Genomic DNA, 56,858 nt, shown 5'->3' on the forward strand with positions numbered 1-56,858 from the left:
CACCTGCGCCGCCAGAAAACGGCTGGCCCCAAAGGCGATCTGGAGGATGCGCGCGATGTGTCGATTCCGTCCGGCGAGGCTGCATCGCTTGCGCGCATGGATCTGCTCGAAGTGACCGCCGCCCTCCAAAAGCTGCCGGCCGAACAGCGGGAAGTGCTGGTGCTTGTCTGCGTTGAGGAGTTCAGTTACCGCGATGCCGCCGAGGTTCTCGCTATCCCGATCGGCACGGTGATGAGCAGGCTCGCCCGCGCACGGAAAAATCTGATGGAACTGACGGGAATAAGTTTTGGCGAGAGACGTTCGCCCGATACGAAAGGCGGCGTTCTATGAGCAGGAAAGATTTTGACGATGAAACATTGATGGCATTTGCCGATGGCGAACTGGACGAGACGCAAAGCCGCGCGCTGGAAGAGGCGCTTGCTGACAACGAGGCGCTCTGCGAACGCCTCGCCGTTTTCCTCGACAGCCGCCGGTTGGTGGGTGATGCGCTGAAACCCCTGATCGACGAGCCGGTGCCTGAGGCGTTGCTTGCTTCGGTCCGCAGGATGGCGGATGAGGCACGGCGCCAAACGCCGCAGGATAACGTCGTTTCCTTCCGTCCAAAACAACAGCAGCAGACGATGCGGCGCTGGCTCGTGCCGGTGGCGGCAAGTCTTGTGGCGATCGTGACCGGCATTGTCGGTTTTGCGCTGGGCCGCATAGTCCCGTCTGCATCGAATTCCGGCGCAGAGATCGCTGCTGTCCTCGACCGCGAGGTGTCTGGTCGGGACGTGACGCTGCCTTTCCCGGAAACGGTGCTGCATGTCGTCGCCTCATTCCGCGACGAACGCGGCGAACTCTGCCGCGAATATGAGCTGAAGCAGCCGAAAAGCAGCACGCTCACCGTTGCTTGCCGGCAGAACGGCGCCTGGGCGACGCGGCTCGCACTAACATCTGCGAAAGCCGACGGATACGTACCTGCCTCGTCACAGGAGACGATCGACGCCTATCTGGCCTCGATCCAGGCGGGGGCACCACTTTCGCCTGAGGAAGAGCGAAAGGTTCTGGCCCCTGAATGAATATTTGCGATCATCAGGAATAAGTCTTTCCGGGCGCCGTTCTTCCCCGCATCGATTGATGGGAGAACAGCGATGACAATGGCCTTTCTGAATAAACCGCAGCCCCGATTGACATTTCTCTGCCGCAAGGAGGACGAGGGGGTTATCCCCGCTCCCGTGCGCGCCAAGACGGCGCTGCCCGACTGGTTCCGCAGGCTGCCTGCCGTCGATGAGGCACATGTCTCATCCAACAACAGCGGCTTGACCGTGAAGCGTTGCATGCCCTTCCTCGACGCGATGGCGACGGGCTGGATGATCGGGCTGGCGGCAAGCGTACGCATGGAAATCTCCGACGATGGCAAAACGGTCGATTGCGGTTGGGATTTCGACCGCACGCTCATCAGCAACCATGCCAGCCATCAGGTCGCTGGCAATCCGCGCGAGCCGCTGCCGCCGTGCAAGTTCCACAATTATTGGACCATCCGCACGCCGCCCGGCTGGAGCTGCCTGTTCGTGCCGCCGCTCAATCGACCGAACGGCGTCTTCGAGGTCGTTGCCGGGGTCGTGGATACCGACACCTACCAGTCGGAAATCCATTTCCCATTCTTCGCCACCGGTGAGGACGGCCTGCATGTGCTGGAGCGCGGTACACCGATTGTCCAGGTCATTCCATTCCGCCGCGACGCATCCGACCTCGACGCCGACATCCGCACCGAAAACCCGGAGGAAGGCACCGTTCGCAAGACGATCCTGCGCAAGACACTCGCATCGGACGGCTGGTACCGCCGCTTCGCCCGCGCGCAGCGATAGTTTTTGAGACATATTTTCCGGTTTGCCGTCGCTGCCCATCGCAGCGGCGGTGCTTCCGCGTGTGTGGCAGATTCAAATTATCCTATTGAAAATATTTCGTTTTTTGAGGAATAAACATCGCCCACCGCCGTTTCTCCCTCGCAGCCAAGGAGGTTGTCACTCAAAGGAGAAACGTCATGAAGAAGTTCATCGCAATCCTGAGCGCGTTCCTGGTGGTCGGTGCCGCGGCACCCGCGCCCGCCCTCGCCGATGACCCGGTCACACGCCTTTTGCAGAAGATGACGCAAAGCAACAAGGCGAGCCACGCCCGCTATAACCGCGACCGGGACGATGACCGGCGCAGCAGCTGGAGCTCGAACCGCAATTCCAACAGTTCGTCGAACTCCTCCCGGAATTCCAATTCGAATTCGAGCTCAAACAGCAGCTCCAACTCGTCGAGCAACTCCAACTCGAACAGTTCATCCAACTCTTCGAGCAATTCGAACTCGAATTCTTCCTCCAATTCCTCGTCAAATTCGTCCTCCGACGACGATTGAGGTTCAGTCTGAAACCCGAAAGGAGGGCGATCGTGGCCCTATATGCAATCGCCCCTCTGGACCCCCACGCCAACCGGCGTGGGGAACCCTCTATGGCAACCGAGCGCACCGTGCCGCTTGCCCGCGTCAAGCAGATCGTCGCAGCGATCGTGCTCGCCTTCAGCGCCATGCTGATCTTCCTGGCGATCGACGACCTCACCCTGAGGATGCGGCTGACACTCGCCGTCTTCGTCGCAACGATCACCGCCTGGACCATCCTTGACCTGCCGGACACGCCCGTGGCGCTCGCCGCCGCCGCTCTTCTGCCGGTCGTCGGCGCGATTGACGAGGATGTGCTTTACCGCTCGCTCGGCAATGATATTGTTTGGCTGATGCTGGCGGCCTTCGTTGTGGCCGGCGTGCTGCGTCAGGTCGGCGTAATCGAACAAATTATCCGTTGGCTGCTCGCCCGCTTCGCCACCGTGCAAGGCTTGTTCTGGGCGCTGACGTTCTTGATCTTCGCCACCGCCTTCATCATCCCCTCGACTTCGGCGCGCGCCGCCATGCTGGCACCGGTCTATCTTGGTCTCGCAGCCGCGATCGACAATACACGGGTCAACCGGGCGCTCGCGCTGCTCTTTCCCTCGGTCATCCTGCTCTCCGCCGGCGCTTCGCTGATCGGTGCCGGTGCCCACCTCGTCGCGGCCGGGATGATGGAGCGCCTGCAGGAGCAAGGGCCCGATTTCCTGGGCTGGATCGCGCTTGCCGCACCCTTTTCGCTGCTATGCTCGCTGCTCGCCTGCGCCGTGCTGCTGCGTCTTTTTCTGACCCGCGAGGAGCGGGCGATAGTGATCGCCGAGCGCAACGCCGACGAGGCCCCGACCCCTTTGACACACCAGCAATGGACCGTGCTCGCCGTGACCGGCGCGATGATCCTGCTCTTCGCAGCGCAGCCCATGCACGGCATCGGCATGCCGCTCATCGGCATCGCCACTGCCCTGCTGTTGGCGAACCAAAAGGTCTCTGGCCTACCGCTGAAGGCGGCGCTCAAGAGCGTGGAATGGAACCTCCTGCTCTTCCTCGCCGGCACGCTCGTCATCGGCGAGGCGCTGTTGGAGACCGGCACCGCGAAAGTGCTGGCCGAGCGGATGGTCGACCTTGCCGGAAACAGCATCGCGGCATCGCCCGCACTCCTGGTCCTTTTCGCTGCCGTGGTCGCGACGCTTTCCCACCTCGTCATCACCTCGCGCACGGCGCGGGCGACCGTTCTCATACCTGCGCTTGCCCTGCCGGTCGCAGCCCTCGGTGTTGACCCGCTCAATCTCGTCATGGTCGTTACGTTGGCGAGCGGCTTTTGCCAAACGCTGATGGTCTCCGCCAAACCGGTAGCGCTATTCGGCGCGATGGATCCGCCCCCCTTCGGACAGGCCGACCTGTTCCGGCTCGCCGGTTGGCTGATCGTGCCCTTCGTGGTGCTGCTGGTCGTCTTCGCCACGCTCGTCTGGCCGCTGCAGGGCCTGCCTCTGTACTGAACAGTACAGATAGACAAAAGGGAAAGACCGCAGCGTGCGGTCTTTTTATTTAGTCGGCTAATTTATTTTCATACTGCTGGAATAACCACGGGGCTGCCCCGTTCCTCCCCTGTCACATCATTGTCATAGTAGAAAGGAACATCCCATGTCGTTCACGGTTCTCGTCGCGCCCTCCGGTTTCAAGGAAAGTCTGTCAGCAGATCAGGCAGCGGATTGCATCGAAAGTGGCGTTCTGCGCGCCTTTCCCGGCCTTACCGTCATCAAAACGCCAATGGTCGATGGCGGCGAGGGTTTCACCAAGGCGCTCGTCAAGGCGACCGGCGGTACCCTTCACCAGCTGACGGTGAGCGGCCCGGTCAACGACCCAGTCGAGGCGCATTTCGGGTTCCTCGGCGGCAGCGACGAGCCGACCGCCGTCATCGAGATGGCTGCGGCCGCCGGGCTCAGCCTCGTACCGCGCGACCAGCGCAATCCCTGCGTGACGACGAGTTATGGCGTTGGCGAACTGGTGCGTGCCGCGCTCGACCGAGGTGCACGCCGCGTCCTTCTCGGCTGTGGCGATAGCGGCATCAACGATGGCGGCGCCGGCATGGCCGAAGCGCTCGGCATCCGTCTCCTGGACCAAGAAGGCAATCGCCTGCCCCACGGCGGCGCAGCTCTTTCCCGCCTCGCCGCCATTGATATGAGCGGCCGAGATCCTCGTCTTGAAGGCGTGCGCATCGATGCTGCCGTCAACTGGCACAATGTCCTCCTCGGTGAACGCGGTGTTGCACGCATTTTCGGGCCGCAGAAGGGCGCAACGCCGATGCAGGTGGAGCTGCTCGCTGCCGCCATGGAGACGTATGCCACGGCGATTCGGTGCACGACGGGCATCGATGTCGGCATGGCGCCCGGATCCGGCGCCTCCGGCGGACTTGGTGCCGCGATACTCGGCCTCCTCGGCGGCAGATTGCATCCGCGTTACGACATCGTCATGCAGTATCTGGAGCTCGACCGGTTTATCGCACAGGCTGATTTGGTCATCACCGCGGAGGGCAGCCTTGACGGGCAAACCCCATATGGAAAGGTGCCTGCCGAAGTGGCTGCACGGGCAAAAATTGCCGGAGTGCCCGTCATCGCACTCGCCGGCACCATCGGCAAAGGCGTACGCCTTAATTTCGAGCATGGCATTGATGCCTTTGCGTCGATACTGAGCAGGCCCTGCTCGCTGGAAGACGCCATCTTCAGCGCCCCGAAACTACTCTCCCGAGCGGCAGAGGATGCAGTCCGCATGGTCATGGTGGGCATGAAGCTTGGAGCACGATGGCGCCAGGTTGCATGACCTTGAGCAAGGGTAAAGGGGACAAAGTTAGCTTCTGCAAGCACCATTTCATCCCGTCTTCGCTCTCATCGGCGAATTGCTGCGGGCAAGGGCCATCAACATCGGTCCGATGGCGAATTCCCCTTTCTCGGCGCGTCGCGTCAGGTCGCGCAGGTAACCACCGGCGGAGTTGATGTGCCCTGCCCTTTCGAGAACGCAGGCCATGACGGTGGCCGCATTTTCAGGTCCCATGATCTCGCAGGCCTGCTCATAGGCCGATGGGCTGACGCCGAGCATCGAGCGAACTACCACAGCCGCGGCCATCAGCTCGCGCCATGTGCCGACCGAGCCTTGCGGTCCATAGGCTGCGATTTCCGGGCAGGCCTGCAGCACCAGCCCCAGCGGGAAGGATTTGAGCGCGGCGTTGGCAGCGGGGGCAGAACTTGCGGCCGGCACACGCCCGTTCCTCTCTTCATCTTTCTGTATTCGGACTGCCGGTTCGGCTCGACCCGCCGATCGATCGTCCGCCGTTGCGCCCTGCTTCTTTTCGGAAGCTGGTTCAAGTTCAGTGATGGATTGTGGATTTGAATTCTGTATGTGCCGCTCATAATGTTGGGCATTGCCGCTTTGATTTTGAGTTTTAACCTGCATTTCCAACTGATTGATGATTTCTTCGCGCAGCAGCTCCAATTCGTCGAGGGCGGCTGCGACCTGTTCGGCGGAAGGCGACCTTGGCAGCCGCTCGACGATCTCACGAAAATGCAGATGAATCCGGCTCCAATCGCCCGCGGCGCCCTCCTCCAATGCCATCTCGATGAGCTTGGCGACATCGCGCCGGCAAAGCGTCAGGCGTTCTCTGAGCCGCTGCAGGTGCAACCGCTCAGCAACCACCTCCGCCGCCAACCGCTCGATTTCCTCAGCGCGCACCAGCAGCGGCGCCAGCGAAAAACCGAATGCCTCGCGAATCTCCCCGCCATGCTCCTTGCGGGCGTAGCGCTTGCCGTTCGGGCTGTCCTTGCGGATCAGCAGCCCGGCCTCGATCAGGGCCGCCAGGTGGCGACGGATCGTCTGCTCCGCCATTCCATGCGCACGTAGCGAGAGCTGTGCATTGGAAGGGAACACCACGAGCCCGTTTTCCTCAGAGAGCTCCCCCTTGGGATAAAAGCTCAGCAAGGCGTTCAGGATAGCGAGCGCCCGGTCGGTGATGCCGAGCAGCGGCTTGGCCTCGCACAGGGCACGATAGAGTTTCCACTTGTCGATAGATTGGCCGGGCTCGATTTCTCGAGCAGCCGCCTGGCTTGCCAACATGCCAAACGTCATCGGCCGCCGCCCGAAGGGCGTCGTCACACTTCCGCTTTCCATTTTCTTCGCCTTCTTCAAGGCAAAAGATCGCGGCTCACCAATTCGGTGCCAAAGACTCTTGACTATGATTCGCGGAAATGTGATTCTCTGGGTGTCTAGATCAGAGAGGGCTTCCGCGACGGCAACGTTCGGGGGCCTTTTCTTTTGCTTATCGATCTCCGTTCTTGGTCAAATCCTGTGTCTTCTCGAACGCCTCGTAGAGACGATCCAGATTGCTGGCGATGTAGGCTCCAAAGGCAGACGCCTTCTCCGCCTTCAACGCGATGGTGAACTGTTTCCCGTCATCCTTGATCTTCGCCTTGACCGCGCCGTCCTTGCGCTGCCAGGCGTGGGCGGCGGGCTGAATCGCCGCTATGGATGAGGCCTGTTGTTGCCTCCTGCTGATGAAGGCAACCAGCATATCGAAGCGGGCATCCGGCTCCGCCGTCCCGAATTCCCCCGATCTGGTGAACTCGATCGCTCGTGCGCCAATGTTTTCGGTTTCGAATTTCACTGACAGATCGTGCCACCGATCACGGCCGGTGGTCTTGGCCGCACCGATCGCGGTCAGGACTTCGGCTGGGATCCGCTTGGTGACGGACAGCATCTTGGAAACCGTCGTCTTGTCGGCGCTGAGCGCGGACATGATCGTTTCCCTGTCGAAGCCCAACGTGTCGAGCTTGTCGGCAAACATGGTCCTCTCGATGAAGGAGAGATCGGCGCGTGCCGAATTCTCCTGGCCCTGCGCAATGACATGGTCGCGGTCGTCGAGTTTCTTGACCACGGCCCGGACAGGTCGGCCGAGTTCCTTGGCGGCCCGCGCACGACGGTGGCCGAAAGCGATCTGATATCGGCCGTCCTTCTCAGGATGCGGCCGGACGAGGATCGGTGAATCCTGACCGCGCAGCCGGATCGCCTCGACCAATTCGCGAAACTGTTCGTCGGTATGCGCCAGCCGGTCCGTCACGAAGGAATCTTCGATCAGGGCAGGGTCGAGATCAATCACCGTCTCACCGGTCGCCAGCTTTTCCTCGATCGCTTTGGCCGCATCGGCCTTGGCAGCCAGCGCATCGATACTGCGCGTCACGGCGCCGAGAGCGCCGATCCCCTTATAGGTGATCTGCTGCTTCTCGTCCCTGTGGAGCGGTTCGTCCTCATTGTTTACCGCAGTAAACTTCTTGGAATCGTCCATCAGACCCGAAAGGAGATTCTTACGCGCCATCAGCCAGCTCCTCGTCCCAGTTTACCGCGGTAAACTTCTCGGTCATTTCCGCCCCCAAGCCTTGTGGATGAGATCGGCGATCTCGGTGTTGACGGCATCCATCGCCTCCATGGCGCGGTCATAGGTCGCGCGGGTAAACTGGTTCCGCTCGACTTCGTAAAGCGTCTGATTGGTCATCGCCGCATCGGAGATGGCGACGCTGCGCAACATCGGATTGGTAAGCACGTGGTTCTTGAACATCGAACGCATGAAGGCGACCATTTGCGTCTGCGGCCCGTCCTGCGGATCGTAGCGGGTGACGAGATAACGCAGCCAGTCGAGGTTCATGTTGCCGCCGGCGCCTTTCAGTGTGTTCAGCACCTCGCCGAGCATCTGCAGGAATTGGCACATCGACATGACGTCGAGCATCTGAGGATGAACGGTGATCAGAACTGCCGTTGCGCCGCAAATGGCGCTCATGGTCAAAAAGCCAAGCTGGGGAGGGCAGTCGATGATGACCACGTCGTAATCGTCGGCGACTGAGGACAGCGCCTCGTCCAGCCGCGCGAAGAAGACGCGTCCATAGTCACCCGCCTTGCCCTGAGCAAGGACGCGCGGCGTATCGTGCTCGAATTCCATCAGCTCGAGATTGCCCGGCACCAGATGAAGGTTCGGGAAATTCGTCGGACGGATGATCTCTCTCAGCGGACGCCGCTGATCGTCATAACGAATCGCGGCGTAGAGCGTCTCATTTTCGTTAACGTCGAACTCCGGCTGAAAACCGTGAATGGCGGAGAGAGAGGCCTGCGGATCGAGGTCGACGGCAAGGACACGGTGACCCGTCAGGGCAAGATGCTGGGCAAGGTGTGCTGCACTCGTCGTCTTGCCGCTGCCACCTTTGAAGTTGACGACTGCAACGACCTGCAGATGTTCGTTGCCGCGGCGATGACGCATATAATGCGTTCCGGCGCGGGCATTGTGCTCCAGGAAGCTGCGCATCTCTTCCATTTGCTCCGCCGTATAGGATCGACGGCCCGAGGGCGTGACCTGGGGAAGGGCGCCTTTGCCTTCCAGCGACAGGTTGCGAAGATAGCCGCTGGTGACGCCGAGGAAACGCGCCGCCTCGGCAAGCTGAAATTCCCTCAAACCCTTCAATGCACGCGGCGGAAACATCTCGAGCCGATGCTGCTTCAGCTTGTCGGACAGTTCCTGCGCCTGACCAATAATCAGCTGGTCGACATCGGAAATTGCTTTTTCTATCTGCGGTGCCATATTCATGGAAATCTCGAAAATGCGATTTAAAAGCCCTACGTGCTGTGAAACCGCATTTAGCGCCGATTCTGGAGGGGTGGCAAGGCAAATAGGGTTAACAAGACCCTACCGCGAGGTTGTCCATTCTTTTTCAAAGGCTTGAACGTGCCGCCCGGTGCCGCAGTCGGATCAGCAATCGCGCATTCGCCGGCCGAATCGCAAAAACAAGGCCGCACAACCGGCATCATAGCCGATCGGATACGTCGGAATCGAGATATCGAGCGTGCACAGCTCTTTGAAGTACGTCCGCAATGGGCAAAGCACCTGGACAGTCAGTGGCTGTTTCGTACCGCCTGGCAGAGAACCGTCCCGATATCTGCCTGGGGGAGGGGACACGGCGCTTCTGTCGAGGTCCTGCTGTAGAGCGCCCAGCGCAAGATCCAGGCGATAGGCGGAGAATTCAGCGCCGAGCTCGGCGCCGTCCCTCATATAGCGATCCAGCAAATGCCAAATGGCAAGCAGGCCCTTTCGGGAAATGCCACTGATTGTCCGGTCGGCTCGCCAGGCGCAACGCTGCGATACCCGCCTATTCTCCGAGCGGAAGGGTAATATCCGCTGCGGAGGCTCCCGATGTCAGACCGCGACTTTCCGCCTGCGCCATCGCCTTCACCAGCGCGATGACCGTTTCGCGGATATTGCTGTCGGCGATCTTTAGAAAGGCGCGATTGAGCACCAATCCCTCTTTCGTTCGCAGGAATTCGGCGACCGGATCTATATTCGCGGATAGATCCAGCCCTTGCAGCGTCAACGGCTCGGAATTCTCCTGTTCGAAGAAGAAGCTCGGCGACGTGTGCAGCACCTCGGCGATCCGCTGCAGCCGGCTCGCGCCGATGCGGTTGATGCCCTTCTCGTATTTTTGAACCTGCTGAAAGGTCACGCCGATCTGCTCGGCAAGCCGTTCCTGGCTCATCCCGAGCAACTGCCGGCGCATTCTGATGCGCGCTCCGACATAGCTGTCTATTGCATTCGCTGTCTTGACATTCATCGCGTGTTTTCAGCCTCGATCGCATTTTCAATCGGCGCAGCTGTAGTATCCCCCGCATGGCTTTTCCATGGTTGTTTTCATATAGCATAGTGGATATGCGACGATCGCGACTGACTGTGATATGAAAGCCCCCGTCCAGAAAAACGTGAAATCACTCGGCGGAAGCGCAAATCAAACAAAAGCCGTACCAATACGGATAAAACTGGGCTGTAATTGCGTTCCGGCTTACGCTAAATGCTCTTCAGCGACCGTCGCACGAGAGTCTTCCCAGCCCCGATCGCCCGAAAATCCATCGAACAAAAGCGACGTGGCACGGCATCGGCCGTGCCTGAGCAGGAGAAGTATTGATGGCAACCGTTGCCGAGCGAGCGCCCCGTTTCGAAAAAACAACGATGTCTATCCTGATTGCGGTCAGCTTCTGCCACATGCTGAACGACATCATGCAGTCGCTGCTCGCCTCGCTTTATCCGCTATTCAAGGCGAACTACGATCTCGATTTCGTACAGATCGGTCTCCTTACCATGACTTTCCAGGTCACGGCTTCGCTGCTGCAGCCGTTGGTCGGCATCGTCACCGACCGATGGCCGATGCCCTATTCGCTGCCGGTCGGCATGGCGAGCACCTTTTGCGGCCTCATTCTGCTCGGCAATGCCGGCAGTTTCACCCTGCTGCTGGTTGCCGCAAGCCTGATCGGCTTCGGCTCGGCGGTCTTCCATCCGGAATCTTCGCGCGTTGCCCGTCTAGCCTCCGGCGGTCGCCACGGTTTCGCGCAATCCTTCTTCCAGGTCGGTGGCAATGCCGGCCAGGCGATCGGTCCGCTGCTTGCCGCCTTCATCGTGCTGCCGCTCGGCCAGCACAGCGTCTCCTGGTTCGCTGCCATCGCCATGGTCGGCATGGTCGTGCTGAGCTGGGTCGGCAACTGGTACATCAGCCACAGGCGCCAGAATGCCAGCAACTCGGCAATAAGCCGGACCCTGCCGCTGCCGCAGAACCGGGTCATCTGGGCGCTGCTGATTCTCGTGCTGCTGACGGCAACGAAGAATGTCTACATGGCGAGCGTGTCGAGCTACTTCACCTTCTATGTCATCGACAAGTTCGAACTCAGCGTGCAGCAGGCACAGCTGATGCTCTTCCTGTTCCTCGGCTCGGTTGCCATCGGCACCTTCCTCGGTGGACCGATCGGTGACCGCTTCGGCGCGCGTTTCGTCATCTGGTTCTCGATCCTCGGCGTTATTCCCTTCGCGCTCCTGCTTCCCTATGCGAACCTTTTCTGGACGGGTATACTCAGCATCGTCATCGGCCTGGTCTTCGCTTCGGCCTTCTCGGCAATCGTCGTCTTCGCACAGGAACTGGTGCCGGGGCGCGTCGGGCTGATTGCCGGGGTCTTCTTCGGCTTCGCCTTCGGGGCAGGGGGGCTTGGCGCAGCGCTGCTAGGCAGTTTCGCCGATACCCACGGCATCGATTTCGTCTACCGCATCTGCTCCTACCTGCCGCTGCTCGGTCTCTTGACGATCTTCCTGCCGCGTATTCCCAAGCAGAAATCCGTCTGAGGCGACATCGCTTACGGACAATCGATCGAGCCGAAATGTGACCGACACTCCGGCTCGATGCATCAGGCAGTTCGCACGCCTCCATCGCCCACAGGCCCGAACGTATTTTTCTCCTCCTATGGGGAAGAGGGATCACCATTCCTTTAATCCACTATTTTTATAGATAATATTCGCCAATAATGACGTCGGTTTCGGCACGATATTGGAAGGAAATGGCATGTCTGCTCCCAAACTGGTCGGCCTTGCGGGTAGTTTCAACCGCCCGTCGAAGACCTTTGCGCTTGTTGAAAACGTTGCTGGTCTCGCCGCCGAAAAATACGGCTTCGACAACACCATCTACGATCTGACCGACGTCGGCCCCTCGCTTGGCCAGGCGCTGCGCCGTGACGACCTCGACAGTCGCGCCAGGGAAGTCATCGACGATATCGTCAGTGCCGATGTGCTGGTCATCGGAGCGCCGACTTACAAAGGCAGCTATCCGGGCCTCTTCAAGCATCTGATCGACTTGATCGACCCGCATGAGTTGCGCGCCAAGCCGATCATCATCACCGCAACCGGCGGCGGCGACCGCCATGCGCTGATGGTCGAGCACCAGCTCCGCCCGCTCTTCGGTTTTTTCATGTCTTACACGCTGCCGACCGCGGTTTATGCGTCCGACCGCGACTTCACCGATTACCGTGTCTCATCCGATCCGCTTTCCAAGCGGATCGGCGAGGTCATCGGCGAGATCGAGGCGTTCTTTCCTGTGCGAAATCACGCCCTTATTGCTGCCGAATGAGCAATGCCGGAATGAGCTTGAGACGGCGCCGAGGAGGCGCCGTTTTCAGTTTTGGAGCATGCTCTCAAGCCGCAATTAATCCATAAATTTGGTGGAAATTTATCCTGCCGATATCGATGGCAGGGCAAGAGTTTTTCCGGCCTTTCCTCCGCATCAGACATTCGTGCTTCGCTCCCGATCCGCGCATTTGCCATGATCGGCCTGCTCGGGGCGTTCGGCCTCATTCAGTCAGACGGGATAACAATGACCAAGAACAAAAATCTTCACAGCTTCCACCTTTCGCGCCGCGCGGCTCTTGCCGCCATCGCCATTTCGGCGGCGGCATTCTTTTCCTTTGCAGCACCCGCTCCTTCCCATGCCGAGGATAAGTCGATCAAGGTCGGCATCATGGCCGGCGAGGAGGAGGATATCTGGCGCGTGGTCGCGAGCGAGGCGGCCAAGAAGGGTCTCAAGATCGAGACCGTCATCTTCAACGACTACACCCAGCCGAATGAAGCGCTGGAGCGCGGCGAAATCGATGCCAACGCCTTCCAGCACCAGCCCTATCTCGACAACCAGATCCAACAGCACGGCTATCACATCGTTCGCGTCGGTTATACCGGGGTCTGGCCGATCGGCCTTTACACCAAGAAATACAAGTCCGTCGCAGAGATCCCGGAAGGTGCCATCATCGGCGTGCCGAACGATCCCTCGAACGAAGGCCGGGCGCTGCGCGTTCTCCAGAGCGAAGGCCTGATCAAACTGAAGGACGGCACCGGTATTCTCGCGACCGTCGCCGACGTCACCGACAATCCGAAGAAGATCGAGATCAAGGAACTCGACGCCGGCATCGTCGGCCGTTCGATCGACGATCTGGATGCCGGCATCGTCAACACCGACTGGGCGCTGAAGAGCGGTCTTTCGCCGGCCGAACGCATTGCCCAGGAGCCGATCACTGATAATCCATACCGCAACTTCATCGCCGTCAAGGACGACAACAAGGATACCGAATGGGTCAAGACGCTTGTGTCTTCTTATCAGAACGACACCGTCAAGGCCGAATTCGACAAGGTCTACAAGGGCACCGGTCTCAGCGCCTATTGATCAGAGGCAGGGCTGGGGTTAGAGCCTTTCCGGGTTAGATTGCAGCATTCTGTTGGCTCAAACGGAGTCGGATGGTCGACCGGCCGGCGCGCGTCGTAGCCAAGCTCTACGGCCAAGCCGGCCGGTCGATCAGCCGGCCCGTTTCAGCCAACCCGAAGGGCCGGGCATCTTTCCGCCAGCGCAGAGGCGATCGGCTCGGACGTACCACGAAGTATGCCCGTCGCCAATCGCCTCTGCCCTGACGAAAACCTGCTCCGGCAGAATGCTTCAATCTAACCCGGAAAGGCTCTAAGGCCTGCCGAGAGGCGGTCCGGGCGTTCTCTGCCCGGACCGCCTTCAGTATTTGTAAGGAAAAACACATGAATTCCCTTGTTTCCACCACGGCGATCGAGGCACAGTCGCAAGCGGCGGCTTCCGAAGAGGTGGTGAGGCTGACCGACGTGAAACGGCGGTTCGGAGCCACTGCAGCCCTCGACGGTATTTCGCTGACGGTGAAGAGAGGCGAGATCCTCGGCATCATCGGCCGCAGCGGCGCCGGCAAATCGACGCTGATCCGCTGCCTGAACGGCCTGGAGCGCGCCGATAGCGGCGAGATCCTCATCGAAGGCCGAGATATCACCGGACTTTCGGAACAGGAATTGCAGCCGCTGCGCCGCCGCATCGGCATGATCTTCCAGCATTTCAATCTGCTTTCCGCCAGAACCGTCGAGGAGAACGTCGCGCTGCCTCTGAAGATCGAGGGTCTTGCAAAGAGCGAGCGCCTGAAACGGGCGCATGAGCTGCTCGAACTCGTCGGCCTTGCAGACAAGGCGAAGGCTTATCCCGCATCGCTATCCGGCGGCCAGAAACAACGCGTCGGCATCGCCCGGGCGCTGGCGGCACGCCCGGCACTGCTGTTGTCCGACGAGGCGACATCGGCGCTCGATCCGGAAACGACCCGGTCGATCCTGGCATTGCTGAAGGACATCAACCGTAAGCTCGGACTGACCATTCTGCTCATCACCCACGAGATGGAAGTGGTACGCGGCATTGCCGATCGCGTCGCGGTCATCGATGCCGGGCGCATCGTCGAGGAAGGGCAGGTCTGGTCGGTCTTCGCCAATCCGCAGGCTGAGATCACGGGGAGCCTGCTCGGCGGCATCCGCCCGCAGCTTCCCGAGCATATTGCCGGCCGGCTATCGGCGACGGCGGGCAGCGAAGCGATCCTCAGCGTCGATCTCGCCGGGCCGCAGGCGCAGGGCGCACTGTTTGCCGAACTCTCAGCAGCATTGCCGCATTCCTTCCGCCTCGTCCATGGCGGCATCGACCATATCCAGAATCAGCCGGTGGCGCGGTTCTTCATCGCCGTTCCCGCGCGCGACCCCGCGCTTGCCGGAAAGGTCGAACAATTCCTGACGGCCCGGTCCGCCCGGGTGGAGGTGCTTGGTTATGACACCGATCATGCTTGAACTGCTTATTCGCTCCCTTTGGGAGACGATCCTGATGACCCTCGCCTCGGGATTGATCTCGCTCGTCGCCGGCCTGCCACTCGGCCTTGCCCTGGTTGCGACGGCGCGCGGCGGCATCGCCGAAAACCCCTGGATCAATCGCGTGCTCGGCGCAGTCATCAACGGCTTTCGCTCGGTGCCTTTCATCATCCTGCTGGTGGCGCTGATCCCGCTGACGCGGCTGATCGTCGGCACCGCGCTCGGCACCTGGGCGGCCATCGTGCCGCTCGCCATCGCTGCAACGCCCTACTACGCCCGTATCGCCGAAGTATCGCTGCGCGAGGTCGACCGCGGGCTGATCGATGCCGTGCGTGCCATGGGCGGCAATCGCTGGACGATCATCCGCGAGGTGCTGGTGCCTGAGGCGCTGCCGGGCATCGTCGCCGGTTTCACCGTCACGCTGGTCGGCCATGGCGGGCGCAATCGGCGCCGGCGGCCTCGGCGATCTGGCCATCCGCTATGGCTATCAACGTTTCGAAACCAGTGTGATGATCGCGGTGGTGGCCGTCCTCATCGTGCTCGTCTGCGGCATCCAGTGGCTTGGCGACCGGCTGGTTGCCAGGCTGGACCACCGATAAGTCAGCGCCGGAACTGGGCGGCGGGATGAGCGGCGGGCAACCTGCCGTTCCCGCCGCCGAAAAGCTTCTGCCGCAAGGGTCCTGCAGCATAGTCCGCCTTGAAGACGCCGCGCTCCTGCAGCACCGGCACCACCAGCTCGACGAAATCGCGCAGGCTCTCCGGCGCCACTGTCCGCGCCAGATTGAAGCCGTCGATGCCACCCTCTTCGATCCATGTCGCGAGACGATCGGCGATCTGTTCCGGCGAACCCACTATCGGCTTCATCCGGCTGCCGAGCACCATCTGGTCGATGATGTCACGCAGCGTCACCGGCTTTGGCGCCTGTTTCGTGATGGCCGCAAGCGCCGACTGATTGGCGTTGGTCGAGCTCTGGTCGATGACGTCGTCCAATCCATACTTCGAAAAGTCGATGCCTGTCGAAGCGGAGTAATGCGCAAGCGAAGCTTCGACGCTCGCATGGCGGCGGTACTCCTCCAGTCTGTCCCGTGCTTCCTTCTCCGTCCGCCCGACGACGACGGTGATCAGGCTCAGGATCTTCAATGCGTCGGCGCCGCGGCCGAATTTCGTCGCCTTCGCCCGCAGCGCATCGACGGTCGGCTTGGCCGCCTTGGGATTCGGCCCGGCAACGAAGACGCATTCGGCGTGGCGTGCGGCGAAATCCTGCCCGCGTGCCGAGGCGCCGGCCTGGAAGAGCAGGGGCGTGCGCTGCGGCGAGGGCTCGGAAAGATGGATGCCTTCCATCCGGTAATATTTGCCGTCGTGACGGACAGAGCGCACTTTGGAGGGATCGGCATAGACGCCGCCCGCCTTGTCGCGCACCACTGCATCGTCGTCCCAACTCCCTTCCCAGAGCTTGTAGAGAATTTCGAGATATTCTTCGGCTGCGTCGTAACGCGCATCATGTTCCGGCAGCTTGTCGAAACCCATGCTGCGAGCCGCACTGTCGAGATAACCGGTGACGATGTTCCAGCCGATCCGTCCCTTGGTCAGGTGGTCGAGCGTCGACATGCGCCGCGCCAGCAGGAAGGGTGGCTCATAGGTGGTGTTGACGGTCACGCCGAAACCCAGATGTTTCGTGACATAGGCCATCGCCGAAATCGGGATCATCGGATCATTGACCGGGATCTGCGCGCCCGTCTCGATCACCGGCGACGGGCTACCCCTGTAGACATCGTAGACACCGACGATGTCGGCCAGGAAGATGCCGTCCAGCTTGCCGCGTTCCGCGGTCTTGGCAAACTCCGTCCAGTAGTCGAGATCGGTATAATGCGCTGAGCGGTCGCGCGGATGCGTCCACAGACCGTGGTTGATGTGCCCGACGCAGTTCATGTCGAAGGCATAGATCTGCATGGTCTTCATCTGGCGGTTCCCAAAGCCGGCAATAGAAATCAAGGATTTGCCGCATTAATTATCCTGGAGCATGATGCCGAAAAGTGTGAGCGGTTTTCGGACGACATCATGCTCTAACTATATAATGTAGAACAGGATTCAGATTTTAGCCGGTTCGGCCTAAAATCATCCTCTTCGGGCTCTATCGCACGATGAGGCTGTGAAATGGTAGGGTGGGGATGAAAAAAGCCGGAGGAACCGCATGACGAAGAAGATGCTGTCGGATTGGGCGGAGCTTGCGCAAAAGGAACTGCGCACCTCGCCCGAAACGCTGACCTGGCAGACGCCGGAAGGCATTGCCGTAAAGCCGCTCTATACGGCCGAGGATCTCGATGGCGCGGGGCACCTTGGTTCGCTTCCCGGCTTTTCGCCTTTCACCCGCGGCCCGCGCGCGACGATGTATGCTGGCCGGCCTTGGACGATCCGCCAATATGCCGGCTTCTCGACGGCAGAGGAATCGAACGCCTTCTATCGCCGTAATCTGGCCGCCGGCCAGAAGGGCCTGTCGGTCGCCTTCGATCTTGCCACCCACCGCGGTTATGACAGCGATCATCCGCGCGTCGAGGGCGATGTCGGCAAAGCGGGTGTGGCAATCGACAGCGTCGAGGACATGAAGATCCTGTTCGACGGCATTCCGCTCGGCGAAATGTCGGTGTCGATGACCATGAACGGCGCCGTCATCCCAATCCTCGCCTCCTTCATCGTGGCCGGCGAGGAGCAGGGTGTTCCACGAGCCGACCTTTCGGGGACCATCCAAAACGACATCCTCAAGGAGTTCATGGTCCGCAACACCTATATCTATCCGCCCGAACCATCGATGCGGATCGTTGCCGACATCATCGACTATACCGCCCGCGAGATGCCGAAGTTCAACTCCATCTCGATCTCCGGCTACCACATGCAGGAAGCCGGCGCGACGCTGGTGCAGGAACTGGCCTTCACGCTCGCCGACGGCCGCGAATATGTCCGCGCCGCCATTGCCAAAGGCCTGAGCGTCGACGAGTTCGCCGGCCGCCTGTCCTTCTTCTTCGCCATCGGCATGAACTTCTTCATGGAAGCCGCCAAGCTACGCGCCGCCCGCCTGCTCTGGACGCGGATCATGGAAGGGTTTCATCCGAAGAAGCAGTCCTCGCTGATGCTGCGCACCCATTGCCAGACCTCCGGCGTCTCGCTGCAGGAACAGGACCCTTATAACAACATCATCCGCACCGCTTTCGAGGCGATGTCGGCCGTGCTGGGCGGTACGCAGTCGCTGCACACCAACTCCTTTGACGAGGCGATCGCGCTGCCGACGGAATTCTCCTCGCGCATTGCCCGCAATACTCAGCTGATCCTGAGCCACGAAACCGGCGTGACAAAAGTGGTCGATCCGCTGGCGGGCTCCTACTATGTCGAAAGCCTGACGGCCGAGCTTGCCGACAAGGCATGGGCCTTGATGGAGGAGGTCGAGGCACTGGGCGGCATGACCAAGGCCGTGGCCGATGGCCTGCCGAAACGGCTGATCGAGGAAGCGGCCGCGCGCCGCCAGGCAGCCGTCGACAAGGGCGAGGAGGTCATCGTCGGCGTCAACCGCTACAGGCTCGACAACGAACAGCCGATCGACATTCTGGAGATCGACAATAGCGCGGTGCGCAAAGCGCAAATCAGACGTATCGAGGAAACCAAGCGGCGCCGCGATGGCGGAACCGTGCGCGAGACGCTGGCGGCCCTGGCCGAGATCGCACAGAGCGGCAAGGGCAACCTGCTGGAAGCCGCCATTGAGGCCGCGCGGGCCCGCGCCACGGTCGGCGAGATATCGGATGCGATGCGCGATGCCTTCGGCGATCATGCCGCCACGCCTGTGGTGATCAAGGGCGTCTATGGCCAAGCGTATGAAAATGAGCCGGAACTCGCCGTGCTCAGGACCCGCATGATGGAAGTGACGGAAGCCATGGGGCACCGGCCGAAGATCATGGTCGCCAAGCTCGGTCAGGACGGACACGACCGAGGCGCCAAGGTGATCGCCTCGGCCTTCGGCGATATCGGCTTCGATGTGCTCGCCGGTCCCCTCTTCCAGACACCGGAGGAAGCCGCCGGCGTCGCACTCAGCGAAAAGGTCAACGTCGTCGGCGTCTCGTCATTGGCGGCCGGCCACAGGACGCTGCTGCCGCAGCTGATCGACAGGCTGAGGGAACAAGAGGGCGGTGGTGACATCATCGTCGTCTGCGGCGGTGTCATCCCCCGGCAGGACTATGAATTCCTGCATGAACACGGCGTTGCAGCGGTATTCGGCCCGGGGACAAACGTTCTCGAGGCGGCAAACTCCGTTCTCGATCTGCTGCAGGGCAGGCGGCGGAATCAGTAATTTAGAGAAGACCGCGCTTCGCCAGATTGCTCATCAGCGCCGAAATGCCGAAGGTCCAGGGCGGGCATTCGGTGGAAAGGCGCACGGTGTTGACGAGCGCGCCGAGGCCTGCCGAGGAAATCTCGACGACATCGCCAATCTTGTGGGTGAAGCCTTGCTTCGGCGCGTCGCGGTCCTGCGTCGGCGCAAACAGCGTGCCTAGGAAAAGCATGAAACCGTCAGGATATTGATGATGGGCGCCGACCGTCTGCTTGACGAGATCGGTCGGGTCGCGGCTGATGTGTGACATCGAACTCTTGCCATGCAGCACGAAACCGTCCTGGCCGGTGACTTTCAGGTCGAGTTCCGCCTTGCGGACGTCATCGAGGCTGTAATCGGCATCGAACAGGCGGATGAAAGGACCGATCGAGCAGGAGGCGTTGTTATCCTTGGCCTTGCCGAGCAGCAGCGCCGAGCGGCCCTCGACGTCGCGCAGGTTGACGTCGTTGCCGAGCGTCGCACCCTTGATTTCGCCGCGGCTGTTGACCGCGAGCACGATTTCCGGCTCGGGATTGTTCCAGGTCGAGATCGGATGCAGGCCGACATCCGCACCCCAGCCGACCGAGGAGAGCACCGGCGCCTTGGTGAAGACTTCGGCATCCGGCCCGATACCGACCTCGAGATATTGCGACCACATGCCTTCGTCGATCAGTGCCTGCTTGACCTTGGCGGCCTCCGGCGAACCGGCCTTCAGATTGGTGAGGCTGCCGCCGATCAGCGTGCTGACACGCTCGCGGATCGATGCGGCGCGTTCCGGACTGCCGGCGGCCTTCTCCTCGATGACGCGCTCGATCATCGACTGCGCAAAGGTAACGCCGCAGGCCTTGACTGCCTGCAGGTCGACGGGCGCAAGGAGATAAGGGCGCGTTTGATCCGGAGCTCCGGTACTGTTGGCGGCGATGTCCGCCAGCGAGCCAATCGCCTTGCCACTTGCTGCACGGACGAAGGTGGCGGCATCCTGCCGCTCGAGCAGGGCGCTCAGCGTCGGCGCCTCGCGCGACGTGATGTCGACCAGCATACCCTCGCGCAACATCACAATGCTCGGTCCCTGTACTTCGGGATTCCAGATACGACCGACAAAAAGACCATCCGAAGTGGCGATATCGAGCAGAGGTTGAGACATGGTGATCTTCCGTCACAGGCGAGCGGGGAGCGCTCTTCAAAACATTGCAGGGTGTTGCCGCCCTCCAACCCGGCGGCGGCCGAAATCGATCACATTCACGAAGATGGGGCAAGATGCGTCGGGGAAAAAGACTTTCGCCCGATCGGGTCAAGCCGTGGCCCTTTGTCGAAAGACCAAGTGTAAAACCTACAAAATAACTATTTAGATACAAATTAATCGTTATATTTCAAATATTTAATTTGTACTCTGGTCGGCTTTCCCCTTCATCTCGCCTTGACAGGAGGCGGCTTTCGTTATCTGTTTTGCCCGACATGGAGGAGGCGGGCATCAGCCGGCCACACGAAAATCCCAGGAGGATATTGCAGCGATGTTGAGATTTGCCGTCGTCGGAATCGACCATGGGCACACGTTCGATCACGTGAAGGGATTGCTGGCCGCAGGCGGCGAATTCGTCGGCTATTGCCCGCAGACCTCGGTGCCGGCACTGCGCGAGGCCTTTGAGAAGACCTATCCGGACGCGCCGCAGATCGATAGGGAAAAGCTGTTCGACGATCCGTCGATCGATGTCATTTGCATTTCCGCCATTCCGCGCGATCGTGCCGGGCTTGCCATCCGCGCAATGAGGGTCGGCAAGGATGTGATGACCGACAAGCCGGGCGTGACCACCTTCGCCCAGCTCGAGGACGTCAGGCGCACCGTTGCCGAGACCGGCAAGATCTTCTCGATCTGCTTTTCCGAGCGCCACTGCGTGCGCTCCGCCGTCAAGGCCGGCAAGCTCGTCGCCGAAGGCGCGATCGGTAAGGTGATCCAGACGCTCGGCGTCGGCCCGCACCGGCTTCAACTGCCGACCCGGCCGGACTGGTTCTTCGATCCCGAAGCCTTCGGGGGCATCATCGTCGATATCGCTTCGCACCAGGTCGACCAGTTCCTGTTCTATACCGGCTCGACCACAGGCGAGGTCATCGCAAGCTCGATCGGCAATTTCGGCATGCCCGACAAGCCCGCTTTCGAGGATTTCGGCGAGGTGCTTCTGCGTTCCGACAAGGCGGCGGGCTATGTCCGTGTCGACTGGTTCACGCCGGAGGCGCTGCCGACCTGGGGCGACGGGCGCCTGACCATTCTCGGCACCGAAGGCTACATCGAACTGCGCAAATATATCGATATTGCCGGCCGGCCGGGCAAGGATCACCTCTTCCTGGTCAACGGCAAGGAAATGACCCATATCGATTGCAGCGGCGAAAAACTCGATTATTTCGACGCTTTCACCGCCGACGTCGGCAACCGTACGCAGACGGCGATGACCCAGGATCACGTTTTTGAAGTCTGCCGTCTTTCGCTCGAAGCCCAGACGAAAGCCGCGCGCATCGGCGCTCGCTGAGGAGGATATCATGACCAGAAAATTGCGCGTCGGTGTCATCGGCGCAGGCATCGCTGCGCGGCATCTGGCCGGCTTCGGCTGGAACAAGGAGCTTTTCGAAGTCCCCGTGCTCTGCTCGCTCGACGAGGAACGCGGCAGGGCGCTGTGCGAGGAGTACGGCATTGGCGAATACACGCAGGATGCGGATGCGCTGTTTGCCCGTGACGACCTCGACATCATCGACATTTCGACGCCACCGAGTTCACATTTCGAACTTTGCCGCAAGGGCATCGAATCCGGCAAACACGTGATCTGCGAGAAGCCGCTCTTCGGCTCGATCGCAGAGGTCGACGAGATGGGGCGCATCCTCGATCGTTACCCCGGCAGGAAGCTGATGCCGATCTTCCAGTATCGCTACGGCTCCGGCCTGCAGAAGCTGAAGCTGCTGATCGAACGCGGCCTGGCCGGCAAGCCGTTCCTGACGACGATCGAAACCCATTGGTGGCGCGGCCCGGATTATTATGCCGTGCCGTGGCGCGGCAAATGGGCGAGCGAACTCGGCGGCGGCCTTCTCGGCCACGCCATCCACGCCCATGACATGCTGAACTATGTGCATGGCCCTTGCGCCGAGGTATTTTCCTATGGGGCGACGCTGGTCAATCCGATCGAGGTGGAGGATACGGCAGCCCTTTCGGTGAAGATGCAGAATGGCTCGCTGGCGACGCTGTCGATGACGCTCGGCTCGCGCAAGGAAATCTCGCGGCTGCGCTTCTGCTTCAACGACCTCGTCGCCGAAAGCATCATCGAACCCTATACGATGGGCCGTGATCCGTGGACATTCGTCGCCGGGACAGAGGAACATCAGGCGCGGATCGACGAAGTGCTCGCCGCCTATGTGCCTGGCGAGGATGGCTACACCCGTCAGTTCGAGCTCTTCCACAAGGCGATCGTCGAGGACACCGACCCACCGGTGACGCTGCAGGATGCCCGCAATTCGCTGGAACTGGTAACGGCCGCCTATTCCTCGCAGCGAACCGGACAACCGACGCCGATGCCGATCGCCGCCGATCATCCGCTCTATCGTTCCTGGCTTCCGGCAGGGGAATGGCGTGCTGCGGCCACCGTCTGAACCGGGAAGGGCGCTCCGATGCTGAAATCCTTCGAGCATGTCGGCATGACGGTCAGCGACATGGACCGCACCGTCGATTTCTACTGCGGCATGCTCGGCCTCAGCCTCGTGTTGCGCAAGACGATGGCGAATGGCATGCAGGTCGCGTTCCTCGATGCAGGCGGCGGCATGCTGGAGGTCTTTGCGCCGCCCAGCGGCGCTTCGAGGGCGGTCGACGTGCCTGACGATAGGGCCGGCGTACGGCACCTTACCTTCCATTTCGACAATGTCGACGAGGCCTTCGCCCGCCTTGAACAGGCGGGCGTCGAGATCAAGGAGCGGCCGCGCTTCGCGGTCCACTCCGAGATGCTGAACAAGATCGCCTTCGTTCGCGATCCCGACGGCATCATCGTCGAGCTTGCCGAACGTTCTCTAAACCGCCAGGGCTGATGCAGGTGCTGCCGATCGCTTCGCTGCGGGCGGTCAGACCGTCCCGCAGCAGATCGATCAGGCGCCGGATGAGCTTTGCTGCCATGGAAAGCTCCCCTCAGCTCGCCAACTTGGCGCTGATATAGTTGCGCCAGCCGCCAAGTGCGGTGATTTCCTCGGCACCTTTCACCGCATGGGCCTCGCAGACGAAGCCGGAGACGCTGGAACCGTCTTCGAGCGTGAGCTTACCGATGCCGAGGGGTGCCGGAATCTTCTGGACGAACCTGCCGAAAGCATCGGCCGGCAGTGCCCAGACCTCGACCTCCAGCCCCTGACCCTTATGGCCGGGTTCGCGCAGCAGTCCCGGTTTCGGCGGCGTGGTATTGGGCAGAACGAAGAGGCGATAATCGCCGGCCGTGCGGCAGGTCTTGACCAGACGCCCGTCGGAGCCTGCCAGTTCGTGATTGAGCGGCATGCCGGTCAGATGCGCACCAACGACCGCGATTTCGATGAAACCGTCATCGCCAGGCGCAATGCGGCTCGCTTCCGGTATTGCCGCCTGCCGGTCGATGCCCATGCCGGAACCTGCTGCGCGATGCAGCGCATCGGCAAGTGGTGCCAGCGCATCGTCGGTGAAGGCAGGCGCGATGACGGTGACGCCGCCCGGCAAGCCGCCCTTGCCGAAACCGGCCGGAACGGCGATCGCCGCGCAATCGAGCAGGTTGACGAAATTGGTGTAACGGCCGAGGCGGCCATTGAGCACGACGGGATTGGCCAGCATGTCGGCGACCGTGTAGGTGGTCGGTGCGGTCGGCAGCAGAAGCACGTCCGCCTTTTCCCATTCGGCTTCGGTCTTGCGGCGCAGCTCCTCCAGCCGGTATCGGCCGTTAAAGGCCTCGACCGCGGTCTTGCCCTTGGCGCCTTCGATAATCCCTCTGACCGTCGGGTCGAAATCGGCGGCGTTGGTGGCGAGGAAGGTCTCGACCGCGGCCAGGCGCTCAGCAACCCACGGCCCGTCGTAGAGCAGGGCCGCGGCCTCGCGGAACGGTGTGTAGTCGAAAGGCACGATGGTCGCTCCGAGCGCTTTGGCGCGTTCGATCGCCTGGTCGTAGAGCGCCTCCACCTCCTTGTCGCCGAAGAATTCTCGCTCGGCGTCGGTCAGGACGCCGATGCGCAAGCCTGATACCGGCAGGTTCGCCGGCTTGGCGTGACGCGAGAAAGGATCGGCGGCATCGAAGCCTTCGGCGACCTTGCGGATCGCGACGCCGTCGCCGACGGTCGCGGTAAAGATCGTGATGCAGTCGACGCTCTTGCAGGCCGGTATGGCGCCGGTATTCGGCAAGAGACCCGGCGTCGGCTTGATGCCGACCAGATTGTTGAAGGCGGCCGGCACGCGGCCGGAGCCGGCCGTATCGGTGCCGAGCGCGAAGGCGGCGAGGCCGGAGGCCACCGTGACCGCCGATCCGGAGCTCGAGCCGCCGGAGATATAGGCTGCATCGAAGACCGAACGCGGCGCGCCATAAGGCGAGCGCGTGCCGTTGAGGCCGGTCGCGAACTGGTCGAGATTGGTCTTGCCGATGATGATGGCGCCGGCTGCCTTCAACCGGGCAACGACGGTGGAGTCCTCTTCCGGCCGATACGCATAGGCCGGGCAGGCGGCGGTCGTCGGCAGGCCGGCGGCATCGATATTGTCTTTCACAGCAAAGGGAACGCCCCAGAGCGGCAGGCTGTTTGCCTCAGGCGCGCGTGCCATCAGCGCGTTTGCGGCAGCGCGTAATTCCTCATCCGGCACCGGCGTGATGAAGATTGCCGGATCTTTCGAGGCGGCACGCCGCGCGATCACCTCTTCGATGGCGTCGAGCGGCGTCAGGCCGGACTGGTAGGCGGCGCGAAGGCTTGAGAGATCGAGGATGGTCGGCAGCATGTCAGCATTCCTCCAGAACGACGATGATATCGCCGGCTTTGACGTTTCTTCCCGGCCCGGCACGCAGGTCGCGGACGCGGCCTGCCGCATGGGCGGTGACGTTGATTTCCATTTTCATCGATTCGATGATGGCGAGTGTATCGCCGGCCGCAACCGACGCACCCGGCCCGACCAGCAATTTCCAGATATTGCCGGGCACGGCGCTGGCAACACCGAAGCAGCCGTCGGGAATATCCCCATCCGGACTTTCGCCCGTGCCTTCGTCGGTGACGAAGCTGTCGAGCCCGGCTTCCTTCCAGCGCTGGCGTTCGGCATCGAAGGCGGCCTGCTGGCTTGCCTTGAAGCGGCCGATCGACGCTGCGTTCGCCTGCAATTCTCTCTGATAGGCGGCATAGGAGAATTCCGTTTCCTCGATCCGGATCGGATAGCCGCCATGCGGGAAGGCGGCGCGCGCCTCCGTCAATTCCTGGTTACTAACAGGGAAGAAACGGATCTGGTCGAAGAAGTTCAGCAGCCAGGGTTTGCCCCTGGCAAAGGCCGGTGTCTCCCGCCATGTGTTCCAGACCTGGATTGTGCGGCCGAAGAGCTGGTAGCCGCCCGGTCCTTCCATGCCGTAGATGCACATATAGGCGCCGCCGATGCCGACGGCGTTCTCAGGCGTCCAGGTGCGGGCGGGATTATACTTCGTCGTCACGAGGCGATGGCGCGGATCAACAGGGGTCGCAACCGGCGCGCCGAGATAGACGTCGCCGAGACCGAGCACCAGATAGCTTGCATCAAAGACGATATCGCGGACGGCCTGTTCGTCAGGAAGGCCGTTGATGCGGCGGATGAACTCGATATTCGATGGGCACCAGGGCGCATTCGGGCGCACGAGCTCCTGATATTTGCGCATCGCAAGTTCCGCATCCGGATCGTTCCAGGAGAGCGGCAGATGCACGATGCGGCTCGGCACCGTGACCTCCTGGGCTGCCGGAAGGGTCGCCTCGATCTCGGAGAGCAGCCCAAGCAGGCGCCGGCGCGTCAGCTGCCTGCCGTCATAATGGATCTGCAGCGACCGGATACCGGGGGTGAGGTCGACGACGCCGGGGAGGCGGGCCTCCACAACCGCCTGCATCAGCAGGTGCACCCGCAGCCGAAGCGCGATATCGAGCGTCATCGGCCCATATTCGACAAGCAGATTGTCGTCGCCCTGGCGGCGATAAACGACGGAAACCGGGCCATCCTCGCAGATGCCGAGGATCGGCGAACCTGTTTCTTCCGCGACCCGCCGCACTGCCGGGCCGGCGATCGGGTCTTCCGGCCGCACTACTGCATGAAAACGGATGCGGTCGCCGGGCTTGAACTGGCCCATCTTCCACTGCTCGTCGCGAGCAATTACCGCCGGGCAGACGAAGCCGCCAAGGCTTGGACCGTCGGGGCCGAGAATGATCGGCATATCGCCGGTGAAATCGATCGCCCCGATCGCATAGGCATTGTCGTGCAGGTTGGAGGGGTGCAGCCCCGCCTCGCCGCCGTCGCTGCGCGCCCATTGCGGGGCCGGGCCGACCAGCCGCACACCGGTGCGGGCGCTGTTGAAGTGCACCTCGTAAGCCGTCGAAAACAGCGTGTCGATATCCCCATCCTGAAAGAAATCAGGTGCGCCGTGCGGGCCGTAAACGACGCCGACGTCCCATTCGCGCGTCAAGGCGGCGGGCTCCGTCGCAGACGTTGCCGGTTCGGCCGGCACTTGGCGGGCAAAATGCAGCACATGCCCTGTCTTCAGCGTGCCGGTGGCGTTGCCGCCGAACTGGCCAAGGCCGAAGGTCGCGCGCGAGCCGAGCACGACGGGCGCGGCAAAACCGCCGGTAACGGCAAGGTAAGCGCGTTGCCCCGGTCCTTCGATCGAACCGATCGACAGGACCTGGCCGGCCCGGATCAATACCGGCGTGTCATGCGGCAATCTTGCGCCGTCGCATGTCATTGGCATCCGCGCGCCGGCAAGCGCGATCGTCTGGTCGACATAAAACCGCAACGTCGGGCCGGAAACCGTCAGTTCGAGTGCTGCCGTTACATCGGCATTGCCGACCAGCCGGTTGGCGTGGCGGAAGGAGCGTTCGTCCATCGGCCCGCTCGGCGGCACGCCGACATGCCACAGGCCGAGCCGCCCCGGCAGTTCCTGAATGCTCGATTGCGCCCCGGGCGCAAGCACCTCGACGACGTCGGGAACGAAGGCGAAGTCGCGCAACGCCGTCGTCGCCACCTTGGCGCTTGCAAGCAGTTCGGAGGCGGCGATCGTTCTCAAATAATCGAGATTGGTCTCGATGCCTGATATCGACGTTTCGGCGAGTGCTGCCTTCAGCTTCTCGATCGCCGCCGGCCGGTCTTCCGCAGCCACGATCAGCTTGGCAAGCATCGGATCATAGAAGGGCGTGACTTCGGTACCCGTCTCGATCCAGCCGTCGACGCGAGCATTATCAGGGAAGACGACTTCGGTCAGCAAGCCGGCACTCGGGCGGAAATCGGCATGCGGCATCTCGGCGTAGATACGCATCTCGATCGCCGCACCCCTCGGCGTCAAGGCATTCGCACTCAAGAGCACGTCCTCGCCCGCCGCTTGCCGGATCATCCATTCAACGAGGTCAATGCCGAAGACGGCCTCCGTCACCGGGTGCTCGACCTGCAGGCGGGTATTGACCTCGAGGAAATAGAATTCCTCGCGCTGGGGATCATAGATGAATTCGACGGTTCCGGCCGATTCATAGGAGACCGAAGCCCCCAAATCGACTGCCGCCTTGTGCAGCCGCGCCCGCGTTTCCGCGGAAAGGCCAGGCGCAGGCGTCTCCTCGACCACCTTCTGGTTCCGCCGCTGCAGCGAGCAGTCGCGTTCGCCGAGCGCGATCACGCGGCTCTTGCCATCACCGAAGATCTGCACCTCGACATGGCGCGCTTCGGCTACGAAACGCTCGATATAGACGCGCGCATCGCCGAAGCTGGCGCGGGCTGTCCGCTGCACGCTTTCGAAAGAGGCCTTGAGGCTTGCCGCATCGGCGCAGAGCTGCATGCCGATGCCGCCGCCGCCGGCCGTGCTTTTGAGCATGACGGGATAGCCGACGGTCTCGGCAGCCGAAAGCGCCTCTTCGGCGCTCTGCAAGAGATCGGTGCCGGGCAGCAGAGGCACGCCGCTCGCTTTCGCCAATTCGCGCGCCGTATGCTTCAGGCCGAAGGCCGACAGATGCTCCGGCCGCGGGCCGATGAAGGCGATACCTTCGGCGGCGAGCCGCTCGGCAAAGCCGATATTCTCTGAGAGAAAGCCATAGCCCGGATGCACGGCCTCAGCGCCCGTTGCCTTGCAGGCGGCGATGACGGCGTCTACGTCAAGATAGCTTTCGGCAGCGGGCGCCGGACCGAGGCGGACGGCCTCGTCGGCGGTCAGCGCCGGCATCGAGAAGCGATCGGCATCGGAGTAGACGGCGACCGAGGCGATGCCCATCCGCTTCAATGTGCGGATAACGCGGACGGCGATTTCGCCGCGATTGGCGATAAGGACCTTGGTGAACATCGATCAGCCCTCGCCGTCCCAGATCAGCACCCGGATCGGCGTCGGATCGAAGCCGTTGCAGGGATTGTTGATCTGCGGGCAGTTGGAGATGACGCAGAGCACGTCCATCTCCGCCACCAGTTCGACGTAGTCGCCGGGCGCGGAAATGCCGTCGACAATGGTCATCTCGCCGTTCGGCTTGATCGGCACGTTCATGAAGAAATTGATGTTCGGCACGATGTCGCGCTTGCTCATGCCGTGTTTTGTCACCTCGAGCACGAAATTGTCGCGGCAGGCATGCAGGTATTTCGTGCCGTGGCCAAAGCGCACCGTGTTGCTCTCGCAGGAGCAGGCGCCAGCCGATGTATCGTGGCGGCCGCAGCTGTCGGCCGTCATGACAAGCATGACGTTGCCTTCGTTCGAGATGATCTTCGTGCCGGTGCCGATATAGGCGCCACTCTGCGCCCGCATCGTATCCTGGTTGGAATAACGCTCGGCAAAGTCGTCGGCTCGATAAAACAGCGTGTCGATCGCCTGCTGGCCGTAACTATCCTCGATGCGGATCGTCTGGCCCTTGCGCACGATGCCTGACCATGGCGCTTCGGCCGCGATGAAATGATCCTGCACGGCATTTTCGAGGCTGCGCGAAGCTGAAGTCTTGATGAAATCGGTCATCGTATCTTCCCTCAGGCCAGCATCGCGGCGTTATTCTCGAAGCCGCGAAGGGCTTCGGCGGTCGCGGTGCGAGAGAGATCGTCGACTGCGGGCGCGGCTGCGCGAAAGCGCGTGACGATGACGGGCTTCGGCGCGTAGACCGGATCGGGATCGAGCGGATGCGGGCAATTCGAGAAGCCGACGATCATGTCCATCTCGGCGCGCAACTCGGCATAATCGCCGCTGTTGGAGAGCTTGCCGCGCCAGTGGAAGCCGCCGTCATCGTCGACTCGGACCGGGGCGAAGAGATTGAGAATCGCCGGGATGTCGCGCCTGATGAGACCAAGCTTGCCGGCGACGAGCACGAGATTGTCTCGGGTGTTGCGGGTCTTGGCGTCAGGATATTTTGCGGCGTTCGAAGCTGCCGTCGAACCACCCATCAGGCAGTCATGAGCGCCGGAACTATCCTCGATCAGCGAAAACATCACCCGGCCCATATCCGAGAAGATGACGCGGCCCTTGCCGAGGGCGGTCGTCCACTGAACCTTGACCGTATCGACGAGATTGAGTCGTTCGCTGGTGTCAGTGGCGTTCCAGGCGACGAGCGCCACGGTCGATCCGCCTTCGCCCTGATCGATGCGGAGAGCTTCGCCGCGCTTCAGCGCGGTCGACCAGTACCAGCCGCCGGGGATGATTTCCTGATGGATGATCGCGGCAGCATCGATGGCGGGGGCGGGCAGGGGGCTCGGCGCCGGCAGGGCCTTCGGGGCAAATTCCAGCCCCTTTTTCTGATGTTCCTCGTAACGCTGCCGGTTGGCGGCGATCTCCTCGGGCGAACGTCTGACATGCATCATGGTTTTTCTCCTGGCGGACTGGAAGCCGGGTCGTCCCGGCGAAGGCCCAGAGAAATGACCGGGCCGTCCCGGTCGGGGCTGAAGATGGAGGGCGCGCCGGCGAGCCTGGGCGGCCAGATCGAAATATCCTTGGTGATCGTCGCGCCGTAGCGCTCCTTTTCCTCCGGGCGATCACGCTTGCGCTCGAAGGCGACGACGCGCGTCGCCAGGGTGAAGGCTTCGCGCATGTCGTGGGTCACCATGACGACGGTCATCTGCGTTTCGTGCCAGAGGCGTTTCATCAATGTGTGGATCTCCGCACGAATGCCGGGATCGAGCGCGCCGAAGGGCTCGTCGAGCAGCAGCACCTTCGGTTTCATGATCAGCGCCTGCGCCAGCGCCAGGCGCTGCTGCATGCCGCCTGATAGTTGCGCCGGATATTTGCCCTCGGCGCCGGAAAGGCCGACCTCGCCGATCAGCCGCCGGGCTTCGTCGACGGCGTCGCGGCGGGCGGCGCCGAAAAGCTTGGCCTTGTAGCGGGACGCCGAGAGTTCCCGCCCGAGCAGCACGTTTCCGACGACGGTCAGATGCGGGAAGACGGAATAGCGCTGGAAGACGACGCCGCGATCCGACCCTGGCTCCTGCGGCAGCGCTTGCCCGTCGAGCAGGATCGTCCCTCGCGTCGGCCGCTCTTGGCCGAGCAGCATGCGCAGGAACGTCGACTTGCCGCAGCCGGACGGGCCGACAAGAGCGACGAAGGCGCGCGAGGCGACGGTCAGCGACACATCCTCGAGCACGATCTGGTCACCATACTCTTTCCAGACCTTTTCGATCACCAACTCGCTCATGCCTGCTTCTCCAGCTCAGACCAGGGGAAGACAGCAATGCGGATGCGATCAAGGATATAATTCATGACCACGGCGAGCAGCGTGATCCAGACGACATAGGGAAAGATGACGTCCATCGAGAGATAACGGCGGACGAGGAAGATGCGGTAGCCGAGGCCGGAATCCGACGAAATCGCTTCGGCCGCGATCAGGAACAGCCAGGCAGGACCGAGTTGAAGCCTGAGGCAGGTGATCAGCCGCGGCAGGATCTGCGGCAGCACCACACGAAGGCCGATCTGCCAGGAGGAGCCGCCGAGCGTTTCGGCCTTGACGATCTGTTCGCGCGGCAGTTCCAGCGCCTTCAGCGCAAGATCACGGATCATCGTCGGCGCAACGCCGATGACGATGAGAGCGATCTTGGAGGCTTCGCCAAGCCCCATGGCGATGAAGAGGATCGGCAGCAGCGCCAGCGGCGGCACCATCGAGATAACGGCAACGAAGGGAGAGAGCAGGGCTCGGAGATACGGCAGCATGCCAATCAGCATGCCGATGACGAGCGCCGTGACTGTGGAGATGCCGAGGCCGGCGAACAGCCGGATCAGGCTCGCCCCGGTATCGGACCAGAGCAGATATTGTCCGGTGCGCGGATCGGCGATGAAGGCAAAGCGGTCGATCGCATCGGCAAAACCGGCAAGACCGGGCAGCAGTTTGTCGTTGGCGTTTTCCGCCAGCCGTGCGGCCGAGCCGGCCGTGTAGGCAACGATAAGCAGCACGAAGGGCAGCAGCGTCAAGGCAAGCTGCGCGCCCCGGCTCGGCCTCGTGTTGATCCAGCGCATGAGGAAAGCTCCGCTGATGAAGGGTGGGCGGTGCGGTCAACGCCGCACCGCTGCTTTGACATCGCTCAGAGCGAACCGTCGGCGGCCGCCTTCATGTAGGTCTCGGTGAAGCGCAGCTTGACGTTGCCGCTATCGCCAAGGATCTTGCCATCGGGCATTTCGATGCCGATGACGTCGGCCGACGGCGCACCATTGCCGAGCAGGCCTCTTTCGAACAGGAAGTTGCGGACAAGATCCATTGTCTTCGGCAGGTTGCCCGAGGCCGTGAAGGCAACGGCATCGGCCGGCTTGGCAAACAGCTTGGTGGCGACAAGCTGGGATTCAAAGCCCTTGAGATCGGTGCCCGATGCCTGGCCCATCGCCTCGCGCGCAGCCTTGCCGTCGGCACTGTCGGCAGTCAGCAGTGCTGCGGTTTCATACCAGATGCCAGCGAGCGCCTTGCCGAAATTCGGATTGTCCTTCAGCACGCCTGTATTGGCGACCATCAGGTCAATGATCTCGCCCGGCACCTGCGAGCTGTCGAAGACCTTCTTGGCCGTGGGATCTTCGAGGATGGTCGAGACCAGCGGGTTCCAGGTGACGACCGCGGTCACGTCAGCCGTCTTGTAGGCGGCGACCATATCGGCGTCGGAGGTGTTGACCACCTTGACGTCGCGCTCGGTCAGCTTGATGCTTTCGAGTGCGCGGGCCAGCAGATAATGTGAGACGGAAAATTCAGCGAGATTGACGTTCTGGCCCTTGATGTCGGCAAGACTCGCCTTGTCCTTCAGGATGACCGCATCATTGCCGTTCGAGAAGTCGCCGACGATGACGGCTGTCGTATCGACGCCGCCGGCGGCCGGGATCGACAGGCCGTCCATATTGGTGAGCGTCACGGCGTCGAAGGCGCCGGCCGTGTACTGGTTCATCGATTCGACGTAGTCGTTGAACTGGGTGACCTCGATCTTGATGCCGTATTTGTCGGCCCATTTCTTGACGATACCGTGATCGGCCGCGTAGCCCCAGGGCATCCAGCCGACATAGATCGACCAGGCGACCTTGAAGTCGGTCTTCTGTTCGGCCTTGGCGATGGAGCCGAGTCCTAGCGCCAGGGACGCCGACAGTGCGGTAATCGATAGTATCTTCGAAAAAGTCTGCATTGAAATTCCCCTTTTGCTTTTCTTCAAAAGGGATCGGCAATGACCATCGTGCCGCCAATCCCTTGGCTTACGAGGTCTCCCGGGCTTTTGTCCCGCCGTGCACCCGGCGGGATGTCTCCCTCGCCGGTGGCAGCTCTCGGACCAGCGCGTCTTGCGACGCCGGAACCCTAGCCACCAACTCTGCAACTATCGAAGCAAAGTGTGTGCCAAATTATATACCATTGATTTTATTGAGAGTGCGATGGCGTCAATTCCCCGGAAAATGCAATAGTGCATGCACTTGCACAGAAAATGTGCGTGTTCTGCCGACACCTTAGGCGTTGGTTATTTTTTGCCCAGTGAAAACAAGATCGCGAACGAACATAACGCCGAATTGCGGCTGGCCCTGACCTAGTTCCGGAAAGCGCCGGCCGGGACCGTCGTCACCAGCCGGATATCGCGGCGGAAGTCCGACGGCGACATGCCGGCGATGTGGCGGAAGGATTTGTTGAAGGCGCTGATCGAGCCGAAGCCGCTGTCCATCGCCACCTGCAGCACGTTGGCGCCCTCGCTCATCAGCATCGCCTGGGCGCGCGACAGCCGCAGCAGCGTCACATATTTGCTGAGCGTCATGCCGGTCGATCGCTTGAACAGGTTCATCGCATATTTCGGGTGCAGGTCGGCGGCGCGGGCGATATCGACCGAATCGATGTCGTGCAGGAAATTTGCGGCGATGAAATCGCACATGCGCGCGACACTGCGCGAGGAATGCGGGTGTGGATGATCGCCGTCGAGACTGATGACGGCCTGCGACGTCATCGAATAAGGTTCGAGCGCGATCCGTTCGATGCGCAGCAGCAGCTCGTCGACGGCGTGCTGAGCTTTGGCGGGATCGCCTGAGTTGGCATAGTGGAACCAGCGGGTGAAGTTCTCGCTGTCGGCGGCATCCGTTGCCGAGGTCAGCAGCGTCTCACCCTTCATAAGCCGGCTGGAAACGCTGATCGGCAGGCGCAGCCGGAAGAAATAGACGAGCGGCAGATGGGCGCCGGCATAGAGCGAATCATCCGAGGATTCGTCCATCTGATGCGGCTGACCACCCCAGAAGAGGCACATTTCGCCAGCGCTCAGCCGGAATTCGTGATCGCTCATCCGGTAGTGCACGGTGCCGCGCATCACGTAGTTGACCTCGACCTGCGCGTGCCAGTGCGGCATGGCCATAACAGGCGGATGGGCATGAAACATCTGCAGCGCTGTCGGCAAACCCTCGATGCTGCTCGCGCCGGGCTGATAGATTGCACGTGTGCCGACCTTACTTTCCGCCAAATTCATGTTCCCTTTTTAGGAGACACCCGCTCCCTTACAGATAGTCTAACCGCGTTCGTGAAAGATCGGCAATTGAAAAGGGAGGATTTTCAATGCGCTTCAAACTTCTCGCTGCGACCGCAGCTGTCGCAGTGCTTGCTTCCGGCTCCGCATACGCGCAGTCGGCCAATCTGACCATCTGGAGCTGGAATGTCGCCGCGTCGGCATTGAAGTCCACGCTTCCAGGCTTCAACAAACAGTTTCCCGATATCAAGATCACCGTCGAGGATCTTGGCAACAGCCAGGTCTTCGACAAGACGCTCGCTGCCTGCGCTGCCGGCGGCGACGGTTTGCCCGATATCGTCAGCATCGAGAATTTCGAGGCTGAAATCTTCTGGAGCCGTTTCCCGGATTGCTTCGCCAATCTGAAGGAGCTCGGTTACACGGCCGAGATCCAGGCGAAGTTCCCCGAATTCAAGCGCACCGAGCTTGAGGTCGGCGACGTCGCCTATGCCATGCCGTGGGATTCTGGCCCTGTCGCCGTCTTCTATCGCCGCGATCTCTACGAAAAGGCTGGCGTCGATCCAAGCACGATCGGCACCTGGGACGACTTTATTGCCGCCGGCAAGAAGATTTCCGCCGCCAATCCCGGCGTCGTCATGGCGCAGGCGGACTTCAATGGCGACAGCGAATGGTTTCGCATGATCGCCAACGAACAGGGCTGCGGCTATTACTCGGCCGACGGCCAGTCCATCACCATCAACCAGCCGGCCTGCGTCTCCTCGCTGCAAAAGGTGAAGGAAATGAAGGATGCCGGCACGCTGACGGCGGCCAATTGGGACGAAAAGATCCAGGCCAACACCGCCGGCAAGGCCGCGAGCCAGCTGTATGGCGGTTGGTATGAGGGCACCGTCCGCTCGACCTCGCCCGATCTCAAGGGCAAATGGGGCGTCTACAAGATGCCGAGCCTGACGGCCGATGGCCCGCATGCCGCCAATCTCGGCGGTTCGTCGCTCGCTATTTCGGCAACCTCCGCAAACAAGGAAGCGGCCTGGAAATTCGTCAACTACGCCCTCGGCACGAATGAGGGTCAGGTGACCATGCTGAAGGAATTCGGTCTGGTGCCATCGTTGCTCTCGGCCGTTCAGGATCCCTTCGTCAACGAAGCGCAGCCCTATTGGGGCGGTCAGAAGGTCTGGGCCGATATCCTTGCGACGCTGCCGAAGATCGTGCCGAGCCGCGGCACCGCCTTCCAGAGCGATGCCGAAGCCATCTTCAAGGCGACGCAGACGAAGTTCTTCTCCGGCGGCTATCCCGATGCGAAGGCGGCTCTCGACGATGCCGCCAACCAGATCGCTTCGGCGACCGGCCTTCCGATCGCGCAGTGAATGACGAAGCCGGGCGCTTGACGCGCCCGGCTTTCCGTCCGCCGCAAGGCGGCTAGTCATTCGTTGGTTTTGTGAGGAGGAGGCTCGATGCCGTTCAGAACCCGGAGCGCCTATGCGTTCCTCGCCCCTTATCTGCTGGTCTTTGCCACCTTCTGGGTCTGGCCGATCATCAATTCGTTCCTGATTTCCTTTCAGAACACCCGCATCAACCCGTGGAAATATAGTTTCCAGGCCAATTGGGGCCGGCTCTTCTACGACCCGGCCTTCTACAATGCCCTCTACAACACGCTGATCATCCTGGTGATCCAGGTGCCCGTCATGATCGCGCTTGCGACCGTCATGGCCGTCATGCTCAATTCGCCGCTGCTGAAAGCGCGGCCGCTCTTCCGCTTCGCCTTCTTTGCGCCTGTCGTCGTCGGCGAGGTCGCCTATGCTGCCGTCTTCCGGCTGATGTTCAGCCTCGATTTCGGCATCATCAACAAGCTGATCTCGGCCGTCGGTCTCAGCCCGGTCTCCTGGTTCGACAATGCCAATGCCGCCATGGCGCTGATCATCCTCGCCGTCACATGGCGCTGGGCAGGCTACAACGCCATCATCATCCTCGCCGGCCTGCAGTCGATTCCCGATGATGTCTACGAGGCGGCGACGCTCGACCGGGTAAGCAAGGTCCAGCAGTTCTTCCACATCACCCTGCCGCTTCTGAAACCGATCATCCTCTTCTGCGTGGTGCTCTCGGTGATCGGGACTATGCAGCTTTTCACCGAGCCCTTCCTCATCACCAATCGCGGCGGTCCCGGCGGCGGCACCGAGACGCTCGGCCTGCTGCTTTATCGCCAGGGCTTCACCTCGCTGAACTTCGGCTATGCCTCGGCGATCGCCTATACGATGGCTGCCCTTGCTGTGACGATTTCGCTTCTCAATCTCTGGGTCGGGAGGGATCCGAAATGAAATCCAAATCCCAATCGCTTCTGCTGCGCCAGATCGCGTTGCATGCTGCACTGGCGCCCCTTGCTCTCATCTGGTTGTTTCCGCTCTGGATGATGTTCGTCTTCTCGACCATGCCCGACAACGGCATCTTCAGCCCTGACATCGTGCTCTGGCCATCGACCAACTTCGTCGAGAATTTCAAAAACCTGCAGGCCGATACCGATTTCATCGGGGCAATGGTGATCTCCATCGGCGTGGCGCTGATCTATACAGTGCTCTCGGTGCTGCTGACTTCGATGGCCGGCTGGGCACTGGCACGTTACCGTTTCGTCGGCCGCTCCGTCGTCATCGCCATCATCCTCGGCACGATCACGCTTCCCTTCTCCGTGGTCGTCATCCCGCAATTCATCATGGTGGCGCGCGAGTTCAAGCTGGCAAACACCTGGGTGGCTCTGATCGTGCCGCCGCTGTTCAATTCGCTCGGCGTGCTGTTCATGCGGCAGTCCTTCTCGATGATGCCGGGCGAGCTCTTCGATGCGGCCCGGGTCGAGGGCGTCAAGGAATGGCAGATCTTCCTGCGCATCGCCTTGCCGCTGGCGCGCCCGACCATGGCGGCATTGGCGATCATTCTCTTCCTGCACTCGTGGAACAATTACCTCTGGCCGCTGCTGATCAATTCCAGACCGGGGATGATGACGGCGCCTGTGGCATTGGGAACGCTGATCGGCCTCACCAAGGTCTCCTGGGGCGGCATCATGGCCGGCGCGGTGCTGCTGACGGCGCCGATCCTCGTCATCTTCGTGGCTCTTCAGCGCCATTTCATCGCCGGCATCGCGGCCGGCGCAATTAAATAATCGGGAGGCTGCATGGCAGAGCTTTCACTCAGCAACATCGTCAAGCGCTTCGGCGGCTTTGAGATCATCCACGGCGCCAATCTGGAGGTTAAGGACGGCGAATTCGTTGTCTTCGTCGGCCCCTCCGGCTGCGGCAAGTCCACGCTGCTCAGGATGATCGCCGGCCTCGAGGACATTACATCAGGCGAGCTTCAGATTGGCGGCAGGGTCGTCAACGACGTCGAACCGGCCGATCGCGGCATCGCCATGGTCTTCCAGTCCTATGCGCTCTATCCGCACCTGACCGTCGAGGAAAATTTGAGCTTCGGCCTGCGCATGAATGGCAATCCGAAGGCCGACACCGAGCGGCGCGTGCGCCATGTCGCCGAGATCCTGCAGATCACCGAGTTGATGAAGCGCCGGCCGAAGCAGCTTTCCGGCGGTCAGCGCCAGCGTGTCGCGATCGGCCGCGCCATCGTCCGTGAACCACAGGTCTTCCTGTTCGACGAACCCTTGTCGAACCTCGATGCGGAACTGCGCGTGCAGATGCGCGTCGAAATATCAAGACTGCACAAGAAGCTCGGCACGACGATGATCTACGTCACCCACGACCAGACGGAAGCGATGACGCTCGCCGACAGGATCGTCGTGCTGCGCGCCGGCAATATCGAGCAGATCGGCGCACCGCTCGACCTATACGACGATCCGGCAAACCAGTTCGTCGCCGGCTTCGTCGGCTCGCCGAAGATGAATTTCCTCAAGGCCGTGGTGGTTGATACGCAGCCGGGCAGGGCGGTGATCGCGCTGGAAAGTGACGCCAATACCCGCTTGACGCTGCCGGTCGCCGATCCCATCGAAGCCGGCGCTAAAGTGACGCTCGGCATCCGTCCCGAACATTTCGTCGATGCGGGCACGGGCGATGCCGACCTCACCGTCACCATCGACGTCGCCGAACACCTCGGCAATACCAGTTACATCTACGCCACCATAGGCCCCGAGCAACTGATCATCGAGCGGCCGGAATCGCGCGTCGCCGGCAATCGCGACACGCTGACAGTCGGCCTTCCCGCCAACCGCTCATTCCTTTTCGACGGCGCCGGCAAGCGGCTTCGCTGAACCAAATCCCAGGACAGAAAGACGAAAGAGGATTTTCCATGACTTCAGATCAACCGATCCGCTGGGGCATCATCGGCCCCGGCACCATCGCCCGCACCTTTGCAGACGGCGTCGCCCATTCGCGCACCGGCAGACTGGTGGCGGTCGCCACCCGCAATCCGGCAAAGCCGGGCCTTGCCGAAGGTTTCCCCGGCGCCCGCATCGTCGATGGTTACGAGGCGCTGCTCTCCGACAAGGAGGTCGATGCGATCTATATCGCCGTCCCTCACACCGGCCACGCCGAATGGGCGATCAAGGCGGCACGCGCCGGCAAACACATCCTGGTGGAAAAGCCGATCGCGCTCTCGGCCTACGATGCCGAGGCGGTTTACTACGAGGCGAAAAAAGCCGGGGTCTTTGCCGGCGAGGCCTTCATGTACCGCGTGCATCCGCAGACGGAGAAGCTGGTCGAGCTCGTCAAAAGCGGCGTCATCGGCACCGTTCGCATCATCCGCTCGAGCTTCGGCTTCAACATGGGCAGCTATAAGCCCGAACACCGGCTTTTCGCCAACGACACCGCCGGCGGCGGCATTCTCGATGTCGGCGGTTATCCGGTCTCGATGGCCAGACTGATATCAGGCGCTGCGGAGGGCAAGACCTTCCTCGAACCGGAGAAGGTCTCGGGCGTCGCCCATCTCGGAGAGAGCGGCGTCGATGAATGGGCATCTGCCGTGCTCAAGTTCCCGAACGAGATCATCGCCGAAGTCTCCTGCTCGATCATGGCGCAGCAGGACAATGTGCTGCGCATCATCGGCTCCGAGGGCCGGATCGAGGTCCAGGACTTCTGGTTCGCCTCCGGCCACAAGGGCGGCGTCGGCAAGATCGAGATCTTCAAGGGCGGCAGCCGAGAAACCGTCGAGGTCAAGGAAGATCGCTGGCTCTATTCCTTCGAGGCGGACGCGGCGGGTGATGCCATCCACGCCGGCAAGACCGAATTCAGCTCTCCCGGCATGAGCTGGGCGGATTCGATCGGAAACCTGCGTGTACTCGACCAGTGGCGCGCGTCGGTGGGTCTTGAATACGGCGTAGAAAAAGCCAGCAAACGCACAGCAAACATTGCCGGCGGCACGGTCGCGCGCGGGAACAGCGTTCCGCAGCGTCAGATTCCCGGCATTTCCAAGCCGGCCTCGGTGGTGACACTCGGCTTCGAGTTCTTCCCGAATTTTGCCTCCGCCTCGCTGACGCTCGACGCCTTCTATGAGGCCGGCGGCAACGCCTTCGACACGGCCTATGTCTACGGCGGCGGCAAAACGGAAGCGATCTTCGGCGACTGGCACACGAGCCGCAAGGTGCCGCGCGAGGAGATCGTGCTGATCGGCAAGGGCGCCCACTCGCCGCTCTGCTATCCTGACATGATCGCAAAGCAGCTCGACCAGTCGCTTGCCCGGCTGAAGACCGACTATGTCGACATCTATTTCATGCATCGCGACAATACCGACGTGCCGGTCGGCGAGTTCGTCGATGCCATGGATGCCGAGGTCAAGCGCGGACGCATCCGCGGCATATTCGGCGGCTCGAACTGGACGCGGGCGCGCTTCGACGAGGCGATCGCCTATGCCGAAAAGACCGGCAAGACGGCGCCGGCAGCACTTTCCAACAACTTCTCGCTTGCCGAGATGCTCGATCCGATCTGGGCCGGCTGCGTTGCCGCCTCCGACGACGACTGGAAGAAATGGCTGAACGAGAAGCAGATCCCGAACTTTGCCTGGTCGAGCCAGGGCCGCGGCTTCTTTACCGACCGCGCCGGCCGCGACAAGCGAGACGATGAGGAGATCGTGCGGGTCTGGTATTCCGAGCGCAACTTCGGACGCCGCGACCGTGCTATCGAGCTTGCCAACAAGCTCGGCCGCAATCCGATCCACATCGCGCTCGCCTATGTGATCGCCCAGCCTTTCCCGGTCATTCCGCTGATCGGGCCGCGCACCGTCGGCGAATTGGAAGACAGCCTCTCGGCGCTCGACATCAAGCTGACGCCCGAGCAGGTGAAGTGGCTGGAAGGCTGAAGCAGTGGAGAAATGGCTGCGGCTTGAACCGCAGCCATTTACCTACAAAATGGGCGTAAGGCGACGCGCCGAGCGTTGCGCCACCGTCATACGGTCTTCTCTTTGTCTTCTTCATCATGGTCGTCTACGGACAGCATCTCGACTGGAGCGTATGCATCCTTCTGCCGTGCATCCCTGATTGCCGCAATCTCAACAATGCCGCCTCGTGAGCGAATTGTGAGCACGAGGGGAGGCATACTCACTTTGCGAGTTCCTTCCAGTATCCCCCTTTCGGTCATTTGGGGAAACGATGAAAGAAGGTCTCTTTGCCTTTCCAGGCGTTCAACGAGTTTCCTTGCGGCGGCTGGGTTAACCTCTGCGAGTTCGGCGATCTTGCTCAAGAACCAGCGTTCTGCACTTTTGGAAAGGCGAACGGGAGGCATCAATCCACCCGCGTACGGCGTCGATATTCGGCGGCATTGACGATTGCCCGAGCCTTCTCGAGCACATCCTCCAGATCGACGCTATCCCCGCGATCCAGTTCGTCGAGGCCTTGCGCATCTGCTAGGATTTCGGCCCCTTCAGTTGCAAGGTATTGACTAAGCGCCTTCTGCATTACCCAGGTACGATCACGTTCAAGAATTGCGGCGATACGATCAAACTCCGAAACCAGCGACGTGGGCAGTCTCAGAGAAACTTGAGATTTTTCACTGTTCAGCATTGTTATCGCTCCGTAATACAGTGAATTACACGGTAACCCAAACCCAGGCGAAGTCAATTCCCTTGGCCTTACGACGCCGCGATCAGCTTTAGCGGCATCATGCTCTGGAAAGGACGATGCCGCCCATTCCGCCGATTCCACATTTAAGTAAAGGGCGCGGTTTGAACCGCGCCCTTGCATTTCACTTACGCGGCTCGGAAGCCTTCTTTTTGGCTGCGTCGTCCATCAGCTCATACCACATGGCGTTGAGGACGGCGAAGGCGGCGGCCAGCGGCAGGCCGAGGATCCATGCGAAATACCACATCGTTTCGTCTCCCTCAGTAAGCGTGGCTATTTTTATCGGTGATCGACTTCTCATCGACCTTGCCCCACAGAACCTTGTAGACCCAGGCCGTGTAGGCGAAGATGATCGGCAGGAAGATCACCGTCACGACTAGCATGATGAACAGTGTCATATGGCTGGAGGATGCATCCCAGACCGTCAGGCTCGATCGCGGATCAAGCGAGGAGGGCAGGATGAACGGGAACATCGAGAGGCCGACCGTCGAGATGATCCCGAAGATCGCGAGTTTGCTGAAGAGCAGTGTCATGATCTCGCGCCTCGCCCGCATGGCAATGAAGGCCAGTGCCGCGCCGACGAAGCCGAGGACGGGCGCGATGATCATCCAAGAATGGGCGGTGTAGTTGGTAAGCCACGCGCCTTTCTCCAGCGCCACGGTCTTCAGCAGCGGATTGGAGGGGCCGGTCGGGCTGATATCGCTGGTGATGCGATAGCCACCGACGCTGATCCACAGGAAGAGACCGCCGAGTGCGAAAAGCAGAATAACGGCAAGGGCGGCGACGCTGCCATAGCTTCTGGCACGCTCGGCGACCGGGCCACTCGACTTCAACACCAGCCATGCCGCACCATGCATTGTCAGCATGGCTAGGGAAAGCAGGCCGCAGAGCAGCGCATAGGGGTTGAGCAGGGCGAAGAACGAACCTTCGTAGAAGATCCGCATATCGTCGGCGAAGCGGAAGGGCACGCCCTGCAGCACATTGCCAACGGCAACGCCGAAGATCAGCGACGGCACGAAACCGCCGATGAAGAGCGCCCAGTCCCAGCCATTGCGCCAGCGGGCGCTTTCCCGCTTCGAGCGATATTTGAAACCGACCGGACGCAGGATGAGCGCGAAGAGGATCGCAAACATCGCCAGATAGAAGCCCGAGAAGGAGACAGCGTAAAGCGGCGGCCAGGCGGCGAAGATGGCGCCGCCGCCGAGGATCAGCCAGACCTGGTTGCCCTCCCAGGTGGCGCCGATGGTGTTGATCGCCACGCGCCGTTCCGTATCGGTCCGGGCAACGAAAGGCAGAAGCGTGCCGACGCCGAGATCGAAGCCGCCGGTCGTCGCAAAAGCGATCAGTAGGACGCCGAGCAGCAGCCACCAGATGAGACGCAGGGTTTCATAGTCGATGAGTTCGTGAAGGATCATGGCAGTCACTCCGCGGCCGGGACGAGGGTTTCGGAAATCAGAACTGCTTCCGGCACGTCGTCCGGCTCCGGTCCTTGCTTGATCGCCTTGATCATCAGGCCCATCTCGATGACGATCAGCGTCGTGTAGAGTGCCGCAAAACCGATGATGGTCAGAAGCACGGTGCCGGCGCCGAGGCTGGAGACAGCTGCGGCCGTCGGCAGAACGCCTTCGATTACCCAGGGCTGGCGGCCGAATTCGGCGACGACCCAGCCGAGCTCGATGGCGACCCAGGGCAGGGGGATCGCCAGCACGGCAATCTTCAGAAGCAACGGATATTTGTCGAGATGGCGGCGCGCCGACAGCCAGAAAAAGGTGGCGGTCAGCAGGATAAAGAAGATACCCAAGCCAACCATGATGCGGAACGACCAGAAGAGCGTCGGCACGTGTGGGATGGTATCACGCGCCGCCTGAACGATCTGCTCGTCGCTCGCCTGGCGCGGATCGTCGACGTAGCGCTTCAGCAGAAGCGCGTAGCCGAGATCATGGCCAAGATCCTCGAAGGAGCTGCGCACTTCCTGTGCAACCTGATCCTGTACCGGTGCCGAACGGATCTGCATCAACGCGTCGTAAGCCTTGATGCCGTCCCGGATCCTGATTTCGGCCTGTTGTTCGAGCTTGTCGATGCCGGGGATTTCGGTGGTCAGCGACCGCGTGCCGATCAGGCCCATGACCCAGGGTATATGCACGGCAAAATGCGTTTCGCGCGCCTCCTGGTCCGGAAAGCCGAAGGCGGTGAAGGCCGCCGGCGCCGGTTCCGTCTTCCACATGCCCTCGATCGCGGCGAGCTTCATCTTCTGGTTCTCGGTGGCGAGATAGCCGCTCTCGTCGCCAAGCACGACGACGGATAGAGCCGAGGCGAGGCCGAAGGAGGCGGCGACCGTCATCGAGCGCTTGGCAAGCTCGATATGCCGGCCCTTGAGGACATACCAGGCAGAAACACCGAGCACGAAGATCGAGGCGCAGACATAACCCGCCGACACAGTGTGGACGAATTTTGCCTGGGCAACCGGGTTGAAGACCACGTCGAAGAAGCTTGTGATCTCCATGCGCATGGTCTGCGGATTGAGCGCCGATCCCACAGGGTTCTGCATCCAGCCATTGGCGATCAGGATCCAGAGTGCGGAAAAGTTCGATCCGAGCGCCACCGCCCAGGTGGCGACGAGATGCCCGACCTTCGACAGCTTGTCCCAGCCGAAAAAGAATAGGCCGACGAAGGTCGCCTCGAGGAAGAAGGCCATCAGGCCCTCGATCGCCAGCGGCGCGCCGAAGATGTCGCCGACATAATAACTGTAGTAGCTCCAGTTCATGCCGAACTGGAATTCCATGACGATGCCGGTGGCGACGCCGAGCACGAAATTGATGCCGAACAGCGTGCCCCAGAATTTTGTCATCTGCCGCCAGATCTGGCGGCCGGTCATGACATAGACGGTTTCCATGATCGCCAAAAGCACGGACAGGCCGAGCGTCAAGGGCACGAACAGGAAGTGGTAAAGCGCCGTCAGCGCGAATTGGAAGCGCGATAACGCGACGATATCTAGTTCCATTGTCTTTCTCCCACGGTCCCACGGGGTACAGGGCGTTCCTCAGCGCCGACCGGCGCGTGAGGGCATGCAGTCTCGCTCAGTCCGGCCGAAGCCGGTCGAGCGCCTTTTCGAACGCCGCCTCTCCGCGGCGCGAAACTTCTGTGATGCGACCACCTTCGATGATGGCGATACGGTCTGCGATCGCCGCCTCCCGGCGGATATGCGTGGCGATCACCAGCGAGCGGCCCGCCGCCATTGCCGACAGCCGGCTGAGCACGTCGCGGGCGGTGACGCCGTCAAGACCCTCGGTCGGCTCATCGAGCAACCAGAGCGGCGTGTCGCGCAGGAAAAGCCGGGCAAGCGCCAGCCGGCTCGACTGTCCACCGGAAAGACCGAGCCCGCCTTCGCCGAGCCGGGTATCGATCCCCCGCCGCATGGCCTCGATATCGGCAAGCAGGCCGGCGGCGGCGAGCGCTTCGCAAAGACGGGCCTCGTTCGCATCCGGGTTTGCAAGGAGCAGGTTGCCGCGCAGGCTGTCCTCGAAGAGCTCCGTCCGTTGCGTGAGCAGGGTTGCTGTCATCACGGCAACATTTCCTTTCCTTGCCGGCAATTCGCCGGAAAGCAGGGCAAGCAGGCTCGACTTGCCGGCACCGCTGCTGCCGATGACGGCGAGGCGTTCGCCCGGTTGAAGCGCAAGGTCGATATCCTCGAGCGCCGGCACGGCGGAGTTTTCATGGAAGGCTGACACCTTCTCCAGCGAAAAAGCGCATCCCGGCAATGGCGCCGGCAATGGTTCGAGTGCCGCCGCGACGGCAAGCCGCGGCGCGATGCGCCTTGCCGCAAGCAGTGTCCGCCCAAGTTCCAGGGCGCCGCGGCGGAGCGCCGCAAAGGGTTCGACTGCCGCAAAGGCGACAAGCAGGCCGAGCGCGGCGACAGGGGCGGTGATCGCCTTCGTTTCCGCAAGTGCTGCGACGGCGAGCAGCGAAGCCGTCAGCAGCAAGGTCGAGACGAGGCCGAAGCCGAATGTCAGGCCTGTCTCGACGCGGTTCAACTGGTCGTCGGCGCGGGCAGAGTAAGCGTCGGCCGCAGCGATGGTACCAGTCTGCGCGGTAAGCCGGCCGGCCATCAGCAGATCGGTCTGGCCGGCGACGAGATCGATCGTCCGCGACCGCAGCGCCTCGATGCCATGGGCGCGTCTGCGGGCATGTTTGCGCGCCGCTCGCCCGGCGATGACAGGCAGGCCGAGGCCGGCACCGGCAAGAAAAAGGCCGAAACACAGGCCGAAAGCCGGATGCATCAGCCCCAGCACGAGGCTTGCCGCCAGCGCTGCACCGATCGCCACCACGGCCGGCACGAGGATGCGCAGGTAGAGGGAATCGAGTGCATCGATATCGGCCGTCAGTCGGAAGAGCAGCCGTGCGGGACGATGCAAAAGGGCGCGGGCAGCACCCGGTTCGGCAAAGCCGCGAAACAGCTTTTCGCGCAGGGCGGCGAGCACACTGAGGGTTGCGTCATGGGTCGCAAGCCTTTCGCTGTAGCGCGCGGCCGTACGGACGATGGCGAGCAGGCGGATGCCGGCTGACGGCGCAAAGACGTCGAAGGTGATGGCGGCGGCGGCCGAAAGGCCGGCGAGCGAGGTGGCGGTGATGAACCAGCCGGACAGGCCGAGCAGAGCGATGCCGGCGGTTACCGTCGCCGCCGAAAGTACTGCGCCGAGCAGCAGCGCACGTCGGCGCTCGGCAAGGAACAGGCGCAGGATCGGCTTGAGGTCGGCGGCAAGTCCGCTCATTCGGCGGCCTCCCTCATAACGATGCCGGCATCGACGCGCATGGTGCGATGCATGCGGGCGGCAAGCAGCGGATCGTGGGTCGCAACGATCAAAGTGCGGCCCCTGGCGAGCAAAAGCAGGCTCTCGGTCACCTCGGCGGCGGTGGCGGCGTCGAGATGCGCGGTCGGCTCGTCGGCCAGGATAATCCGGAGATGCGGATTGCAGGCCGCCCGCGCAATCGCTAGCCGCAGCGCTTCGCCGCCGGAAAGCCCGATCCCGCCTTCGCCGAGCGTCCGGTCGCCATAGGCGGCTGCGACTTTTCCGAGCCTGGCGGCGTCGAGCGCATCCGTCACGTCGCCGCGCAGGATACCGGGCCTGCCGAGCGCGACATTGCCGGCGATGGTGCCGGCGAAAATATGCGGTCTCTGGCCGATCCATGCCATGCTGGCCCGCAAGGCGTGGGCGCTGTCATCCGCAAGTGCGGTGCCGCCGATGACGATACGGCCACCGGTGCAGGGCGCCAGTCCTGAAATCAGCGAAAGAAGCGTCGACTTGCCGGAACCGCTGGCGCCGAGAAGCGCCAGATGTTCGCCGGCCGCGGCATCGAGGTTGAAACCGTCGAGGATCAACGGTTCCGCGGCGTTGTAGCGGAAATCGACATTCTCAAGACGGATGGCCGGCGCTTCGGGGACGGCAGATGCCGCCGGCGCGACATCGGCTGCTCCTCGGATCGACACTCCGCCGGCAGCGAGAGTGTCCAGGGCCTTCAGCGCCGCTTCGCCGGCCGCCCGATCGTGCCAGACAGCCGAGAGTTCGCGCAGCGGCTCGAAGAAGGCCGGCGCCAGCAGCAGGATGAACAGTCCCTCGGTCAGGTCGAGCCGGCCTACCCAAGTGCCGAAGCGGATCTCACCGAGCAGGCTGAAGCCGACATAGACGGCAATCATCGCCACGCCGAGTGCGGCGAAAAGCTCGAGCACCGCCGAGGACAGAAAGGCGATTTTCAGCACCGCCATGGTGCGCACACGCAGCGACTCCGCCTCCAACCGCAGGCGCAGTGTCGTTGCATCGACTGCGTCGAGCGCACGGATGGTCGCCAGTCCGCGCAGCCGATCGAGCAGGAAGCCGTTGAGGCCGCCGGTGGCCACGAGTTGCCTTTCGCTGGCCGCCTGAGCACGCCAGCCGATCAGCGTCATGAAGATCGGGATCAGCGGCGCGGCGAACAGCAGAACCAGCGCGGCGATCCAGGAGACCGGAAGGATGAAGGCAAGAATGACGAGCGGCACGAGGCTCGCCTTCATGCGCGCCGGCTGGAAACGGGCGAGGTAGGGCACGATCAGTTCGGCCTGGTCGCCAATGACGCTTGCGGCTTTGCCGGAGGCAGGCCGGTCGCGATCGAGCGGCGACGACATGGAAAGTACCGCGACGGCGATCTGCCGCCTGCGGCTGAGTTCGGCGCGGGCGGCCTGAAAGGCCATCCGGCCACCAGCCGCGTCGAGACAGCTTCTTGCCACTCCGAGGGCGAGGATGCCGAGGGCGGGCCAGAGAACGTCATTCATTCCGCCGCCATCGGCGATGCGGCCGACCGACACGGCCAGCAATGCCGCCTGCGGGATCCAGACGGCAGCAGCCAGCGCCTGCAGCATTGCCGCTCTGCGCAGCGCACCTTTCGCATCGTCGGGGCCGGTGACAGACGAGACCGTATCGCAGTCCGGCACCGGCTCGGCGCCCCATCCGTCCTTCGCGTCGAAGAAAGCAGTGCTCATGGCGCTAACTCTTGTTCGCAGGATTTGGCCGGCGGCTGCGGCCGAGCGAAACGACCCGGTCCTTGGCCTCCAGAAGCTTGGTCACTTTCGCGCCCAGCGAGAGTAGCGTTGCGAGCCTTTCTGTTTCAAGTTGTTTTACGTCTTCATACCAATGCGTCAGTTGCTCGATCAGCGTGTGCATCTCGCTCATGCGCTGCTGCGCATGCCGCTCGGCGTCGCTGGCCGGCCGCTGCATCAGGATCTCACGCAGAACCGACAGCGTCGGATCGACTTCACGCTTCTTTCGCTCCTCGGCAAGCGTCCTCAATATCTGCCAGACATCATCAGGCGTGGTGAAGAAATCGCGGCGGTCGTCTGGCTTGTGTTTCAGGATGACAAGGTTCCAGGCCTGCAGTTCGCGCAGGCTCATCGAAACATTGGAGCGCGAGATGCCGAGCGACTCGGCGATTTCCTCGGCGCAGACCGGCGCGGGCGAGACGAAGAGCAGGGCATAGATCTGGCCGACCGTGCGGTTGATTCCCCAGCGGGACCCCATTTCGCCGAAGTGGAGAACGAAGGACTGGACGAGAGGCGGAAGGTTCATGGTCGTTTCCGTTGCGTCTGTGATTTCAGAAATTTCTGAAATCACTATACTGACTTTCGCGTCTCACCGGCAATCGGCAAGGCAGGCCTGCGTCAATTTGGATGTCCGTTCGTTGATCGTGGGCTAGATATAGCCGGACGCGACGTGGCTGGATTTGACTTGGGTCAAGTCCACAGCACTTTCCAGCGATGACGCAGAAACGCCCGGCGATGCGTTACGCAAGCCGGGCGTCCTCTCGGATTGAGATGTCTAGGCCGCCAATGCCGCCCAGTTCTTGTTCAGGAATGCTGTCAGGCTCAGATCAAGCCGGCCAGAATGCCGACACCGGCAACAGCAGCAAGACCGCCGGCCGTGCGTGTCACGAAGAGGCCATGACGTTCACCGGCGCGGCCGATGAGATAACTAAGGACGAGGCCGGCGACATGCAGCAGTGCGGTCGCGACCATGAAACCGGCGGCATAGGCGGCACCGGCGGCATTTTCCGGCATTTCGGCGCCATGTGCAAAACCGTGGAAGATGGCGAAGAGGCCGACGATGCCGAGTGCTGCGGCGAGCGGCGCCTTGACGTGGAGCGCAACGACGGCGCCGAGGACGACAACGGAAAGCGCGATGCCGATTTCAACGAAGGGAACGTTGATGCCGGCAACGCCGAGGGCACCACCGAGTGCCATCACCAGAACGAAGGTCGTCGGCACGAGCCAAGTGGCGCGGCTGCCAAGCTGAAATGCGAAAACACCGACCATCACCATGGCGAGAACATGATCGAGGCCAGAGATCGGATGGGCAAAGCCATGGCTGAAGCCGGCAGCTTCGCCGATGGCGGGATGGGCATAGGCGACGGCCGGAAGCGCTGCGGCAGCCAAGGCAAGCAGGCCGCTCTTGAGTGCTGATTTCATTGGCTCATTTCCCTCGTGAGTTTTCGAATATCCTGCGGCCGCCGAACACAGGCACGGTTCCAAGTCGCGCGCATCACGCTAATTCAAAGAATTCACGCCGTCAACGAAAATGCCATGAAATACCGAGCCAATTCAACTGCTTATCTGATAGGCAGATGCCACTTTCGATAGCTTCTCCCGGCGCGCCGCGCCTCAAGATCGAACTGGAAACAACTCCGCACAGGGGCTATCAATCGTCCGGCAGAAACGGTGCAAACCGCCGCGATGGAGGAGACGCCCATGACGAATACCGAACGGCCGCTGGCGATCAGCGCGCCCGAGCCGCGCACGCTTGATCTGATCTTCAGCGACAGCGCGCGCGCCGACCTGCAGGCGAAATATGAGATCGTCGAGGCCGACCCCGAGAATATCGCCGGGCTCGGTGACGGCATCCTCGGCAGGGCACGCTACATCATCGGCCAGCCGCCGCTTTCGGCGGAAACGCTGGCCAGAATGCCGGGCCTGCGCTCGATCCTCAATGTCGAAAGCAATCTGCTCAACAACATGCCTTATGAGGTGCTCTTCCAGCGCGGTATCCACGTCGTGACGACAGGGCAGGTCTTTGCCGAACCGGTCGCCGAAATCGGCCTCGGTTTCGCCCTGGCCTTGGCGCGCGGCATCGTCGACGCGGATGTCGCGTTTCGCCAAGGCAGCGAACTCTGGGGAGGGGAGGGGAATGCAAGTGCGCGGCTGATCGCCGGTTCCGAGATCGGCATCGTTGGCTTCGGCGATCTCGGCAAGGCGCTGCGTCGTGTGCTTTCCGGCTTCAGGGCGCGCATCCGGGTATTCGACCCCTGGCTGCCGCAATCGATCCTTGAGGAAAACGGCGTCGAGCCCGCAAGCCTTCAGGAGGTCCTGACAAAGAGCGATTTCATTTTCGTCGCCGCCGCCGTCACCAGCGAAAACAGCAAATTTCTCGACACTGAGGCCTTCGCCAGCATGCGCAGGGGCGCGGCCTTCATCCTGCTCAGCCGCGCCGATGTCGTCGATTTCGATGCGCTGATGGCGGCCGTCTCGTCAGGCCACATCGTCGCGGCGAGCGACGTCTACCCTGAGGAACCGCTGCCGCCCGACCATCCGGTGCGGAGCCTGAAAGGTTTCATCCGCTCGGCGCATAGGGCAGGCGCCCTCGACAGCGCCTTCAAGAAAATGGGCGACATGGTGCTTGAAGACATGGACCTGATGGATCGCGGACTGCCGCCGATGCGCTGCAAGCGGGCGGAACGCGAGACGGTCTCCCGCATGCGTTCCAAACCGGTCGCGGTGAATTAAAGACAGAGCATTGGTTTTGAGCGCCGCATCAAGCGGCGCGCTGCTCGGCACCCTGGATCGCCGCAAGCTTCCAATCGGCGCCAGACTTGCGCACGAAGGTCCAAACCTCGGTGCTTTCGCTCGGACGGCGGTCGTCGCCGGAAACCAGGCGGCCGCTGTCGCGTTCGACCATCGCGTCGATCGAGGAATAACGCATGGCGAGCGTCGCATATTCCTGGCCTTCCTCGCGCCAGGCCTCGGCAATATCGCCCTGCAGCAGCTTGACGTCGGAGACACTGTTGCGCACGCCGTTGGTGGCGTTTTCGCCGAGCTCCTCGGCGAGATAGGACATCGCCTCGGGCGTCGTCAGCCGGCGCAAGGTGCCGTAATCTTCGGCACCGTAAGCAGTCTGCACTTGAGTCAGCAATTCCTCGAACTGATCGAGATCAGCCTGCGTCAGCCCGATCTCGTCGCTCGGCCGATTGCCGCGCGACTGCCCGCCGAAACCGCCCCCCGAACCGATCGTCGGGATCTGGAATGACGAATTATTCGTGGGCGACATGTTGTAGGACCGGCTCTGACCGCCACCGACGCCGTAGGAAGGCTGGCGGCGGTTTGCGAAATAACGCATGGCGAGCATGACGGCGCCGCCGATCAATGCGATCTGCAGCAACATACCGAGCAAGCCGAAGCCGCCGCCGAAACCGTGGCCGAGCAGCATGCCGAGAAGGCCACCGGCAATCAGGCCGCCGATCATCGAACGGCCGAAGCCGCCGAAGAAACCGGGGCGCTGAGCGCCGAGGGGCTGCTGAGCGGTAGCAGGTGCGGTGGTCTGCGGACGTGGCGTCATCGACCGTTCGATCGGTGCTGCGGTCCCAGGCGCGGTGCTGGTGACAGGCGGCGCCTGGAAGGTGCGCGTGCCGCGGCTTCCGAAACCGAAGCTGCCGGCGCGGCGCGCCTCGGCATTGTCGAGGGAAGCAAAAACGGTGGCGCTCGTCAGAGCGGCAATGGCCGCGATCTTGGCAAAACGCGAAACGGCACTCGGCATTCCTGATCTCCTGTCATGCGCAATCACGGCATGTCGAGATGTAATATAGGGACTCTTTCCGCCGTGTGAAGCTCTTCGGCGCCATTACTGGCAGACGTCGACCCAGCTGGCGCCGGTCAACTCCGCCAGCCGTCCGGTTTCGATGCGCACGGCCGAGTTTATTGAGCCCGCGGCCGGCACGACTTCATCGAAGCGTTTCAGCGAGATATCGCAATAGATGGGCAACGGCGAGGGCAGGCCGAAGGGGCAGACGCCGCCGACCGGATGGCTGGTGACGGCCACAACCTCTTCGGCATCGAGCATGCGCCCCTTCGCTCCGAAGGTGTCCTTGAACTTGCGATTGTCGAGCCGCGCCGTGCCGCCGGCAACGACCAGCATCATTTGCTCGCCGACACGCAGGCAGATCGTCTTGGCGATCTGGGCCGGCTCGACGCCATGGGCTTCGGCGGCAAGCGCCACCGTCGAGGAGCTCTCGGCGGTTTCGATGATTTCGATATCGGGTGCGTGGGCACTGAGGAAGGCGCGGACGGATTCAAGGCTCATGACGCGATGCTAGCCCAGGAAATACGCAATTTGAAGCGTAAAAGACGCCTGTCAAAAACCGCCGCTTGCAAGTCGTGCGGACATCGTCATAATAATTTTGCACACGTGCTCAATTTTGTCATTCGGCCGTTACGTTCAACCCCTAGAGCGGGATACGCCACGTTTTCGTGGGGTTTTCGGAACGGCCGTCACGCAACAGTGATGACCCGTCAAGAGGCCTCACACTGCTCTTCCAGGGAGATGAAGAAGATGACCATTTTGCCGACATTGAAATCGCTTGCCGTCGCCGCCGCCATCCTGGCTTCGACCTCCGCAATTGCACTCGCCAAGGACGTTCACATCAGCGTCTGGGCCGGCGGTACCGGCCCGAACGACGTCTATCGCCTCGACGCCATCGAGATCGCAGCACAGCAGCTGCAGCGCGAAGCCGCCCTCAAGGGCGAAGAGCTGAAGATCACCGTCGAGAAGAAGCCCTATTCGGCCTGGGAGGACTTCAAGCAGGCGCTGACCCTCGCCGCCGAAGCCAAGACCGCTCCGAATATCGTCGTCAGCGGCCATGAAGACATCGCACCCTGGTCGCAGGCCGGGCTCATCGTTCCGATCGAGGACTATGTCGATCTCGATTCATGGCCGCTCAGCGACATCTATGAAAACCTGTTGCAGATCGCCTCCTACAACGGCACCGTCTACGGCATCCCGCAGGATGCTGAATCCCGTCCGATGTTCTTCTGGAAGCCTTACATGAAGGCGATCGGCTACAGCGACGCCGATCTGGATGCGCTGCCGCAGAGCGTCCAGGACGGCAAGTACACCATGAAGAACCTGCTCGAAGACGCCAAGAAAATGCAAGACAAGGGCCTCGTCCAGGCCGGCTACGGTTTTTATCCGCGCACCAGCAACGGCCCTGATTACTGGCAGTTCTACACCAGCTTCGGCGGCACGATGGAAGAAGGCGGCAAGCTCGTTTTCGACAAGGCCGCGATGACCCGCACCTATCAGTTCTTCGCCGATGCCGTGAAGACCGGTGTTACCAAGAAGAACCACATCGGCATGCCGGGCGACCAGTGGTGGAAGGAAGTCGCTACCGGCAAGGCCGGCATCTGGGACGGCGGCACCTGGCACTATGCCCGCCTCGTCAACCAGGAAGGTCTGAAGGACTTCTTCGGCAACGTGATCTTCACGCTGATCCCCGCCGGTGAAGGCGGCAAGGCCAACACGCTGACCCATCCGCTCGTCTACCTGCTGACCGCAGGTCATGACCAGGAAGACACCGAGATCGCCGCCCAGCTGGTCAAGATCGCATCCGAGCCGCGCACCAACGCGCTGCATGCGGTCAAATCCGCCCATCTCGGCATCTCCAAGTCGGAATCCACGGTCGACTTCTACTCGGCTGACCGCTGGACCCGCGAAGCCACCGAGCGCCTGCTGCCGCATGCCAATGCGATGCCGAACAATTCCGATTTCGGCAAATATTGGAACATCATGTGGAAGAACCTCGAAGCGTCCTGGACCGGCGCCAAGACCGTCGATGCCGCGATCGGTGACGCCGAAAGCGAGCTGAAGAGCACGCTCGGCGACAAGATCGTCATCCGTTAGAACAGGATGATCTCAGGCCGGTTCGGCCTGAAATCTGAATCCTATTCTAAATTAAAGGGTTAGAGCATGATGTCGTCCGAAAGCTGCTCACACATTTCGGCATCATGCTCTGGGATCGAAGCACTCTTCTGGGCGGCGGAAACGCTGCCCGGTCGGTCCGCGAGGAGGCTTCCATGAAATCGTCCAGAACGCTCGGACTGGTGATGATCGCGCCTGCGGCGATCATGATCGTTCTTTTCTTCCTGATGCCGGTCGTTCTGACGGCGGTCTTTTCGATGACCAGCATGACGACGGCGACCGGCATATCCGGCGGTGTCTACCAGATCGCGCCCAACTCCCTGATCGCGCTGAAATCGGCGATACCAGACATTGCCGCCGAAATGGCCGAACCGCGCTACACGATCGACGAGGCGGGCCTCAAAGCCATCGAGGGCCTCGGGCTTACACCGGGGATTGCCGCGGAATTGCGCGCCAAACATGCAGGTGAGGTGTTCACGGCGCGCCGCGACGTCGAGCGCATGATCAAGGATCTCGCCGACCGGCCTTCGACGCGCGACGTCAAACAGATTTCCGAACAGTTCAACCGCTCCGTCCTCAACACCCGCTTCGACAGCAAGGAACAGCTCTTTTCGGCACTGGACAGTCTGGGGTTCAAACTGACACCCGAGCAGAAGGAAACGGTCGCCAAAGCCACTTATACCGGCTGGGTTTGGACGACCGACAATTTCTCGCGCATGACCACGTCACCCGATATGGCGCGCGTCCTCTTGAATACCGTGCTCTACGTCGCGCTGGTGCTGATGCTGTTCAATGTCGGCTATGCGCTGCTGCTGGCCATCTGGACGCATTACATGCCGCCGACGCCAGCCTCGATCTTCCGTGGCATCTGGCTGCTACCGCGCATCACCCCTGTCGTCATCTACGTGATGCTATGGAAGTGGCTCGCCTGGGACACCGGGTTCATTTCGATCCTGATGGGCAAGTTCGGCTATCCGCCGAAGAACTACCTTCTCGACAACGCCTATAACGCCTGGTTCTTCGTCGTGCTGATTAACGGCTTCATCGGCGCCTCGATGGGCATGCTGGTCTTTTCTTCGGCGATGAAGGCCATTCCGAAGAGCCAGTTCTATGCGAGCGAGGTCGACGGCGCCTCGCGCTGGCAGCAGATCCTCTACATCATCCTGCCGCAGATGCGCTGGCCGATCCTCTTCGTCACCTGCTATCAGACGCTGTCGCTGCTTGCCTCCTTCAATGAAATCCTGCTTGCGACCAATGGCGGACCGGGCAATGCGACCGAGGTCTGGGCGCTGTCGGCCTATCACACTGCGCTGAGGAACTATGCCGGCAACCTCGAATACGGCTTGGGTGCCGCCATGGCCTTGGTGCTCGTCGTCATCGGCGTGGCGATGTCGCTTCTCTATCTGCGCGTCTTCAGCTACGGCACGCTTGTCGCCAAGCCCTTGATCGAGGATTGACCATGGCCGAACGATCGCAGCCCTCGGCAAATTACCGCAGCTGGCCTGTCATAACGGCGCTGACTATCGTCAGCCTGCCACTGCTGCTGATGTATGTCTATCTTTTCCTCGACACCGTGACGGTGAAGCAGGCGGACGCGCTGCTGCCTTCGGGCTTGACGCTCAATCACTGGCGCTTCCTGTGGCAGACGACAGAGGGCAAGGCGAACATCTGGCAGGTGACTGTGAATACGCTGCTCTTTGCTGCCTGCACCACCAGCCTCGTGCTCATCGTCTCGTCGATGGCGGGCTATGTTCTGTCGCGGCTGAACGTCCCGGCACGCGGCTTCTTCCTTGCCGGCGTCATGGTGTTGCATGCCTTTCCGTCGGTGACGCTGATCATCGCCATTTTCATCGTGCTGCAGATGATCGGTCTCTACAATTCGCTGATCGGCGTCATCCTGGTTAAGGCGGCGATCGACCTGCCGCTCGGCATCTGGCTGATGAAGGGCTTCTACGACACGGTGCCGTGGGAAATCGAAATGGCCGGCGTCGTCGACGGCGCCTCGCGCTTCCGGGTCTGGCGCAGCCTCGTGCTGCCGCAGGTCAAGCCCGGGATCATGGCGCTCGGCCTCTTCTCTTTCCTCTCCGGTTGGGGCGAGTTCATCCTGCCGCAGGTGCTGGCGCCTGGTAATCAGGTGCAGGTACTCTCGGTCTATCTCGCCGGCTTCCTCGCCGATGACAACAATTATGACTTCAACATGTTCAAAGCGGTCGGCGTCTTCTACCTCGTTCCGGTGCTGCTCGTTTACGCGCTCTTCAACAAATACCTCATGAACATCTACGGCGGCGGGAGCAAAGGCTGATGCGCATCCTCCTCGACAATTTTTCGAAGAGCTTCGGCTCCACCAAGGTCATCGAGAACATGCGGCTCGAAGTCCGCAACGGCGAGATGCTGGCGCTGCTCGGCCCTTCCGGCTGCGGCAAGTCGACGACGCTGTTTTCCGTCTGCGGCATCCACCGGCCGAGCGGCGGGCGCATCCTCTTCGGCGACCGCGACGTCACCGACCTGCCGAGCCAGGCCCGCAATGTCGGGGTCGTTTTCCAGTCCTATGCGCTCTATCCGCACATGACGGTTACCGAGAACATCGGCTTTCCGCTGAAGGTGAAGGGCATACCGGCCGCCGAAATCCGCAAGGAAGTCGACCGCATCGCCGCCCTCGTTCAGATCGGCAACCTGATGGGCCGCCGGCCAGCCGAGCTTTCCGGCGGCCAACAGCAGCGCGTGGCCCTGGCGCGCGCGCTGATCCGCAAGCCCGATGTGCTGCTGCTCGACGAACCGCTCGCCAATCTCGATGCCAAGCTGCGCCTCGAAATGCGATCGGAAATCCGCCGCCTTCAGCGCGAAACCGGCATCACCGCCATTCTCGTTACCCACGACCAGGTGGAGGCGATGAGCATGTGCGACCGCATCGCCATCATGAAGGAAGGCGAGATCGTTCAGATCGCCACGCCCGCCGAAATGTACAATGATCCGAAGACCGCCTTCGTCGCCGGCTTTC

Annotated in this window: 49 protein-coding genes, 1 pseudogene and 1 riboswitch (2 of these 51 running past the window's edge); of the genes and pseudogenes, 25 read left to right on the forward strand and 25 right to left on the reverse strand. The window is 61.8% G+C overall.

Features of this window, described 5'->3' with window-relative positions; all coding sequences use genetic code 11:
- The 6 genes from RWK44_RS12250 to RWK44_RS12275 all read left to right on the forward strand — a co-directional run.
- Window positions 1–330: the 3' portion of an RNA polymerase sigma factor gene (locus RWK44_RS12250; RefSeq protein WP_316028842.1), read on the forward strand. It extends 213 nt beyond the left edge of the window; only the last 330 of its 543 coding nucleotides appear in the window; its start codon lies off the left edge, out of view; it ends in the stop codon at window positions 328–330.
- The gene (locus RWK44_RS12255) at window positions 327–1,058 is read left to right on the forward strand and encodes an anti-sigma factor family protein (protein WP_316028843.1); all 732 of its coding nucleotides are present in this window, start codon (window positions 327–329) and stop codon (window positions 1,056–1,058) included. Before RWK44_RS12250 ends, RWK44_RS12255 begins: the two co-directional genes overlap by 4 nt.
- A 72-nt stretch (window positions 1,059–1,130) precedes the next feature.
- A complete protein-coding gene (locus tag RWK44_RS12260) occupies window positions 1,131–1,847 on the forward strand; it encodes a DUF6065 family protein (protein ID WP_316028844.1) in 717 nt (238 codons plus the stop codon).
- Window positions 1,848–2,023: 176 nt separating this feature from the next.
- Window positions 2,024–2,383, forward strand: a complete 360-nt coding sequence (locus RWK44_RS12265; protein ID WP_085994509.1) for a hypothetical protein — start codon at window positions 2,024–2,026, stop codon at window positions 2,381–2,383.
- 92 nt (window positions 2,384–2,475) lie between these two features.
- Entirely contained in the window at window positions 2,476–3,894 is a 1,419-nt protein-coding gene (locus RWK44_RS12270) for an SLC13 family permease (protein ID WP_316028845.1), read from the forward strand.
- Between the two features lie 145 nt (window positions 3,895–4,039).
- Entirely contained in the window at window positions 4,040–5,215 is a 1,176-nt protein-coding gene (locus RWK44_RS12275; RefSeq protein ID WP_131665582.1) for a glycerate kinase family protein, read from the forward strand.
- A gap of 48 nt (window positions 5,216–5,263) precedes the next feature.
- Here RWK44_RS12275 and repC read toward each other — a convergent pair whose 3' ends face one another.
- The 4 genes from repC to RWK44_RS12295 form a co-directional block, all read right to left on the reverse strand.
- The gene (gene repC, locus RWK44_RS12280) at window positions 5,264–6,556 is read right to left on the reverse strand and encodes a plasmid replication protein RepC (protein ID WP_316028887.1); all 1,293 of its coding nucleotides are present in this window, start codon (window positions 6,554–6,556) and stop codon (window positions 5,264–5,266) included.
- Between the two features lie 148 nt (window positions 6,557–6,704).
- Window positions 6,705–7,757 (reverse strand): plasmid partitioning protein RepB, encoded by a 1,053-nt coding sequence (repB, locus tag RWK44_RS12285; protein WP_168282818.1) that lies wholly within the window; start codon window positions 7,755–7,757, stop codon window positions 6,705–6,707.
- A 42-nt stretch (window positions 7,758–7,799) separates the two neighbouring features.
- Window positions 7,800–9,014 (reverse strand): plasmid partitioning protein RepA, encoded by a 1,215-nt coding sequence (repA, locus tag RWK44_RS12290; protein ID WP_020047615.1) that lies wholly within the window; start codon window positions 9,012–9,014, stop codon window positions 7,800–7,802.
- Window positions 9,015–9,573: 559 nt separating this feature from the next.
- Complete coding sequence (locus RWK44_RS12295) at window positions 9,574–10,032, reverse strand: helix-turn-helix domain-containing protein (RefSeq protein WP_316028846.1); 459 nt, start codon at window positions 10,030–10,032, stop codon at window positions 9,574–9,576.
- A 347-nt stretch (window positions 10,033–10,379) separates the two neighbouring features.
- Here RWK44_RS12295 and RWK44_RS12300 point away from each other — a divergent pair, with 347 nt between their 5' ends.
- From RWK44_RS12300 to RWK44_RS12320, 5 genes and pseudogenes are all read left to right on the forward strand, one after another.
- The gene (locus RWK44_RS12300) at window positions 10,380–11,582 is read left to right on the forward strand and encodes an MFS transporter (protein WP_222011162.1); all 1,203 of its coding nucleotides are present in this window, start codon (window positions 10,380–10,382) and stop codon (window positions 11,580–11,582) included.
- Window positions 11,583–11,799: 217 nt separating this feature from the next.
- Window positions 11,800–12,360, forward strand: a complete 561-nt coding sequence (msuE, locus tag RWK44_RS12305) for an FMN reductase (protein WP_168282814.1) — start codon at window positions 11,800–11,802, stop codon at window positions 12,358–12,360.
- A 243-nt stretch (window positions 12,361–12,603) separates the two neighbouring features.
- Window positions 12,604–13,443 carry a MetQ/NlpA family lipoprotein gene (locus tag RWK44_RS12310; protein WP_168282811.1) on the forward strand — a complete coding sequence of 280 codons (840 nt, stop codon included), beginning with the start codon at window positions 12,604–12,606 and terminating at the stop codon, window positions 13,441–13,443.
- Window positions 13,444–13,802: 359 nt separating this feature from the next.
- The gene (locus RWK44_RS12315) at window positions 13,803–14,891 is read left to right on the forward strand and encodes a methionine ABC transporter ATP-binding protein (protein WP_131665574.1); all 1,089 of its coding nucleotides are present in this window, start codon (window positions 13,803–13,805) and stop codon (window positions 14,889–14,891) included.
- Window positions 14,872–15,508: pseudogene (locus RWK44_RS12320) on the forward strand (methionine ABC transporter permease). Before RWK44_RS12315 ends, RWK44_RS12320 begins: the two are co-directional and overlap by 20 nt.
- A gap of 1 nt (window position 15,509) precedes the next feature.
- Here the strand turns inward: RWK44_RS12320 and RWK44_RS12325 are convergent.
- Window positions 15,510–16,868: an LLM class flavin-dependent oxidoreductase gene (locus tag RWK44_RS12325; protein WP_316028847.1), complete on the reverse strand. Its 1,359-nt coding sequence runs from the start codon at window positions 16,866–16,868 to the stop codon at window positions 15,510–15,512.
- A gap of 232 nt (window positions 16,869–17,100) precedes the next feature.
- Here RWK44_RS12325 and scpA point away from each other — a divergent pair, with 232 nt between their 5' ends.
- The gene (scpA, locus tag RWK44_RS12330; protein WP_316028848.1) at window positions 17,101–19,242 is read left to right on the forward strand and encodes a methylmalonyl-CoA mutase; all 2,142 of its coding nucleotides are present in this window, start codon (window positions 17,101–17,103) and stop codon (window positions 19,240–19,242) included.
- A 1-nt stretch (window position 19,243) separates the two neighbouring features.
- Here scpA and RWK44_RS12335 read toward each other — a convergent pair whose 3' ends face one another.
- Window positions 19,244–20,404: a fumarylacetoacetate hydrolase family protein gene (locus tag RWK44_RS12335; RefSeq protein ID WP_222038372.1), complete on the reverse strand. Its 1,161-nt coding sequence runs from the start codon at window positions 20,402–20,404 to the stop codon at window positions 19,244–19,246.
- Window positions 20,405–20,771: 367 nt separating this feature from the next.
- Here RWK44_RS12335 and RWK44_RS12340 point away from each other — a divergent pair, with 367 nt between their 5' ends.
- The 3 genes from RWK44_RS12340 to RWK44_RS12350 are packed head-to-tail and all read left to right on the forward strand — an operon-like array spanning window position 20,772 to window position 23,319.
- Complete coding sequence (locus RWK44_RS12340; protein WP_168336198.1) at window positions 20,772–21,782, forward strand: Gfo/Idh/MocA family protein; 1,011 nt, start codon at window positions 20,772–20,774, stop codon at window positions 21,780–21,782.
- Between the two features lie 10 nt (window positions 21,783–21,792).
- Window positions 21,793–22,890, forward strand: a complete 1,098-nt coding sequence (locus tag RWK44_RS12345; RefSeq protein WP_168336199.1) for a Gfo/Idh/MocA family protein — start codon at window positions 21,793–21,795, stop codon at window positions 22,888–22,890.
- Between the two features lie 18 nt (window positions 22,891–22,908).
- A complete protein-coding gene (locus RWK44_RS12350; RefSeq protein WP_168336200.1) occupies window positions 22,909–23,319 on the forward strand; it encodes a VOC family protein in 411 nt (136 codons plus the stop codon).
- Between the two features lie 97 nt (window positions 23,320–23,416).
- On the opposite strand, the gene atzF is transcribed toward RWK44_RS12350, so the two are convergent.
- From atzF to RWK44_RS12390, 8 genes are all read right to left on the reverse strand, one after another.
- Window positions 23,417–25,222, reverse strand: coding sequence for an allophanate hydrolase (atzF, locus tag RWK44_RS12355; RefSeq protein WP_131661399.1), 1,806 nt, complete (start codon window positions 25,220–25,222; stop codon window positions 23,417–23,419).
- A gap of 1 nt (window position 25,223) precedes the next feature.
- A complete protein-coding gene (uca, locus tag RWK44_RS12360; RefSeq protein WP_316028849.1) occupies window positions 25,224–28,763 on the reverse strand; it encodes an urea carboxylase in 3,540 nt (1,179 codons plus the stop codon).
- Between the two features lie 3 nt (window positions 28,764–28,766).
- On the reverse strand, window positions 28,767–29,417 hold the full coding sequence (locus RWK44_RS12365) for an urea amidolyase associated protein UAAP2 (protein WP_131665564.1): 651 nt from the start codon (window positions 29,415–29,417) through the stop codon (window positions 28,767–28,769).
- 11 nt (window positions 29,418–29,428) lie between these two features.
- Window positions 29,429–30,250, reverse strand: a complete 822-nt coding sequence (locus RWK44_RS12370; protein ID WP_221946703.1) for an urea amidolyase associated protein UAAP1 — start codon at window positions 30,248–30,250, stop codon at window positions 29,429–29,431.
- Window positions 30,247–31,077 carry an ABC transporter ATP-binding protein gene (locus tag RWK44_RS12375; protein ID WP_131665860.1) on the reverse strand — a complete coding sequence of 277 codons (831 nt, stop codon included), beginning with the start codon at window positions 31,075–31,077 and terminating at the stop codon, window positions 30,247–30,249. The genes RWK44_RS12370 and RWK44_RS12375 overlap by 4 nt, the downstream gene beginning before the upstream one ends.
- Window positions 31,074–31,892, reverse strand: a complete 819-nt coding sequence (locus RWK44_RS12380) for an ABC transporter permease (RefSeq protein ID WP_077979772.1) — start codon at window positions 31,890–31,892, stop codon at window positions 31,074–31,076. Before RWK44_RS12380 ends, RWK44_RS12375 begins: the two co-directional genes overlap by 4 nt.
- Before the next feature lie 65 nt (window positions 31,893–31,957).
- Entirely contained in the window at window positions 31,958–33,031 is a 1,074-nt protein-coding gene (locus RWK44_RS12385; RefSeq protein ID WP_222000215.1) for a putative urea ABC transporter substrate-binding protein, read from the reverse strand.
- A gap of 74 nt (window positions 33,032–33,105) precedes the next feature.
- Window positions 33,106–33,213, reverse strand: a riboswitch (guanidine-I (ykkC/yxkD leader).
- Window positions 33,214–33,421: 208 nt separating this feature from the next.
- Window positions 33,422–34,339, reverse strand: coding sequence for a helix-turn-helix domain-containing protein (locus RWK44_RS12390; protein ID WP_131665858.1), 918 nt, complete (start codon window positions 34,337–34,339; stop codon window positions 33,422–33,424).
- Between the two features lie 86 nt (window positions 34,340–34,425).
- Between RWK44_RS12390 and RWK44_RS12395 the strand changes: the two genes are divergently transcribed.
- The 5 genes from RWK44_RS12395 (at window position 34,426) to RWK44_RS12415 (ending at window position 40,618) form a co-directional block, all read left to right on the forward strand.
- Window positions 34,426–35,700 carry an extracellular solute-binding protein gene (locus tag RWK44_RS12395; protein ID WP_131665857.1) on the forward strand — a complete coding sequence of 425 codons (1,275 nt, stop codon included), beginning with the start codon at window positions 34,426–34,428 and terminating at the stop codon, window positions 35,698–35,700.
- An 87-nt stretch (window positions 35,701–35,787) separates the two neighbouring features.
- Window positions 35,788–36,648 carry a carbohydrate ABC transporter permease gene (locus tag RWK44_RS12400; protein ID WP_077979776.1) on the forward strand — a complete coding sequence of 287 codons (861 nt, stop codon included), beginning with the start codon at window positions 35,788–35,790 and terminating at the stop codon, window positions 36,646–36,648.
- On the forward strand, window positions 36,645–37,481 hold the full coding sequence (locus RWK44_RS12405) for a carbohydrate ABC transporter permease (RefSeq protein WP_011649800.1): 837 nt from the start codon (window positions 36,645–36,647) through the stop codon (window positions 37,479–37,481). The genes RWK44_RS12400 and RWK44_RS12405 overlap by 4 nt, the downstream gene beginning before the upstream one ends.
- Before the next feature lie 12 nt (window positions 37,482–37,493).
- A complete protein-coding gene (locus RWK44_RS12410) occupies window positions 37,494–38,576 on the forward strand; it encodes an ABC transporter ATP-binding protein (RefSeq protein WP_131665856.1) in 1,083 nt (360 codons plus the stop codon).
- Window positions 38,577–38,614: 38 nt separating this feature from the next.
- Complete coding sequence (locus RWK44_RS12415) at window positions 38,615–40,618, forward strand: aldo/keto reductase (RefSeq protein WP_222000216.1); 2,004 nt, start codon at window positions 38,615–38,617, stop codon at window positions 40,616–40,618.
- Window positions 40,619–40,704: 86 nt separating this feature from the next.
- On the opposite strand, the gene RWK44_RS12420 is transcribed toward RWK44_RS12415, so the two are convergent.
- The 9 genes from RWK44_RS12420 to RWK44_RS12460 all read right to left on the reverse strand — a co-directional run bounded on the left by RWK44_RS12420 (window position 40,705) and on the right by RWK44_RS12460 (window position 49,365).
- The gene (locus RWK44_RS12420; protein WP_027667096.1) at window positions 40,705–41,040 is read right to left on the reverse strand and encodes a type II toxin-antitoxin system RelE/ParE family toxin; all 336 of its coding nucleotides are present in this window, start codon (window positions 41,038–41,040) and stop codon (window positions 40,705–40,707) included.
- On the reverse strand, window positions 41,040–41,318 hold the full coding sequence (locus tag RWK44_RS12425) for a CopG family ribbon-helix-helix protein (RefSeq protein WP_222000217.1): 279 nt from the start codon (window positions 41,316–41,318) through the stop codon (window positions 41,040–41,042). Before RWK44_RS12425 ends, RWK44_RS12420 begins: the two co-directional genes overlap by 1 nt.
- A gap of 181 nt (window positions 41,319–41,499) precedes the next feature.
- Window positions 41,500–41,622, reverse strand: a complete 123-nt coding sequence (gene cydX, locus RWK44_RS12430) for a cytochrome bd-I oxidase subunit CydX (protein WP_008529896.1) — start codon at window positions 41,620–41,622, stop codon at window positions 41,500–41,502.
- A 13-nt stretch (window positions 41,623–41,635) separates the two neighbouring features.
- Window positions 41,636–42,790: a cytochrome d ubiquinol oxidase subunit II gene (cydB, locus tag RWK44_RS12435; protein WP_221960207.1), complete on the reverse strand. Its 1,155-nt coding sequence runs from the start codon at window positions 42,788–42,790 to the stop codon at window positions 41,636–41,638.
- 5 nt (window positions 42,791–42,795) lie between these two features.
- The gene (locus tag RWK44_RS12440; RefSeq protein ID WP_131665852.1) at window positions 42,796–44,376 is read right to left on the reverse strand and encodes a cytochrome ubiquinol oxidase subunit I; all 1,581 of its coding nucleotides are present in this window, start codon (window positions 44,374–44,376) and stop codon (window positions 42,796–42,798) included.
- 76 nt (window positions 44,377–44,452) lie between these two features.
- A complete protein-coding gene (locus tag RWK44_RS12445; RefSeq protein ID WP_222000218.1) occupies window positions 44,453–46,144 on the reverse strand; it encodes an amino acid ABC transporter ATP-binding/permease protein in 1,692 nt (563 codons plus the stop codon).
- Window positions 46,141–47,886 (reverse strand): thiol reductant ABC exporter subunit CydD, encoded by a 1,746-nt coding sequence (gene cydD, locus RWK44_RS12450; protein ID WP_222000219.1) that lies wholly within the window; start codon window positions 47,884–47,886, stop codon window positions 46,141–46,143. The genes RWK44_RS12445 and cydD overlap by 4 nt, the downstream gene beginning before the upstream one ends.
- A gap of 4 nt (window positions 47,887–47,890) precedes the next feature.
- Window positions 47,891–48,469 carry a GbsR/MarR family transcriptional regulator gene (locus tag RWK44_RS12455; RefSeq protein WP_026157699.1) on the reverse strand — a complete coding sequence of 193 codons (579 nt, stop codon included), beginning with the start codon at window positions 48,467–48,469 and terminating at the stop codon, window positions 47,891–47,893.
- A gap of 296 nt (window positions 48,470–48,765) precedes the next feature.
- The gene (locus tag RWK44_RS12460; RefSeq protein ID WP_077979786.1) at window positions 48,766–49,365 is read right to left on the reverse strand and encodes a HupE/UreJ family protein; all 600 of its coding nucleotides are present in this window, start codon (window positions 49,363–49,365) and stop codon (window positions 48,766–48,768) included.
- Window positions 49,366–49,644: 279 nt separating this feature from the next.
- Between RWK44_RS12460 and RWK44_RS12465 the strand changes: the two genes are divergently transcribed.
- Window positions 49,645–50,676: a hydroxyacid dehydrogenase gene (locus RWK44_RS12465; protein ID WP_221946710.1), complete on the forward strand. Its 1,032-nt coding sequence runs from the start codon at window positions 49,645–49,647 to the stop codon at window positions 50,674–50,676.
- Between the two features lie 28 nt (window positions 50,677–50,704).
- Here RWK44_RS12465 and RWK44_RS12470 read toward each other — a convergent pair whose 3' ends face one another.
- Window positions 50,705–51,703, reverse strand: coding sequence for a Tim44 domain-containing protein (locus tag RWK44_RS12470; protein WP_222000220.1), 999 nt, complete (start codon window positions 51,701–51,703; stop codon window positions 50,705–50,707).
- Window positions 51,704–51,787: 84 nt separating this feature from the next.
- The gene (locus RWK44_RS12475) at window positions 51,788–52,246 is read right to left on the reverse strand and encodes a YbaK/EbsC family protein (RefSeq protein ID WP_221969058.1); all 459 of its coding nucleotides are present in this window, start codon (window positions 52,244–52,246) and stop codon (window positions 51,788–51,790) included.
- A gap of 249 nt (window positions 52,247–52,495) precedes the next feature.
- Between RWK44_RS12475 and RWK44_RS12480 the strand changes: the two genes are divergently transcribed.
- The 4 genes from RWK44_RS12480 to RWK44_RS12495 form a co-directional block, all read left to right on the forward strand.
- On the forward strand, window positions 52,496–53,842 hold the full coding sequence (locus RWK44_RS12480) for an extracellular solute-binding protein (protein WP_131665845.1): 1,347 nt from the start codon (window positions 52,496–52,498) through the stop codon (window positions 53,840–53,842).
- Window positions 53,843–54,015: 173 nt separating this feature from the next.
- Complete coding sequence (locus RWK44_RS12485) at window positions 54,016–55,317, forward strand: carbohydrate ABC transporter permease (RefSeq protein ID WP_222000221.1); 1,302 nt, start codon at window positions 54,016–54,018, stop codon at window positions 55,315–55,317.
- A 2-nt stretch (window positions 55,318–55,319) separates the two neighbouring features.
- Complete coding sequence (locus tag RWK44_RS12490; protein ID WP_027667108.1) at window positions 55,320–56,162, forward strand: carbohydrate ABC transporter permease; 843 nt, start codon at window positions 55,320–55,322, stop codon at window positions 56,160–56,162.
- Window positions 56,162–56,858: the 5' portion of an ABC transporter ATP-binding protein gene (locus RWK44_RS12495; protein ID WP_221988762.1), read on the forward strand. 359 nt of this gene lie beyond the right edge of the window; only the first 697 of its 1,056 coding nucleotides appear in the window; the start codon lies at window positions 56,162–56,164; its stop codon lies off the right edge, out of view. The genes RWK44_RS12490 and RWK44_RS12495 overlap by 1 nt, the downstream gene beginning before the upstream one ends.

The organism is Rhizobium sp. 25PS6 (genome assembly GCF_032464655.1).
GTDB lineage: Bacteria > Pseudomonadota > Alphaproteobacteria > Rhizobiales > Rhizobiaceae > Rhizobium > Rhizobium laguerreae.

Coding starts and splice junctions, on each gene's coding strand:
- RWK44_RS12440 (WP_131665852.1), bottom strand. CDS start 44,376: ATGGAACTAGATATCGTCGCGTTATCGCGCTTCCAATTCGCGCTGACG.
- cydD (WP_222000219.1), bottom strand. CDS start 47,886: ATGAGCACTGCTTTCTTCGACGCGAAGGACGGATGGGGCGCCGAGCCG.
- RWK44_RS12270 (WP_316028845.1), top strand. CDS start 2,476: ATGGCAACCGAGCGCACCGTGCCGCTTGCCCGCGTCAAGCAGATCGTC.
- RWK44_RS12405 (WP_011649800.1), top strand. CDS start 36,645: ATGAAATCCAAATCCCAATCGCTTCTGCTGCGCCAGATCGCGTTGCAT.
- RWK44_RS12375 (WP_131665860.1), bottom strand. CDS start 31,077: ATGAGCGAGTTGGTGATCGAAAAGGTCTGGAAAGAGTATGGTGACCAG.
- scpA (WP_316028848.1), top strand. CDS start 17,101: ATGACGAAGAAGATGCTGTCGGATTGGGCGGAGCTTGCGCAAAAGGAA.
- RWK44_RS12340 (WP_168336198.1), top strand. CDS start 20,772: ATGTTGAGATTTGCCGTCGTCGGAATCGACCATGGGCACACGTTCGAT.
- repB (WP_168282818.1), bottom strand. CDS start 7,757: ATGGCGCGTAAGAATCTCCTTTCGGGTCTGATGGACGATTCCAAGAAG.
- RWK44_RS12460 (WP_077979786.1), bottom strand. CDS start 49,365: ATGAAATCAGCACTCAAGAGCGGCCTGCTTGCCTTGGCTGCCGCAGCG.
- RWK44_RS12475 (WP_221969058.1), bottom strand. CDS start 52,246: ATGAGCCTTGAATCCGTCCGCGCCTTCCTCAGTGCCCACGCACCCGAT.
- RWK44_RS12380 (WP_077979772.1), bottom strand. CDS start 31,892: ATGCGCTGGATCAACACGAGGCCGAGCCGGGGCGCGCAGCTTGCCTTG.
- RWK44_RS12345 (WP_168336199.1), top strand. CDS start 21,793: ATGACCAGAAAATTGCGCGTCGGTGTCATCGGCGCAGGCATCGCTGCG.
- RWK44_RS12395 (WP_131665857.1), top strand. CDS start 34,426: ATGCGCTTCAAACTTCTCGCTGCGACCGCAGCTGTCGCAGTGCTTGCT.
- RWK44_RS12490 (WP_027667108.1), top strand. CDS start 55,320: ATGGCCGAACGATCGCAGCCCTCGGCAAATTACCGCAGCTGGCCTGTC.
- RWK44_RS12300 (WP_222011162.1), top strand. CDS start 10,380: ATGGCAACCGTTGCCGAGCGAGCGCCCCGTTTCGAAAAAACAACGATG.
- msuE (WP_168282814.1), top strand. CDS start 11,800: ATGTCTGCTCCCAAACTGGTCGGCCTTGCGGGTAGTTTCAACCGCCCG.
- RWK44_RS12275 (WP_131665582.1), top strand. CDS start 4,040: ATGTCGTTCACGGTTCTCGTCGCGCCCTCCGGTTTCAAGGAAAGTCTG.
- RWK44_RS12485 (WP_222000221.1), top strand. CDS start 54,016: ATGAAATCGTCCAGAACGCTCGGACTGGTGATGATCGCGCCTGCGGCG.
- RWK44_RS12415 (WP_222000216.1), top strand. CDS start 38,615: ATGACTTCAGATCAACCGATCCGCTGGGGCATCATCGGCCCCGGCACC.
- RWK44_RS12325 (WP_316028847.1), bottom strand. CDS start 16,868: ATGAAGACCATGCAGATCTATGCCTTCGACATGAACTGCGTCGGGCAC.
- RWK44_RS12425 (WP_222000217.1), bottom strand. CDS start 41,318: ATGCTGAACAGTGAAAAATCTCAAGTTTCTCTGAGACTGCCCACGTCG.
- RWK44_RS12465 (WP_221946710.1), top strand. CDS start 49,645: ATGACGAATACCGAACGGCCGCTGGCGATCAGCGCGCCCGAGCCGCGC.
- RWK44_RS12445 (WP_222000218.1), bottom strand. CDS start 46,144: ATGAGCGGACTTGCCGCCGACCTCAAGCCGATCCTGCGCCTGTTCCTT.
- RWK44_RS12410 (WP_131665856.1), top strand. CDS start 37,494: ATGGCAGAGCTTTCACTCAGCAACATCGTCAAGCGCTTCGGCGGCTTT.
- RWK44_RS12455 (WP_026157699.1), bottom strand. CDS start 48,469: ATGAACCTTCCGCCTCTCGTCCAGTCCTTCGTTCTCCACTTCGGCGAA.
- RWK44_RS12480 (WP_131665845.1), top strand. CDS start 52,496: ATGACCATTTTGCCGACATTGAAATCGCTTGCCGTCGCCGCCGCCATC.
- RWK44_RS12470 (WP_222000220.1), bottom strand. CDS start 51,703: ATGCCGAGTGCCGTTTCGCGTTTTGCCAAGATCGCGGCCATTGCCGCT.
- RWK44_RS12315 (WP_131665574.1), top strand. CDS start 13,803: ATGAATTCCCTTGTTTCCACCACGGCGATCGAGGCACAGTCGCAAGCG.
- RWK44_RS12370 (WP_221946703.1), bottom strand. CDS start 30,250: ATGATGCATGTCAGACGTTCGCCCGAGGAGATCGCCGCCAACCGGCAG.
- RWK44_RS12265 (WP_085994509.1), top strand. CDS start 2,024: ATGAAGAAGTTCATCGCAATCCTGAGCGCGTTCCTGGTGGTCGGTGCC.
- RWK44_RS12365 (WP_131665564.1), bottom strand. CDS start 29,417: ATGACCGATTTCATCAAGACTTCAGCTTCGCGCAGCCTCGAAAATGCC.
- cydX (WP_008529896.1), bottom strand. CDS start 41,622: ATGTGGTATTTCGCATGGATCCTCGGCCTGCCGCTGGCCGCCGCCTTC.
- RWK44_RS12295 (WP_316028846.1), bottom strand. CDS start 10,032: ATGAATGTCAAGACAGCGAATGCAATAGACAGCTATGTCGGAGCGCGC.
- RWK44_RS12255 (WP_316028843.1), top strand. CDS start 327: ATGAGCAGGAAAGATTTTGACGATGAAACATTGATGGCATTTGCCGAT.
- repC (WP_316028887.1), bottom strand. CDS start 6,556: ATGGAAAGCGGAAGTGTGACGACGCCCTTCGGGCGGCGGCCGATGACG.
- uca (WP_316028849.1), bottom strand. CDS start 28,763: ATGTTCACCAAGGTCCTTATCGCCAATCGCGGCGAAATCGCCGTCCGC.
- atzF (WP_131661399.1), bottom strand. CDS start 25,222: ATGCTGCCGACCATCCTCGATCTCTCAAGCCTTCGCGCCGCCTACCAG.
- RWK44_RS12400 (WP_077979776.1), top strand. CDS start 35,788: ATGCCGTTCAGAACCCGGAGCGCCTATGCGTTCCTCGCCCCTTATCTG.
- cydB (WP_221960207.1), bottom strand. CDS start 42,790: ATGATCCTTCACGAACTCATCGACTATGAAACCCTGCGTCTCATCTGG.
- RWK44_RS12260 (WP_316028844.1), top strand. CDS start 1,131: ATGACAATGGCCTTTCTGAATAAACCGCAGCCCCGATTGACATTTCTC.
- RWK44_RS12350 (WP_168336200.1), top strand. CDS start 22,909: ATGCTGAAATCCTTCGAGCATGTCGGCATGACGGTCAGCGACATGGAC.
- RWK44_RS12420 (WP_027667096.1), bottom strand. CDS start 41,040: ATGCCTCCCGTTCGCCTTTCCAAAAGTGCAGAACGCTGGTTCTTGAGC.
- RWK44_RS12335 (WP_222038372.1), bottom strand. CDS start 20,404: ATGTCTCAACCTCTGCTCGATATCGCCACTTCGGATGGTCTTTTTGTC.
- RWK44_RS12310 (WP_168282811.1), top strand. CDS start 12,604: ATGACCAAGAACAAAAATCTTCACAGCTTCCACCTTTCGCGCCGCGCG.
- RWK44_RS12390 (WP_131665858.1), bottom strand. CDS start 34,339: ATGAATTTGGCGGAAAGTAAGGTCGGCACACGTGCAATCTATCAGCCC.
- RWK44_RS12385 (WP_222000215.1), bottom strand. CDS start 33,031: ATGCAGACTTTTTCGAAGATACTATCGATTACCGCACTGTCGGCGTCC.
- repA (WP_020047615.1), bottom strand. CDS start 9,014: ATGAATATGGCACCGCAGATAGAAAAAGCAATTTCCGATGTCGACCAG.